We start from the raw sequence: 57671 nt of genomic DNA, 5'->3' as shown, positions 1-57671 counted from the left end.
CCCTCGATCCAGAGCCGGTCCATCGAGGGCACCAGCCAGACCATCCGCACCAACCGACCCAGCGCCACCTGGCTCGCCGTCTTGTCGTCGATCCGCACCTGCCGCGCGGCGCCGCCTTCGGACCAGGTTTCGATCTCGTGGCGCTGCGTTCCCGCCACGATCTCGGCGCTCAGCTTCCAACCCAGCGCCTCGGGGCGCCGGGTCATCTCGGCGGCGCTGGCCCGGCGCATGCCGCGTCCGGGCGAGAACATCGAAACCGCCTCCAGGATGTTGGTCTTGCCCGCGCCGTTGGGCCCGTGGATCGCAACCGGCCGCTCATCCAGCTTCAGCCGCAGCAACCGATGCGACCGGAAATGCGATATCGTGATTTCGGTCAGGGCCAATGCCATGACCCCTCCCTTCTTCTGTTCGAAAATACCTCCGCCGGAGGCATCGCGCGTCAGCGCGATCAGACGCGCATCGGCATGACCACGTAGACCGCGCTCTGATCATTGCCTTCGCGCATCAGGGTCGGATCCCCCGAGGAGTTGAACAGGAACACCGCGTTTTCGCGATCCACTTGGCTGGCGATTTCCAGCAGGTATTTCGCGTTGAAACCGATTTCCAGCCGCTCGTCGCCATAGGCGACCGCCAGTTCCTCTTCCGCCGCGCCGCTGTCGGGTGCATTTACCGACAAGACCAGCTTGTCTTCTTCGAGTTGCAGCTTGACCGCGCGCGAGCGCTCCGAACTGACGGTGGCGACCCGGTCCACTGCCTTGGCGAATTCCGAGGCATCCACTTCGAGCCGCCTTGTATTCGCCTGCGGGATCACGCGGGTATAGTCGGGGAAGGTTCCGTCGATCACCTTGGAGGTCAGCGTGATGTCGGGCGTGGCAAAGCGGACCTTGGTCTCGCTTACCGATACGGCGATGTCCATCTCGTCATCGTCCAGCAACTTGCGCAGCTCACCCACAGTCTTGCGGGGCACGATCACGCCGGGCATGTCCGTCGCACCTGCCGGCAGGTCCGCGTCGATCCGGGCCAGCCGATGACCATCGGTGGCCACGCAGCGCAGCACCTTGCCGCCATCGCCATCGGCCACATGCATGTAGACACCGTTCAGGTAATACCGGGTCTCTTCCGTCGAGATGGCGAATTTGGACTTGTCGAACAGACGCCGCAGAACCGCAGCGTTGGCGGTGAAATTCGACTGGTACTCCGATGACGCCATCACCGGGAAATCCTCGCGCGGCAGAGTGGCAAGCGAGAAGTTCGAGCGACCGGCATCGACGGTCAACCGGCCCGCCGCCGCATCTGCGGTAAGGGTGACCAGCGCTCCGTCCGGCAGCTTGCGCACGATCTCGTGCAACGTGGTAGCAGAAACGGTGGTGGCACCAGGCCGTTCAATCATCGCGGGCGCCTTGTCGACCACTTCGATATCCAGGTCGGTGGCGCGGAACTGGACCCCTTCGCCCTCGGCCTCGATCAGCACATTTGCGAGGATCGGGATCGTGTTCCGGCGCTCTACAACCGATTGCGCTTGCGCAACGGCCTTGAGCAGGGCGCCGCGTTCGATGCTGATCTTCATGTCCCTTCATCCTCCGAATGGGCCGGGAAGGGCAAACTAGCGGGTTCCCCCTTCGACACAAGGCTTTTTTGGTTTTCTCGGGCCTAACGCCAACAGCGTCAAGAGGGCGCCCCCAGATGGGACGCGATTATGGCATGGTTGCAATTCGGGAAAAGCGCTCGCGTAGCAGAAGCCCAATGGGCTTGCTGCGCGCACAGCGAAGTGCGGGATGGCCTTGCGGCCACCCCGCCCGGCCTCACGCCTCCAGCGCGCGGCGCAGCATTTCGACGTCTTCGGCAATCTGACCGTCGGTCAGCTTCAGCTCTTCGATCCGCTTGACCCCGTGCATCACGGTGGTGTGGTCACGCCCGCCAAAGCGCCGCCCGATCTCGGGCAGTGACCGGCTGGTCAGCTGCTTGCACAGATACATCGCCACCTGACGCGGCCGTGCGTAAGAGCGCAGACGTTTCGGGCCGATGATATCGCTCAGGCGGATGTTGTAGTAATCCGAAACCTTGCGCTGGATCTCCTCGACCGTGATCTTGCGCTCCGAGGCGCGCAGGACATCGGCCAGGCAATCCTGAGTCAGTTCCATGTCGATCTCGCGCCCGACAAGCGAGGCAAAGGCAAAGAGACGGGTCAGCGCCCCTTCGAGGACCCGCACATTGGTCGAGATCCGGTGCGCCAGGAACTCCAGCACGCCATCCGCGATGACCAGATCGGGATAGGTGCTGCGATACATCTGCACCTTGGTTTGCAGAATGCCTAGGCGCAGCTCGTAGTCGGTGGGATGCAGATCCACTACCAGGCCGCATTGCAGGCGCGATTTCACACGATCCTCGAGATCCTTGATCTCGCCCGGCGCGCGGTCTGCCGAAATGATGATCTGTTTGTTCTGATCGACCAGCGCATTGAAGGTGTGAAAGAACTCTTCCTGGGTACTGTCCTTGCCGGCGATGAATTGAACGTCATCCACCATCAGAACATCGACCGAGCGGAACAGATGCTTGAAATCCATCATCCGGCGCTCGCGCAGCGCCTGTACGAACCGGTACATGAACTGTTCCGCCGACAGATAGAGCACATTCAGTTCCGGCCGCTTTACCTTCAGCTCCCATGCGATGGCATGCATCAGGTGGGTCTTACCCAAACCGACCCCGCCATAGAGGACCAGCGGATTGAAGGTGACCGGGCCTCCTTCGGACACCCGACGCGCGGCGGCATGGGCCAGTTCGTTCGGCTTGCCGACCACAAAGCTGTCAAAGGTGAACCGCGGGTCCAATGGCGCGGCCTGCAACCCGTCCAACGCGTCAGAGGTCTCGGAAACACGCTGGGTCGGAGCCTCTGGCGCAGCCGCTGGCCGCGCCGCGCGGGCTGGTCGCATCGGCGAATTTGCAGCAACACGAAAAGCCAGCCTCTGAACCGCCTCTCCGGCGTTGTTCAGTTCGTACAGAATCAGATCCGAGAAGTTCTGGCTGACATAGTTCCCCATGAAATTGGTCGGAACCGTAAAGACCGCGACCCCATTCTCAAGCGCCTGAAACTCAAGCGGCTCGATCCAGGTCGTGAAATTGTTCTGCCCCACCGTCTTGAGCAATTTCTGACATAGCAGTCCCCATTTTTCTTGTGTCATCCAGCGCCTCACGCGTCCCGTTATCTGGCCGATTCCGGCCTTATTACCCATCAGTTTCGGCCAGTGGCCCTCCACGACTCACTCAAAGCGCGCATAACAGCCCCTGCCACCCAAAGCGGGCGCAAGCTGTCAAACAAGCATAGGGTTACGCACCGGCAACAGGTAATGACTGCCCCGAAAGGGCGCAGATCAAAACCTGTTACAAATACATAACACACTCAAATAGACAGGGTGGAAGCCCGAGCAGCTCGGTCCCCACAGAAATCGAAAGCGATGACAATCGTACGCTTTCGCCTTCCTTTCACGTGATCCGATGCCCGTCGGACCGTCGTGAAGGGCGCCTGTCCCCCCAAGCGAGTGAATCGCTGGAACAGTGGTAGCAAGTCGGTCTGCGGAGCGGCAACGAAACTATGATGTTGACTCGGGATTCACCTGCAAAGAATCTCTCAAGGCTGCGGCACCGGGACCTTGCTGCAACAGGCACGAAAAAAGGCGCTGCAAATGCAACGCCTTTTCTTAGAACCCCTTTGGGGGATTCGGGACCGTCCTCAGCCCAGCGCTTTGACGCGCGAGGACAGGCGGGACATTTTGCGGGATGCGGTGTTCTTGTGGAACACACCCTTGCTGACGCCGCGCATCAGTTCGGGCTGGGCCGCGCGCAGAGCGGCGGTTGCCGCATCCTTGTCACCCGAGGCGATCGCCTCTTCGACTTTGCGCAGATAGGTGCGGATCCGCGAACGGCGGGCTTTGTTGATGGCGAAGCGCTTTTCGTTCTGACGGGCGCGCTTTGCTGCCTGGGGCGAATTTGCCATGTTTTCTGACCTTTACTCGGGTTCGGTTCTGTTCATGTCACGCAATGACGCCCCTCTCCCGGATCAGTCTCACCGGTGTGATTCTAGCCAGAGCGGGCCCCACGCGCATGTATGACGGCGGCGTTTAGCGAAAAAGGCGACGAAAGCCAAGCCCCCATCCGCCAAAACGCAAACAGGCGGGCCTGGGCCCGCCTGCTGCACTGATTCCATGACGCAACGTCACTTGTCGCGAAACTGGGCGGCGCGTTTTTCAAGGAAAGCGGCCATGCCTTCCTTCTGATCTTCGGTGGCGAACATCGAATGGAATACGCGGCGCTCGAACAGCAGCCCCTCGCTCAGCGTGGTCTCGTAAGAGCGGTTGACCGCCTCCTTGACCGCATAGGCCGAGATCATCGATTTCTCGGCGATCTTCTGAGCCGCGCTCAGCGCCTCTTCGACCAGCTTCTTGGCCGGAACTACGCGGCTGACCAGCCCGGCGCGCTCGGCCTCTTCGGCATCCATGAAGCGCCCGGTCAGGTTCAGATCCATCGACTTGGACTTGCCCACCAGCCGGGTCAGGCGCTGGGTGCCGCCGATACCGGCGATCACGCCCAGATTGATCTCGGGCTGGCCGAACTTGGCGGTGTCGGCGGCGATGATGAAATCACACAGCATTGCCAGCTCACAGCCACCGCCCAGCGCGTAACCCGCCACTGCCGCGATGATCGGCTTGCGGATGGCGCTGACACGGTCATTGGCGGCCGCGAACAGGTTCTCGCTGTACACCTCGACATAGGTCTTCTCAGACATCTCGCGGATATCGGCCCCGGCGGCAAACGCCTTGTCGCTGCCGGTGATCACGATGCAACGCACCTTGTCATTGCCATCGGCCTCTTCCAGCGCGGTGCACAACTCGCCCAACAACTGTGTGTTGAGCGCATTCAGCGCATCGGGACGGTTCAGCCTGATCAGGGCTACGTGGTCTTCAACTTCGACGATGATCGTCTCAAAGGCCATGGGGCTTTCGCTCTCGGTTGTTCCGTTTCGAAACGATTCCTTATCATGGGCGAGAGATGGTTCAAGCTATCTTTGGCATTGCGCGCAATAGAAGGATGAGCGACCCGACTGGGTGATTCTCTGCACGGTGCCGTCACAGCCCGAGCGGCGGCAGGGTTCCCCTTCGCGCCCGTAGACATCGAAACTGTGCTGAAAATACCCAAGTTCGCCATCGGCTTGGCGGAAATCCTTGAGTGAGGAACCACCCGCCTCGATCGCCTCGGACAGGACCTGGCGAATGATCGGAACCAGCGCAGAGACCCGCGCGGCGGCGATCTGTCCCGCTTTGCGACGCGGCGACACCCCGGCGCGGAACAACGCCTCACAGACATAGATATTGCCTAGCCCCGCCACGATTCCTTGATCCAGTAGCGCCGATTTGACCGGCGTGTTGCGCCCCTTGAGGGCGGCAACCAGGTAATCCTCGTGAAAATCGTTGCCCAGCGGCTCGGGCCCCAGCACCATCAACAGCTTGTGTTCGTCCACGGTCGCAGTGGCCATCAAGTCCATCGCACCGAACCGGCGCGGGTCGTTGAAGGTGATGCGCGCGCCGTTGTCCATGTGAAACACCACATGGTCATGTTTCTGCGCCGCCGGGTGGTCATGCACGAACTGCCCCAGCGGATCACCCGACACGGTCATCCGCCCCGACATGCCCAGATGGATGAGCAGCGTCTCGCCCCCCGACAGATCGGCCAGGATGTATTTCGACCGCCGCCGCAGCCGTTCCACCCGCTGGCCTGTCAGCCGCTCGGCCATGCGATCGGGGAAAGGCCAGCGCAGGTCGGGCCGATTGACCTCGGCCCGCGCGATCACCGCCCCCTCCATCGCGGGGGCCAATCCGCGCCGCACGGTCTCGACCTCGGGCAATTCAGGCATTAGACGCTCCTCATCCAAAGGGCCGCATTGTGCCCCGGTCTCAGCACCCTATAACAGGGGCGAAATGCGAGGAACGGCAAGACCCATGTCCGACACATCCGACAAGACCACCCATTTCGGCTTTGAAACCGTGCCCGAGCATGAAAAGGCGGGCCGGGTTCAGGGCGTGTTCGGCTCGGTCGCCTCGAAATACGATGTCATGAACGATGTGATGTCGATGGGCATCCACCGGGTCTGGAAAGACGCGATGATGGATTGGCTGGCGCCGCGACCGGGCCAGCGCCTGCTGGATGTGGCGGGGGGGACCGGCGATATCTCGTTCCGGTTTCTGAAACGCGCGGGCCATGGCCATGCCACCGTTCTGGACCTGACCGAGCCGATGCTGGTCGAAGGCCGCAAACGGGCCGAGGCCGAGCGCATGGCCGACAGTCTCGACTGGGTGGTGGGCGATGCCATGGCGCTGCCGTTCGAGGATAACACGTTCGACGTCTACACCATATCTTTCGGCATCCGGAACGTGACCCGCCCGCAAGAGGCGCTGAACGAAGCCTACCGCGTGCTGCGCCCCGGTGGCCGCCTGATGGTGCTGGAGTTCAGCCAATTGCCCAATGACGGGCTGCAAAAGCTCTATGACCTTTACAGTTTCAACGTGATCCCCCGGATGGGCCAGCTGATCGCCAACGACCGTGACAGCTATCAGTATCTGGTGGAATCGATCCGCAACTTCCCCGATCAGGAAACCTTCCTGGGCATGGTCGAGGCGGCGGGTTTCGGCAATGCCAAGTACCGCAACCTGAGCATGGGCATCGCCGCGCTGCATTCCGGCTGGAAGATCTGATCCATGCGCGGCCCCCATAATATCATCCGCCTGATCCGCACGGGCGCCACGCTGGAGCGCAACGGCGCCATGGGCGCGGTGCTGGATGCGTTCGACGCGCCGCGCCCGCTGCGCATTCTGGCCCGCGCGCTGGGCAAACCGTTCCAGTGGCTGGGCTTCAAGGGCGACCCCAGCCTGCCACCGGCCACCCGCGCGCTGATGGCGATGGGACCGGCCTATATCAAGTTCGGCCAGGTGCTTTCGACCCGGCCCGACGTGGTGGGCCAGGATCTGGCCGACCAGCTGCGCGTGTTGCAGGATCAATTGCCGCCCTTTCCCCGCGCTGTTGCCATGCGCGAGGTGGAGCGGGAACTGGGTCGCCCGCTGCCCGAGATGTTCAGCGAGTTCAGCGAGCCGATTGCGGCAGCGTCCATCGCCCAGGTGCACCGGGCGCGTCTGGCCGACAGCGGCGAGGATGTGGCGGTCAAGGTGCTGCGTCCCGGCATCGAGCGCGCCTTTCGCAAGGATGTGGATGCGTTCTACTTTGCCGCCCGCATCGTCGACCTCTTCGCCCCCGGTGCCCGTCGCCTGCGCCCGATCGAGGTGATCGAGCATTTCGACGGCGTGGTGCGCGGAGAGCTGGATCTGCGGCTGGAAAGTGCCGCTGCCTCGGAGTTCGCCGACAACACCAAGGGGGATGCCGGATTCCGCCTGCCGCCGGTGCGCTGGTCGCTGTCGGCGCGGCGGGTGATGACGCTGGGCTGGGCCGATGGCGTGCCGCTGGGTGACAATGCCGCGCTGGACGCCGCCGGGCATAATCGCCGCGATCTGGGCGAGCGGGTGCTGCGCCTGTTCCTGCTGCACGCGCTGCGCGATGGCTATTTCCACGCCGACATGCATCAGGGCAACCTGAAGGTCGCTGCCGATGGCGATATCATCGCCTATGACTTCGGCATCATGGGCCATATCGACGAATATACCCGCCGGGTCTATGCCGAGATCCTGTTCGGCTTCATCCGCCGCGATTACAAACGCGTGGCCGAGGTGCATTTCGAGGCCGGTTACGTGCCCGCCACCCAGGATGTCGACGAATTCGCCCGCGCCCTGCGCGCCGTGGGCGAGCCGATCTTTGGCATGGATGCGACCCATATCTCGATGGGCCGGCTGCTGAGCTACCTCTTCGAGGTCACCGAACGGTTCGGCATGGAAACCCGGACCGAGCTGATCCTGCTGCAACGTACCATGGTCGTGGTCGAAGGCGTGGCGCGTTCGCTCGACCCCCATATCAACATCTGGGAGGTGGCCCGCCCGGTGGTCGAGGATTACATCAAGCAATCCATCGGCCCGCGCGCGGTGCTGGCCGATCTAGGCAAAACAGCGCTCGTGGTGGCCCGTTTTGGCCCGCGCCTGCCCGATCTGGTCGAACGCGCGCTGGTGGCGCAGTCGCAACCGGGTCCAGACGAAAAGCCGCGCCTCAGCGCAGCGTTCTGGCCCGCCCTGGGTGGCGCGCTGATCGGCGGCGGCGTGGTTCTGCTGGCCAGCCTTTTCATCTGAACCGGTGACAGGCGCCGCCTTCGTGCTAGGCTGCGCCCATGGCCCGCACCAATCCACATCGCCCCTTCGTGCCCGATCCCGAACAGGCAGCCCTTGCGCCCGAGGTCAGCGGCAATGACATCAACGGGCTGGGTGAAACATCGTTTCGCCGCCCGCGCATGGTCTATTGGGCGCCCGACCCGGCCGATATTCCACACGGCTCCCTGCAACACTATTTCTACCGGCAATCGGCAAAGGAACCCGACTTTGCCAGAAGACGCGCCGCCCGCCAGGCTGTGCTGGACGCGCCCCTGCCGCCGGTAGCAGAGACCGCGACCACCCGCGAACCCGCGGACTGGACCGCCGCGCTGACGCAATTCGTGGACAGCGGCGCTTGCGAGTTGACCGGTGTTGCCGAGATGGACCCTGATTGGGTCTTCGAAGGCCACGAAATACCGCAATCGCGCGTCATCATGATCGGCGTGGCCCATGACTACGACGCCATCGCCACGGCGCCCCAACCCCGAGCTGGGCTTGAGGTGATGACGCAATACACTCGTGCCGCCCAAGCCGCCAAGACCATCGCCGGATGGCTGCGCCAGCAAGGCTGGCAGGCCGAGCCGCTGACCGGCCCGATGACCGGCGCGCTGGCGATGATCCCGCCCGCGCTGGCCTGCGGCTTTGGCGAGTTGGGCAAGCACGGGTCCATCATCAACCCCGATCTCGGCGCCTCGTTCCGCCTGTCGGCGGTGCTGACCGATGCGCCTTTTGCCCCGACGCCGGCGCAGGATCACGGCATCGACGGCTTCTGCCAGAACTGCCACATCTGTCAGGACGCCTGCCCGCCCGAGGCGCTGTTTGCGAAAAAGCAGACCGTACGCGGCACCCGCAAGTGGTATGTCGATTTTGACAAATGCCTGCCCTTCTTCAACCAGACGCACGGCTGCGCCATCTGCATCGCCGAATGCCCCTGGTCGCGCCCCGGCATCGGCCCGAACCTAGCTGCCAAGCTGGCCCGCAAACGCAACAGGGACGCAACCAGCTAACCGCGCCCCTGCTTCATTTCGCCCCAAATACTCCGGGGGTCTGGGGGCAGCGCCCCCAGCCTCTCCACTCAGAGCATTTCGATCGCGATGGCGATGCCCTGGCCGCCGCCGATGCACATGGTGATCAGACCCTTGGCCCCGCCGGTGCGCTCCAGCTCATAAAGCGTTTTCAGCGTGATGATCGCACCGGTCGCACCAACCGGGTGGCCCAATGCAATCGCGCCGCCATTGGGGTTGACCTTGGCCGCATCCAGACCCAGCTCTTTGTTCACCGCCAGGGCTTGCGCGGCAAAGGCCTCGTTCGATTCGATCACGTCGAAATCGCCGATACTCAGGCCCGTGCGCGCCAGCAGGTTCTGCACCGCCGGAACCGGGCCGATCCCCATCACCTCGGGGCGCACACCGGCATGGGCGTAGCCCAGAATACGCGCCTTGGGCTTCAGCCCGGCCTTCTCCGCCGCATCCGCCGTGGCCAGCACCATCGCTGCCGCGCCGTCGTTGATGCCACTGGCGTTGCCCGCCGTCACCCGGCCATCCTTCTTGAACACCGGCTTCAACCCGGCCAGCACCTCGACCGAGGTCGCCTTGGGGTGCTCATCGACTTTGAAGTCGACCATGTCGCGCTTGACCTTGACCTGCACCGGCGTGATCTGGCCATCGAAATACCCCGCCGCGATGGCTGCGGCCGCGCGCTCTTGCGAGGTCATGGCGAACTGGTCCATGTCTTCGCGGCTGATCTGGTGCTCGTCCGCGACGTTTTCGGCGGTCACACCCATATGACCGGTGCCAAACGGGCAGTTCAGCGCGCCCAGCATCATGTCAAGCGATTTGACATCGCCCATCTTGGCGCCCCAGCGGGCCTGGGTCATGATGAACGGGCTGCGCGACATGCTCTCTGCACCGCCAGCCAGGGCAAACTCCGCATCCCCCAGCATCAGCGACTGCACCGCCGAGACGATGGCCTGCGCGCCAGAGCCACACAGACGGTTGACGTTCATCGCGGGGGTTCCGTTCGGGATGCCTGCCTGCATGGCGGCGACACGGCTCAGATACATGTCGCGGGGTTCGGTATTGATCACATGGCCGAAAACCACGTGACCGATTTGGGCGCCCTCGACGCCCGAACGTTCCAGCGCCGCCTCAGTTACCACGGTGGCAAGGTCGATTGGCGCAGTCGAGGCCAACGCCCCGCCAAAAGTGCCGATGGCGGTGCGGGCACCGTCCAGAATCACGATATCGGTCATGTCATCCTCCTCAGGGTTTCGCGCATTATGCACCCGCAGCATGATTTGTCGCCTGAGACGTGCCGTCACGCCCACCCTGCCGGGAATTGACAAAATAGAGCGCGCGGCGCAGAGATTCCGTCATGACGGAAAACCCCGACGATATCCTGAACCGCCTGCCCGCGCGCCTGAAAGAGGCGCGTCGTGCGCAGGGTCTCTCGCTCGAGGCGGTCGCCAATCTCAGCGGCGTCTCGCGCTCCATGGTCAGCCAGATCGAACGGGGTGAAAGCAGCCCGACCATCGCCACGCTGTGGAACCTGACGCGCGCGCTTCAGGTCGATTTCGCGGGCCTGCTCGAGGCCGCCGAGGCCGCCGACCGTATCGACACCCTGCGCGCCTCCGAAGTGCCCAGCATCGACAACATGGGCCAGGGCTGCCGCATCCGCATTCTATCCCCGCCCGAGGATGCCGGTGGACACGAGGTCTATGACATCAGCTTCAAGCCCGGTGGCACGCTGAACAGCCAGCCCCATGCGCGCGGCACCCGCGAACAGCTGACCGTGCTCGATGGCGCAGTGCGTGTAACCTCGGGCGCCGCGATACAGGATCTGGGCCCGGGCGATACCGCGCGCTATGCCGCTGACATTCCACACAAGATCAGCGCCACCGGCGACGGACCGGCGCGGGTGTTCCTTATCGTCAAGACCGCCTGAGCGCCACGCAGGCGCGGGTCAGCCGCGCTCCAGCTCCTCGACCGTCATCAGGGGAAAGAAGCTGCCCGAGGACCACAGGCCGAACCAGCCATCCTCGACCGCGCCCAGATCCATCAGCCGATAGAAACTCTTGCGGTCGATCAGCGCCTCAAGCCCCGCGCGGATATGAACATATGGCGCGGGTTCCCCGGTCGCGGGGTCCTGCGCCATCCGGATCGGGTTGTCCGCCCCCGCCACCGCGCTGTCGCCCACATGGGTGGTAAAGGTCAGCACCTGATCGCGCGCCTGCCCAGCCGCCTCGACATCCACCGCAACAAAAGGCGCGTCATCGACGCGAATCCCGACCTTTTCGACCGGGGTGACCAGATAGTACCGGTCCTCTTCACGCTTCAGGATCGACGAGAACAGCCGCACCATGGCCGGCCGGTTGATCGGCGTGCCCTGATAGAACCACGTCCCGTCCCGCGCGATACGCATGTCGATATCGCCGTTGAACGGCGGGTTCCACAGATGCACCGGGGCCGGCCCTTTGGATTTGATCGCCCGGGCCGAGGCAAGAAGGCCGTCCGCCGAAGGTTTCACAGGCTTTTGTCCGCTCATTGTTTTTGCCATTTGCTGTCAGCGCGATACACTCATACCCATATAGTTGCCGCGGAGGGAAAACCATGTCCGAACCTGCCGACCTGCTCGGGGAAATCGACGCGCTTGGCATCAAGCTGCAAGAAGCGCGGGCCTCGATCACCCGCCGCTTCATCGGCCAGGAGCGGGTGGTGGACCTGACCCTGACCGCGCTTTTGTGCGGTGGACATGCTCTGCTGATCGGCCTGCCGGGGCTTGGCAAGACGCGACTGGTCGAGACCCTGTCGACCGTCATGGGCCTGCATGGCAACCGCATCCAGTTCACGCCCGACCTGATGCCCGCCGATATCCTTGGCTCCGAGGTGTTGGACACCGCCGAGGACGGCAGCCGCCGGTTCCGCTTCATTCCCGGTCCGATCTTCTGCCAGCTTCTGATGGCGGACGAGATCAACCGCGCCAGCCCCCGCACCCAGTCGGCGCTGTTGCAGGCGATGCAGGAAAAAACGGTCACCGTGGCGGGCGAGAACCGGCCGCTGGGCACGCCGTTTCACGTGCTGGCGACCCAGAACCCGATCGAGCAGGAAGGCACCTATCCCCTGCCCGAGGCGCAGCTGGACCGGTTCCTGGTGCAGATCGACGTCGATTATCCCGACCGCGCGACCGAGCGCGAAATTCTGCTTGCCACCACCGGCGCCGAAGAGGCCGAGGCGCATCAGGTGATGACCCAGGCCGATCTGCTGGCCGCACAGGTGCTGCTGCGGCGGATGCCGGTGGGCGAGTCGGTGGTCGAGATGATCCTCGACCTGGTGCGCGCCTTCCGTCCTGACGAGCCGGGGGTCAGCGACCGGGTGCGCGACACCGTGGCCTGGGGTCCCGGCCCGCGCGCGGCGCAGGCGCTGATGCTGACGGTGCGGGCGCGGGCGCTGCTGCAGGGCCGGCTGGCGCCCAGCCCCGAGGATGTGCTGGACATGGCCCGCCCGGTTCTCAGCCACCGGATGGCGCTGAACTTTGCCGCCCGGGCGCGCGGCGATACCTTGGCCGGCCTGATCGACGAGACCGCCGCCAACCTGACCCGGAACGAGGTCGCCGCGTGAGCGTCGCCCCCGCCCTCAGGCATCGTGCCGAAACCGCCGCCGCCCCGCTGCCGCCCCTGCTGGCGCGGGCTGAGCATCTGGCGGGCACCGTGCTGCTGGGCGATCATGGGCGCCGCCGCGCCGGGCTGGGCGATGATTTCTGGCAATATCGCCCGGCCCAGCCGGGCGACAGCCGCCGCATGATCGACCACCGTCGTTCGGCCCGGGGCGACCTGCAATTTGTTCGCGAGCGCGAATGGCAGATCGCGCAATCGGTGATGCTCTGGGTCGATCAGGGTGCCTCTATGCGCTTCAGTTCGGACAAGCGAACCGAGACCAAGGCCGACCGCGCCCGCCTGCTGGCGCTGGCGGTAGCGATCCTGCTGGTACGGGGCGGCGAGCGGGTCGGGCTGACCGGCACCACACTGCCGCCACGCCGCGGCAATGCCCAGGTGCACCGGCTGGCCGAGGCCTGGTCGCGCGATGCCGAGGCCGACTATGCCCCGCCCGAGCACCGGGCCATGATCCCGCATGCCCGCGCGCTGTTCGTTTCCGATTTTCTGGGTGATCTCAAAGAGGTCGAGTTGGCCCTGTCCAAGGCCGCTGACCGGGGTGTGCGCGGTGTGCTGATGCAGGTGCTCGACCCCGCCGAGGAAAGCTTTCCCTATCGCGGGCGCACCCTGTTCGAAAGCGTGGGCGGCACGCTGCGTCATGAAACCCTCAAGGCCGGAGAGCTGCGCGAGCGCTACCTCGTCCGGCTGGCCGAACGCCGCGACGCGTTGATGGCGCTTACGCGGGCGACTGGCTGGCAACTGGGCCTGCACCATACCGGCGACAGCGCGCAATCGGCGCTGTTGTGGCTGTGGCGCGCCCTGGACGGGAGAGTGCGATGACGGTTCTGGGCGGCATCGGCTTTACCGCGCCCTGGCTGCTGCTGGCGCTGGTGGCATTGCCGATCCTCTGGCTGATCCTGCGTGCGGTGCCACCGGCACCGATCCGCCGGCTGTTCCCGGCGGTCAGTCTGCTGTTGGGTTTGCGTGACGACGAAAGCGTGTCGGACCGAACGCCCTGGTGGCTGCTCTTGCTGCGGGTCCTGGCGGTGGCGGCGGTGATCCTGGGCCTGGCCGGACCGGTGCTCAATCCCCGGCAACAGGCCGAGGGCGACCAGCCCCTGCTTGTTGTGCTGGACGCCAGCTGGGCCGGGGCGGCGCGCTGGACGCAACAGATCGACCTGCTCGAGGCGCGTCTGACCGAAGCAGGTCGGACCAACCGTCCGGTCGCGGTGCTGCGGCTGGGCGCGCCTGAGGATCTGGTGTTTCAATCCGCCGCTGCCTGGCGCAGTCGGCTGCCCGGTCTTTCGCCGATGCCCTGGCAACCGGGTCAGGCCGAACTGGCCGCCGCCGCGCAGGCAGTCGGCGCGCAGGCGGGCGGGTTCGATACGCTCTGGCTCAGCGACGGGCTGGACTATGCGGGGCGGACCGAGTTGCTCGACACGCTGGGCGCGCGCGGCGCGGTCACCGTCTATCAGTCACCCAACCCGGTGCTGGGTCTGCGCCCGGCTACATTCGCCGATGGCGCCGTTCAATTGACGCTGCTGCGTGCCGAACCGGGGCCCGAGCGCATCCAGGCGGTACTGGCGTTGGGTCCTGATCCCGCCGGAACGGTCCGGGTGCTGAACCGCAGCGAGGCGCGCTTTGCCGCAGGTGAAACCGAGGCGCAACTGGCGCTTTCCCTGCCCTCGGAACTGCGGGCCCGCGTCACCCGGTTCGAGCTTGAGGGCCAACGCGCGGCTGGAGCAGTGGCCTTGACCGATGACAGCTTGGCCCGGCACGAGGTCGCGCTATTTGCCGGGCGGCAGGATCGCGAGGGGCTGGAGCTGCTGTCGCCGCTGCACTACCTGACACAGGTGCTGGTGCCCAATTCCGATTTCATCGACGGCGCCTTGTTGGATGTGCTGCCCGCCAATCCCGATATCGTGGTACTGGCAGATGTGGTGACACTGGCCACACTGGAACGGAGCGCGCTGACCGAATGGGTTGAACAGGGCGGCATCCTGGTCCGCTTTGCCGGACCGCGCATGGCGGCCAGCGATATCGGCCGCGACGAGATCGACCCGCTGCTGCCGGTCCGCCTGCGCAGCGGCGGCCGTACCGTCGGCGGCGCGATGAGCTGGGGCGAGGCCAAGACGCTGGCTCCATTTGCCGATACTTCGCCTTTCTACGGGCTGACGATCCCTGACGACGTCACCGTTTCGACCCAGGTCATGGCGCAGCCCGACCCCGATCTGGCCGACCGGGTAATCGCCGCGCTCAGCGATGGCACACCGCTGGTCACCCGCAAGGCGCTGGGGCTTGGTCAGGTGGTGCTGTTTCATGTCACCGCGGATGCGGAATGGTCGAGCCTGCCGCTGTCGGGCCTTTATGTCGAGATGCTGGACCGGCTCGCCGTTTCCTCGGCCGCCAAAAGTGCCGATGCAATCAACCTCGAAGGTACGGTCTGGAGCCCGTTGCGGGTGATGGATGGCTTTGGGCAATTGGACGATGCCGGCAACCTGCCCGGCGTCGATGGCACCGCGCTGGCCAGCGCCGCCATCGGGCCAGAGCTGCGCCCTGGCGTCTATGCAAACGAGAGCCGGCGGCTGGCGCGCAACGTATTGGGCGCCGACAGTGTGTTGACCCCGGCGCAATGGCCCGCATCGATTCCGGTGCTGGGGCTGAGCATCGCGGCAGAGAAACCGCTGGGTGGTTGGCTGTTGGCGCTCGCGCTGGTGCTGCTGGCGTTGGATGTCGCGGCCTCGCTGGCACTGTCGGGCCGGCTCGGCCCGCTTGGCCGTGCCGCTGCGCTGCTGGGTTTGCTGCTGCATGCGCCCGGGGCCGAGGCGCAACAGGCCGAGGCCGACCGCTTCGCCCGCGACGCCACCCGCGAGATGGTGCTGGCCCATGTGCTGACCGGCAATCGCACGGTGGACGATCTGGCGCTGGCCGGGCTGCGCGGCCTTTCGGACACGTTATTCTTTCGCACTTCGGTCGAACCCGCAGCCCCGTTCAGCGTCGACCTCGAACGGGACGAGCTGGCCTTTTTCCCGCTGCTCTATTGGCCCGTCACCCCCGATCAGCCGCAGCCGTCGGATGCGGCCTATGCACGGCTCAACACCTATCTTCGGTTAGGCGGCATGATCCTGTTCGACACCCGCGACGCCGATATCGCCCGCTTTGGCGCTGGCAGCCCGAACGGGCAAAAGCTGCAACAGCTGGCGGCGCCTCTGGACATTCCACCGCTGGAGCCGGTGCCGGGCGATCATGTGCTGACCCGCACATTCTACCTGCTTCAGGATTTCCCGGGCCGTCATGCCAGCGCAGATATCTGGGTCGAGGCCGCCCCGCTCGATGCCGAACAGATCGAGGGCATGCCCTTTCGCAATCTCAATGACGGGGTCACCCCGGTGGTGATCGGCGGCAACGATTGGGCCGCCGCCTGGGCGGTCGATGACAATGGCCGCGCCATGCTGCCGGTGGGGCGCGGTTACGGTGGCGAGCGGCAACGCGAGCTTGCCTATCGCTTTGGCGTCAATCTGGTCATGCATGTGCTGACCGGCAATTACAAATCCGATCAGGTCCATGTGCCTGCGCTGCTTGACAGGTTGGGACAATGACCGGAGACCTCCTGCTCGATCCGCTTGTTCCGCTGCCGCTGCTGATCGCGCTGGCTGCCCTTTCGCTGGCGGGTATCGCACTGGCGCTGTGGCGCGGCCTGTCGGGCTGGGCTCTGCGCGGGCTGGCGGCACTGGTGCTGCTGGCCGCGCTCGCCGCCCCGGTCTGGCAGGTCGAGGACCGCGCACCCCTTTCCGACATCGTGCTGATGATCGAGGATCAGAGCGCCAGTCAGGGCCTGTCCGACCGACCGAGCCAGACCACAAGCGCCGCTGATCAACTGGCCGCCAGCATCGAGAGCCGCCCCAATACCGAGCTGCGCCGCATCATAGTTGGCGATGGAGAGGCCGATACCGGCACCCAGCTGATGGCGGCCCTTACCGAGGCGCTAAACGAGGAACCACGCGCCCGGATCGCAGGTATCCTTGCCCTATCCGACGGGCAGGTGCACGATCTGGACCGCGCCCCCGCACTTCCGGCGCCGATGCATCTGCTGCTATCGGGGCGGGCCACTGACTGGGACCGACGCCTGATCGTGCGCAACGCCCCCGCCTTTGCCATCATCGGCGAGCCGGTCACCTTGAGCCTCAGGATCGAGGATGCCGGTGCAGTGCCCGCCGGTCAGGGCGCGGTTGCAGAGCTTGAGATCTCGGTCGATGGCGGCCCGCCCGAGCGGCTGACGCTGCCCGTAGGCCAGGACCTGGAGTTGCCGGTGACCCTTCCCCATGGTGGGCGCAACGTGGTGCAATTCTCGGTCCCCGTGGCCGAGGGCGAGCTGACCGACCGCAACAACACCGCGCTGATCCAGATGAACGGTGTTCGTGACCGTCTGCGGGTGCTGCTGGTATCGGGTCAGCCGCATCCGGGCGGGCGTACCTGGCGCAACCTGCTCAAATCGGACAGCTCGGTCGATCTGGTGCATTTCACCATCCTGCGCCCGCCCGAGAAACAGGACGGCGTGCCGGTTGACGAGCTGAGCCTGATCGCCTTTCCCACGCGCGAGCTGTTCCTGGAAAAGATCGACGATTTTGACCTGATCATCTTTGACCGCTACAAGCGGCGCGGCATCCTGCCGGCGATCTATCTGGACAATGTCGCCAATTACGTGAACCGGGGCGGCGCGGTACTGGTAGCGGCGGGGCCGGATTTCGCCACCGCCGACAGCATCTATCGCACCCCCTTGTCGCCGGTCCTGCCCGCGCGCCCCACCGCCCGGGTGATCGAAGAGGCCTATCGCGCGCAAGTCACCGAAGAGGGCGCCCGCCACCCGGTCACCGCCGAACTGGACAGCGCCGGGGAATGGGGCCGCTGGCTGCGTCAGATCGAGGTCACGCAGGATTCAGGCCATGTGCTGATGAGCGGGGTCGAAGGCCGGCCGCTGCTGGTGCTCGACCGGGTGGGCGAGGGGCGGGTGGCGCTGCTGGCCACCGATCACGCCTGGCTCTGGGGGCGCGGATACGAGGGCGGCGGCCCGCAACTGGAGCTGCTGCGCCGCCTGGCGCATTGGATGATGAAGGAACCCGAACTGGAGGAAGACGCGCTCTGGGCCGAGGCGCAGGGCCAGACCATGCGGATCATCCGGCGGACGCTGGAAACCGAGGTCGGCTCGGTCACCATCACTCGCCCCGATGGCGGTGAGGATGTGCTGCCGATGGAGGAGGTGTCTCCGGGTCGGTTCGAGGCGCTTTATCAGGGGCCCGAGATCGGCCTTTACCGGCTGCGCGAAGGCGATCAGAGCGCGGTCATCGGCCTTGGGCCCGCCGCCCCGCGCGAGTTCGAGGCGACCATCGCCACCGCCGCCCTGATGGAACCGCTGATCACCCCGCTCAAGAGCGGTATCTTCCGGCTGGAGGAAGGTCTGCCCACCATCCGCAATGTGCGCGAGGGGCGGCCCGCCGCCGGGCGCGGCTGGCTGGGCCTGACACCGCGCGGCGCCTATGAAACCCGCGATGTGCGGCAGACGCCGCTGGCCCCGGCCTGGCTGGTGCTGTTGCTGGCCTCGGGCTTTGTCATCGCGGGATGGTTGCGCGAGGGGCGGCGGTAGTCGTCTTCAATCCAGCCGCAGCTCTGCCCGGCTGGCCCGGCCCCGCGCATCCAGCAGGATCAGCGTGGCAAACCCCTTGCCGGGCGAGGGAACATCGAATTCGCGGGCAAAGATGCCTGTGGCCAGCGGCCTGCCATTGGCCAACAGGGTAAAGGGCGCCTGACCCCCACGCAACTTGACCGTGACCGACCCGCCGTCGATGGCCAGCACCGCGCCATCAGGCGGAAACAGAAGTTCGGGCGCATCGGGCTCGACCTCGAACACCGCACCCCTCGGGCGATAGCGTTGCAGTGGCAGAGGCAATTCTGCCGTGGGCAGGATCAGCGTGTCGGGCGGTGGCGGCGGCAGCGGGTCAAAGGCGGGTTTCAGCCGCCCGAACGCCTCGAACAGGACCGGTGCTGCCAGATCGCCGCCAAAGGCGCCCGGCACCGGGGTACCGTCGGCCCGGCCCATCCAGACCCCGATCACATGGGCGCCGTCGAACCCCACCGCCCAGGCATCGCGATGGCCATAAGAAGTGCCGGTCTTATAGGCCAGTACACCACGCCGCGCCCCGGGCGGTGGCGCCAGACCCGCGAGGATATCGCCCACCTGCCATGCGGCAGCCGGGGAAAACAATCGACCCGCCGGTTGCCGTGCCTCGCCCAGAGCATGGCGCAGCAGCGGCCCCTGCCCGCCCTGCGCCAGACCGGTATAAAGCTGGACCAGATCCTGCAACGTCAGGCCGACCCCGCCCAGCGCAATCGCCAGACCCGGCGTGCCGCCGGGCAGGCGCGGCGCGGCTCCGCCCCGCCGCAGCGCCGCCATCAGCCGCACGGGGCCCAGATCGTCGGTCAGCCGCACCACCGGGATGTTCAGCGACAGCTGCAACGCCTCGCGTATCCGCAACTCTCCGCGGAATTCGCCGTCGAAGTTGCGCGGTGCATAGCGGCCGAACATCACCGGACTGTCCTGGATCAGGGTTTCCGGATGGGCCAGCCCCTGATCGAAGGCCAGGCCATAGACAAAAGGTTTCAAGGTCGAACCGGGCGAGCGAAATGCGCGGGTCATGTCAACGAAACCCTGCCGCTCGGCGCTGTAGCCCGCCGAGCCGACCGAGGCGAGGATCTCTCCGCTGCGGTGATCGGCCACGATAAGCGCCGCCGACAGGCGCCCTCCGGCCTCCAGCGCCGCCTTGGCCAGCAAGGTTTCGAGCCGCAATTGCAGGCCTGCCTCCAGCGTGACGTCGTGGCGCCGTGCCGTTGGGTCAGCCGCGCGCAGGCGGTCGGCCAGATGCGGCGCCAACAGCGGGAAGGGGCGCTGTGCCTGTGGAACTGCTTCGCCCAGCGCAGCCTGCATCGCATCGCCGCTCATCACACCCTGCGCCTGCATCCGGTGCAACACCCGGTCGCGCGCGGCCCGCGCCGCGCGCGGCTGGCGGTCGGGGCGGCGGGCCTCGGGCGCCTGCGGCAATGCCACCAACAGTGCCGATTGCGCCGGGGTCAGGCGATGCGGTTCCTTGCCGAACCAGGCCAGCGCGGCGGCGCGAACGCCTTCGAGATTGCCGCCATAGGGCGCATGCGTCAGGTAGAGCGCCAGGATTTGCTGTTTGTCCAGCCGTCGTTCCAACGCCAACGCCACCCGGATCTGGCGCAGCTTACCCGCCCAGCGCCCGGTGGGCCCATCCTCGATCAGCCGCGCCACCTGCATCGTCAGGGTCGACCCGCCCGAGACCGGACGACGATACCACAGCGCCTGTCCAGCGGCGCGCAGCATCGCCAGCGGATCGACCCCGGCATGATCGGCAAAGCGCTTGTCCTCATAGCGGATCAGCATGCGGGTAAAGTCCGGGTCCACCGCCCCCGGCGCCAGCCGCCAGATACCATTCTCCACCTGATAGGCCCGCAACAGGGCGCCGTTGCGGTCGCGTATCTCGACACCCGTTTCAGTCAGGACCGGCGGCAGTTGGGTGGCGTCGATCCAGCGATCCGCCCCATCACGCAGCACCGCGCCCCCCCACAGGATCAGCGCCAGCACCATCAGCCAGCGTGTTGGCCTAGGCATCATCGACCCAACCCTGCCAGAGCCCGGGATATTGCGTGGCAAAACCGCTGGCATGCAGGTCGAGATCGGCCGCAAACCCGGCCGAGGCATAGTGCACCCGACCATCCGGCAACCGGGTATAGATCTGGTCCAGCCGCGCCACACAATCCAGATCGGGCATCAGCCAGGCAGCCGCAACGCGCAATTCGTCGCCCGCAAAGGCCCCCAGCCGCCGTATCGGCATCAGGTTGGTCGCCGGGGTAAAGCTGAGGTCCAGATCGCTGCACCCTTCGGTGCCCGGTTGCAGCACGTCGTCCATCCGCCAGCCCATCGGCGTCGCCTCGATCCGCATCGACAGGGGGTGCCCGCCGCGCTCTCCGGCGACATCCGCCGACAGGCTGCGCCAGTCGGGCGCGCAGCGGATGTCATAGCTGAGCGTGGTGTCGCAATCCCCGTCGCGCCAATGGGCATGGCCCACCATGATCCAGCCCTGAGCCACCCGCGACAGGGTGCAGCGGTCGGACCCTTCGCCATCCAGCCGCCGCCAATGGGCGGTGGCAATGGCCTTGCGCCCGCTCATTGCCCGACACGGATGCGACCCGTGTCGGTGCGGGCGCGATAGCGGGGGCGGTACATGTCCTCGACCGAGGCCGCCGGATGGTGGAACTCACCCGGGCTGACCGCGCGGGTGACATAGGCCAGCGTCACGGGCCGGGTGCCGGTCAGATCGATGGCCGCCAGGAACCGGTCGCTGCGGAACTCGGTATGGGTGGCCTCGTCCAGCGACAGCCAGTCCAGCGCCCGCACATCGCCCGAACGCAACAGCGAGGGGTTGTCGATCTCGAACCCTGCGGGCAGCGGATCGTTCACCATCAGCCGCCCGCCCGAGGCCTCGAACGGGGTCACGGTCAGCACCGTCACGAACCGTTCGCCAATGGCGAAAGCGTCACGGGAGATGGGCGCCCCGTCCATCGTGTAGCGAGCGCGAGTGATGGTATAGCCGGTGCCACCGGCGAGCGGCGGCACCTCGGGTACACCCAGCATGGTCAGGGTGATATCGGTGGCGCCACCATCGACGGCCGTGATGTTGAGCACCTCGTCACTGGTCCCTGCAAGCACCTGCACAAAGGGCCCATCCACCAACGCGCCATTCACCCGCAGGCCCGATTGCTCAGGCTGCTTGACCAAGGCCTGTGCTGCAAGCAGGCTCCAGGCCGCCTCCTGGGTCGACATCTCACCCGCGGGCTGGCTGATGCGGCTGATCAGAGAATCCCTGTCGATCACCGCGCTGCCCGCCTCGGCGGCCAGCGTCAACAAGCCCGCCGCATCCCGCAGGCTGGTGCCGTAATCGGCCCGCCAGACGGGTGTCTCGGACCGCTGCCCCGCGACCATGCGCGCGGCACGGGCAAACATCGCGTCGGCCCGCGTCTGGTCGCCATACATGGCCAGCGCCGATCCCAGCTGTGCCGCGCCCAGCGGCGTGGTAAAGGCATCCGACTTGACGTCGGCGTAGTAGCGCAGATCGCCCATCGCCGCCGCGCCCTCGCGCGCCAACACCATCAGGGCATAGGCGATATCCTCGCCCCCTTCGTCGAAATCGGGGGCATAGTTCAACCGATTGCGCAGGTTGTCCATCGCCATGGCAAAGGCGCGGTCCGGCACTGAATAGCCCTCGGCCCGGGCCCGGCTCAGAAAGTCCGAGGCATAGGCGTCGAGCCAGAAATCACCGCTCTCGGCACGCCACAGACCAAAGGCGCCATTGGCGCTTTGCCGGGTCAGGATGCGCCGGATCGCGGCGTCGATCCGCTCAGCCACCTGCGGTCCGGTGCCCAGCCCCGCTGCCTGCGCCACCGCCCCAAGGTATAGCAGCGGCATCGCCTGCGAGGTCACCTGTTCCGTGCAGCCATAGGGATAGCGGTCCAGCATCCCCAACAGGCCCGGCGCATCGAAACGCGCCAGCGGACCGGCCGACAGGATGGCCCGCGCCGATCCGGGCCTGAGCCCGGTGAAGACATCGCGAGAGAACAGGAAACTGTCGCCCGCCCCCAGCGCAAAGCGCCGGGTCTGGGCCACCACCGGATCATTGGCACGCACCGGCAGTCTCAACACCTGGCGCAGCTCTTGCCCGCCCGGCGTCACCAATTCGACCGTCAAAACCGGATCGCCCAGCGCGGTGGCGGTGACCGGCACCTCGAACACGGCCTTGCCCCCCTCGGTCAGCGTGAACAGGTCGGGTGCGGCGCCCAATTGCAGGCCCGGGGCGCTGGCCAGTTTCAACGCCATCTCGCCCGGCGGGCCATCGGCATGCACCACCTCCAGCCGCACCCGGCTGCTGTCGCCGGGCGCAAGGAAGCGCGGCACCGTCGCCGTCACCACCACCGGATCACGCACGATCATGTCCCGCTCGGCCTGTCCCACAGCGCGGTCGGACCAGGCCACCGCCATCAGCCGCACGGTCCCGTTGAAGGCAGGCAAGGGTATATCGACCGAAACGCCGCCATCGGCATCCACCTGCACCGGGCCACTGAACACGGCCATCAGGTCCTGGGTCGGCGGCGGCGATTGCAACCGCAAGCCATTATCGGCATCCCCGCCCGAACGAACCGTTCCCAAGGCGCCGTTCATGCCGTCTATCAACCGGCCATAGACATCGCGCATCTCGACCCCCAGCCGCCGCTGGCCGAAATAGTGGCCCTGCGGATCGGGGCTCTCGAAGCCGGTGAGGTTCAGAATGCCCAGATCGACCGCCGCCAGCGTCAGCCAGACCTCGTCACCCGCCTGCGCGCCCGCAACCGTCAGGCGCACGGGCTGGGTGGCGCGCGGTCGCGCCACCTCGGGTGCGTCGATCGCAACCGTCAGCGCCTTGCCCACCGGTTCCACCGTTGCATGGGCCAGACCCAGTGCACGCGCCGGGTTCTGCCCGGCGGCCACGTCCATCGGCCGGATCACGGTGGCGGTGACATAGGCGCCGGTGCCCCACTCCTCGGTCACGGTCAACGGGATCACGCTTTCGCCCGCCGCCACCTCGACCGCCTGCCGTGCAATCACCCGGTCCGAGAGCACCGTGACCAGCGCGGTGCCCGCCATGCGCGGCACGATCCGCAGCCGCGCGGTGTCGCCCGGGCGATAGCTGTCCTTGTCCAGCGAAAGCTCCAGCCGGTCGGGCGTCGCCGCCGCATCGGCGGCCTGATACCAGCCGGCATAGAAATCGGCGGACGCGGCGACATAGGCCCCATCCAGCCGCTCGACGAGGAGTTCGTATTCACCCCATTCCACCGGCTGCGACAGGGACAGCGGATCGCCGCCCAGATCGGCCTCGCCGGTGGCGATGCGGGTGCGGCGGGTCACCGGCTCCCAGTTCCAGTTGCCGTAAAGCTGGTACCACTGATACCGCGTCTCGACCCGGTTCAGCGTCCATTTCACCCGCATCGGCTGGGGCGTCAGCTCCGGGGTCAGGCCAATCACCTGGAACCCGGCCTCGGTACCCTCGCTCACCACATCCTCGAACAGCGGCTTGATGCCGATGACCGGAGTGGCCGGCGAGACCGGCACCGATATCCGGCGTTCAACCGGACGGGCGGCACCATCGGCCAGCCGCGCCGTCACCACCGCCTCGAGCGGCTTGCCCTCGGCGTCGATCTGCGGGATCTCGACCGCCAGTCGGGCCTGCCCCGTCGCGTCGGTGCGGGCATCGCCGAAATGGCTGGTGCGGGTCTGAAGCCCGGCGTCATGGCGGCCAAACCGGTATCCCGGCCAGCCCGCGATCTGGTCGGCGGCGCGCAGTTGCACCTGCCCCTCGATGCTCAGATCGGCGCCCGGCGCCCCGAACAGGTAAAGCGCCTCGATGCTCAGCGGCGGGCTGTCGCCGGGCAGGATTGGCGCATCGGGCAGCGCCAGGTCAAAATCGATCCGCTCAGGCAAAAAATCCTCGACCAGCAGGGCCTGGCTGGCCAGCGCGGGTCCATCGGGATCGGTCTTGATCTCGATCCGCCAGGTGCCGCGCGGGGCGCTGGCACCGGTGGTCAGGGCAAAGACATGCCCCCCCGCCACACCGCCATCCGAGACCTTGCGGCCATATTCCACCCCGTCGGGCCGGGTGAGGATCGCGGTGAGCGGCAGACCGTCGATGGCACGCGCGGTGCCATCGCGGCTGAGCGCTGTCGCATGAATGGTCTCGCCCGCGCGATAGGCGCCCCGGTCGGTGGTCAGGAACACATCGACGGGGCCCGCGGGCTTGCGTCCCTCGACGCCCCGGTCGGACAGGTCAAAGGCCGGGTCGATCAGCGACAGGAAGCCAAGATCGGTGTCCCCCGCCGCCGCCAGGATCAGCGCGGGCGCCGCCGCGCCAGTACCGCGCGTCAGCCCCGGTTCGAACCGCGCAAGACCCTGCGCATCGGTCTGGGTCCGGCCCAGAACCGCATTGGCGCGCGAGATCAGTGTCAATTCGACCGCTGCGCGCGGCGCCGCGTCGGAAAGACCGCGCACCGTCACATGCAACCCGTCATTGCCCGAGATCGAGGACAGCCCCAGATCGGACAGCACGAACCATTGGGTCGCACCGGGATTGTCATAGGGGTCGGCACCCGGCACCCGCGCCGTCAGCGTATAGATGCCGGCAGGCTGGCCCGAAATCGCCTCGGCCAGCGGCAGGCGGGTGGTCATGTCGCGGTTGAGCGTGCTGGCCACTTCGGCACTGCCGATCCAGACCTCTTGCGCGATATCCGCGGCGAAATACTCGTCCTCCCAATAGGACAGCGGGCGGGCGAAATACCCCTCCTGCACCGCGCGCAGCAGGTTGCGGTCGCTGACCTGCCGCAAAATCAGGTCGAGGGTGGTGGCGTTCACCGTCTCGACCGGAACGGCGGCATCCGCCGATTTCGGCAGCACATAGGACCGGCCCGGAAAGCGGACCGCCGGGCTGCGGTCGCGCACGTAATGGGTCAGCGTCACGTCCTTCCACAGCGCCTCACCGGATCCGGCAGGCAGCCCCTCGCGCAGGGTGATGCGATAGCGTTTGCCATGTTCGACCCCATCGAGGCACAGCTGGTTTCCATCGGCCTGCACCACCAGGTCCCCTTCGGGCGAGTGCACGAAAGGCTCGTAATCGACCCCGCTGCGCGCCAGCGGGTCCGAGAACTGGGCACAGATGCGCGGCTGGGCACTGTCGCTTTCGACCGTAGTCTCGATCACGCGGAACCCGTATTTGCCAATTGCCGTATCCAGAGCCGCCAGCACGTCCTCGCGCGGCTGGATGGTGCTGGCCAACCGCAGCACCGGCACCATGTCACGGCCGCGCCCGTCCCGTTCCAGCGCCTGCGCGAGCAGGTACAGCGCAGAAACTTCGGCCCCCGGACCTTCGGCCCGCAAATAGGCGTTGAGCGCGGCAGAGGTGGCGCGGCGCGCATGGTCGCGTTTCACGCTGCTGTCATCGCTGCGCACACTCAGCAGCAGGCGGGCGTATTCCGCCCACAGATCGGCACGATCCGACAGCGACACCGCCAGCCCGGCCCAACCCGCGGCCTGTGCCCCCGCACCCGCATTGCGCATCGCGGCGATGACCTGGTCCAGCTCCATCCCGCCCGCGGCATGGCGCAGCCCAAGATCACGCGCCTGCGCGACAGCGCGGGTCAGGTCGCGGTCCGGCAGAAAGTCCAGTCGCACCGCCTGTTGCCGCGCCCGGTCACGCACAGCCGCCGAGCTGGGCAGTTTCACCGCCGAAAGCGCCCCCTGATACGGCGTCTGTTCGCTGACACCCCTTTTGGGGAAACAGGCGTTCGAACGCGCGTTGAAGGTGAAGGCGTTGCAGGCATTGTTTGCCGAACAGGCACGAATGCAGGATTGCAGATCGGTGTCGAACAGGGCGTCCAGATCCTCGCCATAGAAATCCATGTCACGGGTAGCGAGATAACGAAAACCAGGCGCGGCCTCTTGCGCCGAGGCTCCGGTCAGCCCGAAAAAAGCAAACTGAAGAGAAAGAACTGCAAGAAATCCAAAACGCCGCATGCCGACCTCCTGTTTGGGTCAAGGGTCGCATGGGCGCCTGACCCATTGCAAGGATTCAGGCTTGACGGGCTTAAGCTCTTTTTCACCGATCTGCCGGATGCTGACGCCACTGAGCGTTGGGGACTGTTACGAATGAGCCTGGTAAACAAGCTTGCCGAAGAGCGGCGCGCGCGTTTGGCCGCGGAAAGACTGTTGGAACTGAAACAGGCCGAACTGTCGGCGGCAAACCGCAAGCTGGGGCGCCATGCATTGGCGCTGACCAAGCAGATTGGCGAGAAACAGGCCGAGGTGGCCACCGTCCGTGACGAGAACGAAAAGGTCAAATCTGACCTGACCGTCGCCAACGCCAAGATCGAGGTGGCCGAACGCCGGCTGTGGCACTCGATCCAGACCATTCAGGACGGCTTCGCTTTCTTCGATGCCGACAGCAAGCTGATCGGCGCCAATACTGCCTATCTCAACGTCTTTGACGGGCTGGACGAGGTGGCGCCCGGTATCTCGTACATGCGTATCCTGCAACTGATGACCGAGGAAGGCATCATCGACACCGGTGAACTGGCCGCCGATGAATGGCGGCAGATGATGCATGACCGCTGGATCGCCCCCACCCCCGAACCGGTGGTGATCCGCCTGTGGAACGACCAGTATGTCAAGATGATCGACCAGCGCGGCCACGGCGGCGACGTGGTCAGCCTGGCGCTCAACATCACCTCGACCGTGCGCTACGAGGCCGAACTGCGCGCAGCCCGTGAGCGGGCCGAGGCCGCGAACCGTGCCAAATCGGCCTTTCTCGCCAATATGAGCCATGAGATTCGGACGCCGATGAATGGTGTTGTCGGGATGGCCGAACTGCTCTGCGACACCGCACTGGACGAGGAACAGCAGCTTTATGCCAGTACCATCAAGAATTCGGGCGAGGCGCTGCTGGTGATCATCAACGACGTTCTCGATTACTCCAAGATCGAGGCCGACAAGATGGTGCTGCATCCCGAACCGTTCGACCTGGAACGCTGCATTCACGAGGTCGCGATGCTGATGCAGCCCATCGTGCGCGACAAGGGGCTGACGCTGCTGGTGGATTACGATCTGTTCCTGCCCACCTTGTTTGTCGGAGATCCTGGTCGGATGCGGCAGGTTCTGACCAATCTTTTGGGCAATGCGGTCAAGTTCACCGCCAAGGGTCATATCCTGATCCGCGTCACCGGCGTGCCCGATCCTGCCACCGGCCGCTGCGCCATCCACGTGGCGATCGAGGATACCGGGATCGGCATCCCCAGGGAAAAGCTGGCGCATATCTTTGGCGAGTTCAATCAGGTCGAGAACGAGCGCAACCGGCAATTCGACGGCACCGGGCTGGGCCTGGCGATCTCGCAGCGTCTGATCCAGATGATGGGTGGCACCGTCTGGGTCGAAAGCGAAGAGGGGCGAGGATCCTGTTTCGGCTTCCGCGTCACCCTGCCAATGAGCGAGGAACCGCAGCCGGTACTACCTAACCTGCCGGTCCGCCTGCGGCATGTGCTGATCGTCGACGACCTGTCGGTGAACCGCGCAATCCTGGACAAGCAGCTGGCCCAGTTGGGCGTGCAAGTGACCTGCTGCGCCTCGGGGGTCGAAGCGCTGGAACGGATGAGTGACTGCGTCGATCTGGTGCTCAGCGATCACAACATGCCCGAGATGGACGGCTTGGAACTGGCCGAAACGCTGCGTGGCGCGGGCTGGACCGAGGTGCCGATCTTCTTGCTGTCCTCTAATCCGGGAGTGGCCCATGCCGATCCGGCCAAACGCCATGTGCAGGGCATTCTGCAAAAACCGATCCCGCGGGCCGAACTGTTTGCGCGATTGTCGGACATGGGTACCGGTGTTGCGCCCGTGGCAGAGCACGCCCCCATTAGCGAAGCCCCACCCAGGACAGAGCTGGACAAACCCGCAGAACCCGCCGCGCGCCGCCAAATGCGGGTACTGGCCGCCGAGGACAACCGAACCAACCAATTGGTGTTCCGCAAAATGGTCAAGACGCTCGATATCGACCTGCGTTTCGCCAATAACGGGCTGGAGGCCGTAGAGCTCTGGCAGGAGTTCCAGCCGGATCTGATTTTCATGGACATTTCTATGCCCAAGATGGACGGGAAACAGGCGACCGGGGAAATCCGAAGACAAGAAACCGGAACCGGGCGCCATGTGCCCATTGTCGCGCTGACCGCGCATGCGATGGCTGGCGATGCCGAGGGGATACTGGCCGCCGGGCTGGATCAGTACCTGACCAAGCCACTGCGCAAGGCGCTCATCCACCAGCACATCGCGCAAGCCTGTCCGGCGGACGCGCTCCCGATTACACCGGAAGGCGGGGATTGACCTCGGACGCACTCAAGCCTTGGCCGAGATGATCAGATCGGGCCCAAAGATGGTGTCAGCATGGTGATGCAAGTAGATTTTGAGCCATGGCGTGAACCGCTCGGGGTAACGTCGCACTTCCGCCAAAAGGTCGTGATAGCCGATCCAGCGGATCTCCATCACCTCTTCGGGGTTCGGCACCACGTCGAGCGGTCCGCGCACATGGGCCAGGAAAACATCCACCACCTCGTTCTCGACCATGCCGTTGCCGACATCCGCATGGTATTCCAGCCGGTGGCGGTATTCCGGATAGAGACCGCTGATCCCCAGTTCCTCGCGCAGGCGCCGCACCGCGCAGGTCGAGGCGCTCTCGTCCCAGTCGGGATGGGTGCAGCAGGTATTCGCCCACAGTCCCGGCGTGTGGTACTTGCCCAGCGCCCGGCGCTGGATCAGGATATCCATGCCGCGCACGACAAAGACTGAAACCGCCTTGTGTTTCAGACCCTTCTCATGTGCTTCCAGCTTGTCCACCGGAACAAGCGTATCGTCGACCCAAGCCGGAATCAGGATGCCCATACCATCCTCATGTCGTGTTCTCCCGTGACCGCGGCGCCAAGGGGCGGCCGCCCTGCCGGTCTCATGCCGACTTGCCGGACAAACCTGTGCGCGTTTCTCCCGGCGATCAAGCGTGTAAAAGGCCGCAGTTTGCACTGCGGCCTTGCTGGCACTTACGTACCAGGTTTCGGGATTTATTCCGCGGCGACGCTTTGCAGATAGGCAAACACGTCCTCGCCACCGGATTTCAGCTTGAAGGTCATCTTCGACTTGGCCGCCGTTTCACCCAGATAGGTGTTCAGGAAACCTTTGGGGTCCTGGGTAAAGGCGACAAAGCTTTCCTCGTCCCAGACAAGACCCTTTTCACCGGCTGCAACCAGGCTATCACCGTATTTGTAGCCCTCATAGCTGGCTGCGGCCCGGCCCACGACGCCATACAGGTTCGGCCCGGTCTTGCCCCCCTTGACGATGGTTTCGCCCGCGGGGGTTTCGATCATGTGGCAGGACTTGCACTTGTTGAAACCCTTCTCACCCTTGGCGGCATCGCCCTCGGCAAGGGCGGGAACGGCAAGAACGCAGGCAAACGCGGCGGCGACAAATCGGTTCATGTTGGGAACTCCACAGATTTTTGGCTGACCCAAATGAGAAGACAGAGCGCGCCGGAGTCAACACCACCATCGTCGGATTCAGGCACTGTGTCGCACCTTCTCACGCGCTTGTCAGCAAGATCACGCCTGATGCCAGCAGGGCAGCAGGTCACCCGGCGCCGGACGTGCCAGATAGATGGCGCGGGCAATGGCGCGGGCCAGGCACAACGCGGCGGCATGGCCCAATAGGGTCAGATCACGCTCGGGCGCGGCCATCGGGCGGGCGCCGGTCGAGACCGAGAAAACCAGATCGCCATCGCCCGGTGAATGGGCTGGAACCGTGGCCCGGGCGATGCCGTCATGGGCGGCGACCGCCATGCGCTGGCACTGCGCCTTGGTCAAGTCGGCATCGGTTGCAACGATGGCAATGGTGGTATTGGCCCGGTCCTGCGCCTGGGCGGCCATGGTCCTCATCTTGCGGCTCTCGAGCTGCCGACCCAGCCCGCCGCTGGGGTCGGGACCCAGCCCGCCGAACTCGCCATCAATCTCGAACGGAGCGGCCCAGAAATGACGGTCACCGGGGGTGGTGACGCTGCCCATCGGATTGGCGGCAACCAGCGCGCCCACCGTGGTTCCGTCGGGCAGCACCAGCGAGGCCGAGCCAAGCCCCCCTTTGAGCATCGCGGTCAGCGCCCCGGTACCGGCCCCAGCGGTACCAAGCGCGAAATCCCTGCCCGCCGCGCCAAACGCGGCGCGACCCAGCGCGCGATAAGGGTTGTCGACCCATTCCTTGTCCCCGCCATTGAGCAGGTCAAAGATGATCGCGCCCGGCACGATGGGAATGACTGCATCGGCAATGCGATAGCCGCGCCCGGCGGCGCGCAGCGCATCGGACACGCCCGAACAGGCATCCAGCCCATAGGCAGACCCACCCGAGAGCACCAGAGCGTCGATCCGTGCCACCGATTTGTCGGGCGCCAGCAGATCGGTCTCGCGCGTGCCGGGCGCCCCGCCCATCACATGGACCGAGGCCATGAACGGCGCATCGGCGGTCAACACGGTGGCACCGGATTTCAGCGCATCGTCCTGCGCATTGCCGACCATCAGGCCGGGCACATCGGTGATCAGGTTGCGGGGACCTGGAACCATGGCTTGCCTTTCCTCAGAGGCGGCGCTCAGATGCAGCGGCCGCCATCCACCTCCATCGCGACGCCGGTGATCATCGAGGCCTCGTCCGAACACAGGAAACAGGCGGCATTGCCCATGTCCTGCGGGGTCGAGAACCGACCCAGCGGGATGGTGGACAGGAACTTGGCCCGCATTTCGGGCGTGTCCTCGCCCATGAAGGATTTCAACAGCGGGGTCTCGCCCGCCACGGGGTTGAGCGCGTTGACCCGCACGCCATCGGGCGCAAGCTCTACCGCCATGGTGCGGGTCGCGGTGATCATCCAACCCTTGGATGCATTGTACCAGTTCAGCCGGGGGCGCGGAGAAACGCCGGCGGTCGAGGCGACATTCAGGATCGCGCCCTTTCCGCGTTCCTTCATATGCGGCACCAGCGCCCGAGCGGTCAGATAGACCGACTTCATGTTGACGCGAAAGACACGATCGAAATCCGCCTCGCTGACATCCTCCAACGCGGTGGGCAGGTGAGTGACACCGGCATTGTTGACCAGAATATCCACATGCCCGAACCTGCGCAGCGCCGCCGCCGCCATCGCATCGACCGAGTTGCCGTCCGAGACATCAACCTGATGGGCAAAGGCATCGCCATCCATCTGCGCGGCGGTCTCGCGCGCGGTGTCAAGGTTGATATCCGCTACCATGACGCGGGCGCCTTCGGACACGAATTTCGCCACGATCCCCGCGCCAAACCCTTGCGCGCCACCGGTGACGATAGCTGTTTTTCCGTCCAGTCTCATATGGTTCACTCCCTCTGGACCCGAGATTAGCAGCGGCGCGCAGAGACGCCAGTCTATTCGTCGCCAATCTTGCCGCGCAGGGCCTTGACCTCGCCGCGCGCCTTCTTGGCATCCAACCGGCGCCGGACCGAGCCGCGCGTGGGCTTGGTCGCGATGCGGCGTTTGGGGGCCACCAGCGCACGGGCGATCAGCTCGACCAGCCGGGCGCGGACGATCTCGCGGTTGCGGGCCTGGCTACGGGTTTCGTCGCATTGCAGGACGATAGCCCCCTCGCTGGTCCAACGCCGTCCTGCCAACCGTTTCAGCCGCGCTTTGACCGGTGCGGGCAAGGAGGGCGAGCGCGCCGCCTCGAACCGCAATTCGACCGCCGAAGACACCTTGTTCACATTCTGCCCGCCCGGCCCCGAGGCGCGCATGAAGCTCTCGCTCAACTCCCAGTCCTGGATCACGATATCGTCGGTCACATACAGCATGGCGGCACCTTAGCGGGCCTCGCGGGTATGAAAAAGGCCGCCCATCGGGCGGCCTTTCGAAAGTTCAGGAAGCTGTGCCAGTGGGCCAACAGGCTCGACCGGGGCGGGTACCCGCCAAGGACTGCCTTGACCGGCGCCTGCCCCTAGGTTCCGGCACCTCTTACCAATCCCTTTCTCGACACTGGACCACCTCCTTTGCTTTGCTGTTGAACTCATCTTAAGCCTGCCACAGGAAGTGATTTGCGCCAAATGAAATCTTCAGGCGGCGACGCGAGAGGGGGCAAGTCGTTGAACGATAACGCGGAACGGGATCAGCGCGATCAGGGCAAGTGAGAGTTTGACCAGCCAGTCGGCAAAGGCCAGCGTGACCCACAGCGGCATCGGCGCGCCCGTGTTCATGAATGGCACCGCCTCCCACGCCCAGTTGACGGCGGCGTCGGCATCCGGGCCAAACAGGGTGATGCTGGCCGAAAAGGCGATGGTAAAGAACAGTGCGGTGTCCAGCGCCGAGCCGATCAGGGTCGACACCAGCGGCGCCCGCCACCAGCGCCCGCCCCGGAACCGGTTGAACACCGCCACATCGGTCAGCTGCGCGATCAGGAAGGCAGTGCCCGAGGCAACCGCGATGCGCAGCGGAACGGCGGCATAGGTATAGCCGTCGCCTTGCAGCATGATCTGGCTGCCGATCAGCGAACAGATCACCCCGGTCACAAACCCGGCAAACACCACGCGCCGCGCGGCCTCGGTTCCATAGACGCGGTTCATCACATCGGTGACCAGAAAGGCCAGCGGATAGGTGAAGGCGCCCCATGTCAACAATCCGTCGAGGATCAGGAACTGGACGAGGATGTTCGACGCCACCACGATGGCGGCCATGGCAAGAATGCCGGGAAGGAATGAGCGGGTCATGTTTCGGGGTCCGTTTTGACAAGGGTGCGGCGACTTGGTCCGCCTGTGTCGCGGACAAGCCGGGCGTTTAGCCCGCAACACCCCGTCCTGTCAATCCGGCAGCAGGTATTCGACCAACTCGGTCCGTTGCAGCACCAGAAAGTTGTCATCCGACACCATCGTGGCCCGCAATCGCCCTTGCCCGTCGCGCCAGACCGACAGGCCCTCAAGATTGTCATGGCTGGAAATGCGGCTTTGAAACAGGGTCTCTTCGCCAGAGACCCCATTAGCAGTCATGTTCCAACGGCGCAGGCGCGAGCGGAACCCGATGGCGCCGGTATCGCGCTCCAGCACATAAAACCGCCCGTCAGGTCCGAAATCGGCGGCGACGGGTAGGAAGTCGCCACGCTGCTCGAGGTGAAACGCCGTGCTCCAGGCCCGCCCGTCCCAGCGATAGACGGGGATCGAGCCATCACCGGCGCGGCTGCTTTCAGGCAGGGTATAGAGCCGCCCGCGCGCGTCCATCGCCAACCCCTCGAAGGCACCGTTGCGGGCCATGTAGCGAAACGCGTCCGGGCGCGGCAGAACCTCGGCCGGGCCATCGAGGCGCGTGTATCGCGCCACGCGCGCCACGCCCTCGAACGAGATGTAGATCACCCCATCCGACCCGACCACCAACCCCTCGCTGTCGCCGACCCGGCCCTTGAGCACCTTGTTCTTGCTCGATCTGACCTTGTGGACAGTACCGATCTCGACGCCGGTGATCTGGTCACCGTCGCGCTGCACCCTCGCGCTCAGGATCGTGGCGCGGTCGGACAGCACGGTCATGCCGATACCGTCCGACGCCATTTCGATGGCCGAAAAACCGCCGAACCAGGGCTGCGATCCGCGCCAGGTGAAACTGCCCAGATGCTGTGCCTCGCCGCGATCCACGGCCAGGCCGGGACCGGACAGCACCAGCGCCGCCGCTATTGCGAGCGCAAGACGGAGGCGCATTGCTTCGGCAGGTCGGCCAGCACGTATTCGCGGCGTTTCTTGGGCGGTGGCGCGTTGGGGTCGCGCGGTTTCGGCGGCGGCGGGTTCAGGATATTGTTCACCCATTCCTGCGCCTCGGCACAGCCATCCCCCTGCGGCGGCGGGGTCTGGTCGACACAGCCGCGCGAGCCGCGCGGGCAACTTAGCCGAACGTGGAAATGATAGTGATGTCCCCACCAGGGCCGGATCTTGCGCAGATAAGAGCGGTCGCCCTTTTCGTTGTTGCACATCCAGACCTTGGCGCCGGGAAAGACAAAGATGCGCGCCACCCGCTTGTCGCGCGCCGCCTCGCGCATGATCGCATGATGCTGGCGGGTCCAGCTGTCGTTGACATAGGCCCCCTTGGCACGACGCAGCGAGATCGAGGAAATCTTCTCGCGATGCTGACCCGACAGACGCAGATTGTTGGCCTGCAACATCCAGATGTCGATATCCAACCCCAGCTGGTGGCTGCGATGCCCAGTCAGCATCGGTCCGCCGCGCGGCTGGCTGATATCGCCGATGTAAAGCCCGCTCCACCCCTTCTGCCGGGCGGCAAAACCGCTCAGGTCACGGATGAAGTCGATGGTCTCGGGGTGGCCCCAGTTGCGGTTGCGGCTCAGCCGCATCGCCTGCCAGGTCGGGCCGGTCTCGGGCAGTTGCTCCAGCCCGGCCGCGCAACCCTTGGCATAGCTGCCATAGGCGGCGGGTTTCTGCCGAGAGGCCTGCTTTTGAGCCCCGAAAAGCTCTTTGGCCAATGGCTCGGCCTGCGCCGGAGCGGCACCCAGCACCGGACTCAGCATCAATAGAAAAACGGCAATGATCTGAATAAACACTATTTCTGGTCCCCTTTTGGATTCACCCAAATCAACAGGATCAGTCCCAGAATAAACAAGCCGACGACCGGTGAAACCCCCAAGCGCGCGGACCCGGTTGCCGCCGTGGCCGCTCCGATCAATGCGGGCGCAAGAAACGCGGTCGCGCGCCCCGACAGACCGTAAAGACCAAAGCTTTCGGTTGGGGTCGCAGGATCGGTATGGCGCACCATCATCGACCGGCTGGCCGCCTGCACGATGCCACCGAACCCGCCGATCAGCACGCCGCAAAAGAAGAAGACGAAATCGGGCAGGCTCGAGCCTTCGGCCAGCGGGATGCCGAATATCTGGGTCCGGTCCATGCCAACGATGGTGGCGCAGACCAGGATCAGCACCAGGATCGAACCGACAATGACCGGCTTGGGCCCCAGCCTGCGATCGGCCAGCCCTCCCAGCCAGCTGAACGCCGCCGCTGAGATCGCCGCGATGATGCCAAATACGCCGATCATCGTGATCTCCCAACCCAGCACCAACCGGGCATAGACCCCGCCAAAGCCATAGAGCCCGTTGAGCGCGTCGCGATAGAACATCGACGAGGCCAGATAGCTGGCCAGGCTGCCACGGTGGCGCAGGTTCTTGACCGATTGCACCACCAGCGCCACCGCCTCGCCGAAACTGCCGCGCCGCCCGCTGCCGGCGGGTTCGCGCACCCAGAGGAAATAGGGGATCATGAAGATCACGAACCAGAGCGCGGTGAACGGGCCGACGGCGCGGGTTCCCTCGCGGGTCGCGGGATCTAGCCCCAGCACCGGGTCAAGGCCGATCAGCGTCTTGCCATTGCCCTGCTCAACAAAGAGAAGCAACATGATGAACAGCGCCACCACGCCGCCGAGATAGCCAAAGGCGAAACCCGAGCCTGAGATCTGGCCCACTTCCTCTTTGGTGCCAAGCGAGGGGAGCTGCGCGTTGATGAAGATCAGCGCATATTCGGCGCCGATGAAACCGATGCCGAAACTGGCCATCATCCACCAAAGGTTGCCGCCAGTCGGATCCATGTACCACAGGCCCCAGGCGCCGACGACATACATGCCGCAGAAGAGCGTGATCCAGGTCATGCGGCGGCCCGAGATATCGGCCATCGCCCCCAGAAAGGGTGCGCCGAAGCCGATGATCAGCCCTGTGATGGTCAGACATTGCGACCAGACCACCTGTGCCTGCGCCTTGGCAGCCTCGTCCGCCAAACCCTGGCCCATGAAATAGTCCGCGGCCACCGCGGCGAAGAACGGGCTGAACACGAAGGTCACAAGAAGCGTGTGATAGGGTTGGCTGGCCCAGTCGAAGAAATACCAACCCCAGATCCGCTTGCGCGCCGAGATATCCGCCATGCCTGTCCCCGTTCAAATTGTTTGTGTATTTGCTTCGGTTATGAAGGCTGGCTCGGGGGCGAGGCAAGTCTTTCCTGTGCGGGCCCCGCTTGAACCCTTGCGTCTTTGCCCTGCTGCTCTTAGGTCTGTTCGCGGTTCGTGCGCGAGGAGGCCCCATGCAGTCGCTGTTTCAAATCCTGATGCTGATCCTGGATGTGGTCTGGTTCTTCATCCTGGCGCATGTGATCATGAGTTGGCTGATCAACTTCCAGGTGTTGAACATGCGCCAGCAGCTGGTGGCGCAAATCTGGTACGGGCTGAACCGGGTGTTGGAGCCGATCTATGGCCCGATCCGCCGGATCCTGCCACCGATGGGCGGGCTGGACCTGACCCCGCTGGTGGTGCTGCTGGCAATCATGGCGCTGCGCATCGTGCTGATCAACAACGCGGCGCTGTTCTATTGAGTGCGGTGAGGGGGCGCCGCCCCCTCTTGGCCTGACGGCCAATTCACCCCCGAGGTATTTTCGAACAGAAGAAGACCGGCGCCGGTGCTCTTGTTCCCGGCGCTTTTGCGCGTGTAAGGTGGTCCCAAAGAGCAAAGCGCAAAAATCAGGACAGGCCACCCCAAAGATGTTCGACGCCGCACCGCTGTTGCGAGATGTGTTTGGATTCGACGCCTTCCGCCCCGGGCAGGAGGAAATAGCGCAGGCCGTGGCCGAGGGCCAGAACGTGCTGGCGATCATGCCGACGGGGGGCGGCAAATCGCTGTGTTTCCAACTGCCGGCATTGATGCGCGACGGGGTGACGGTGGTGATCTCGCCGCTGATCGCCCTGATGCGCGACCAGGTGCGCGGCTTGCAAGAGGCGGGCGTCGAGGCGGGCGCTTTGACCTCGGGCAACACGTCTGAGGAGACCGAGGCTGTCTGGCAGGCGCTGGAGGCGGGGCGGCTGAAGCTGCTTTACATGGCCCCCGAACGGCTCGCCTCGGGCGCGGCGATCGGGATGCTGCGGCGGATCGGGGTGAGCCTGATCGCAGTGGACGAGGCCCATTGCGTCAGCCAGTGGGGCCATGATTTCCGCCCCGATTACCTGCGTATCGGCGAGCTGCGCAGGGCGCTGGGCGTGCCGCTGGCCGCCTTCACCGCCACGGCGGATGCCGAGACACAGGCCGAGATCATCGCGAAACTGTTCGACGGAGAAGCGCCGCGCAGCTTTCTGCGCGGGTTCGACCGGCCCAATATCCACCTCGCCTTTGCCGCCAAGGACAGCCCGCGCCGCCAGATCCTGGATTTCGCAGGCGCCCGGCGCGGACAGTCGGGTATCGTCTATTGCGGCACCCGGGCCAAGACCGAGGCGCTGGCGCAGGCCCTGCGCGAAGACGGCCACAGCGCTTGTCACTATCACGGCGGAATGGAGGCCGAGGACCGCCGCATCGTCGAAACCCGCTTTGCCCGCGAGGACGGGCTGATCGTGGTGGCGACGGTGGCCTTTGGCATGGGTATCGACAAGCCCGATATCCGCTGGGTCGCCCATGCCGATCTGCCGAAATCCATCGAGGCCTATTATCAAGAGATCGGCCGCGCCGGGCGCGATGGCGGGCCGGCCGAGACGCTGACCCTGTTTGGTCCCGACGACATCCGCCTGCGCCGCAGCCAGATCGACGAGGGGCTGGCCCCACCCGAACGCCGCGCCGCCGACCATGCCCGGCTGAACGCGCTTCTGGGTCTGGCCGAGGCGCTGACCTGCCGCCGCCAGACACTGCTGGGTTACTTTGGCGAGACCGAGGTCACCTGCGGCAAATGCGATCTGTGCGACAGCCCGGCAGAGCGCTTTGATGGCACCACCGCCGTGCGCATGGCTTTGTCGGCGATGCTGCGGACCGAGGAATGGTTCGGCGCAACCCATCTGATCGACATCCTGCTGGGCAACCAGACCGACAAGATCCGCGAACGCCGTCATGACCAGTTGCCCACCTACGGCGTCGGCACCGAATGGAACCGCGCCCAGTGGCAGGCGATCTTTCGTCAGATGATGGGCCGCGATCTGGTGCGCCCCGATCCCGAACGCCATGGCGCGTTGCGGATGACCGAAGCGGCGCTGCCGATCCTGCGCGGCGAGGCAGAAATCGAACTGCGCAAGGATACGGTGCGCAAGGCGGCGCGGCGTCCTGCGGTCAAGGCCATGGTCAATGACGAGGACGCGCCGCTGCTGTCCGCGCTCAAGGCCAAGCGCCGCGCTCTGGCCGAGGCGGCACGGGTCCCGGCCTATGTGATCTTTCCTGACCGCACCCTGATCGAGATGGCCGAGAAGCGCCCTGCGTCGCTGGATCAGATGGCCCGGATCGGTGGTATCGGTGCCAAGAAGCTGGAGCGCTACGGCGCCCTGTTCCTGGAGGTGGTGAGCGGTGCGGCCGAAGCGCTGCACCCCGCCCGCCGCAAGCTGGCCGGACGAGGGACCGGCAACATCTACGATCGGCTGCTGGCGGTACAGGCCGATCTGGCACGCGGCCCCGACGGAATCGACAAGCCGCTCAGCTGTTCGGCATCGCAACTGGCCAAGGTGGCGCAGATGCGGCCCGACGACCGGCGCGGGCTGGAGGTGTTGTTGGGCGACCGGCGCTGGGAACGTTTTGGTGAGGCCTTTCTGGACGTGCTGGGCCAGGCGTCCTAGATACGTGCGAAACCAAGGACGAGAGGGCAGGACATGCTGGTGGTGATCTCTCCGGCCAAGCGGCTGGATTGGGCGGAACGTGACATTGCGGCGACCGAACCCGCCTTTCAGGACGATGCGGTGCGGCTGGCCAAGACCGCGCGCAACCTGACGCTGGGCGATCTCAAGAAACTGATGGGGCTGAGCGACGATCTGGCCCGGCTCAACCGCGATAGGTTCCGCGAATTCGCCGATGCGCCCGGCGCGAATGTAACCCGCCCTGCCGCGCTGGCCTTTGCCGGGGACACCTATCAGGGGCTCGAGGCCGCCTCGCTCGACCCCGAGGAAATGGACTGGGCGCAGCAGCATCTGCGCATCCTGTCGGGTCTATACGGCCTGTTGCGTCCGCTGGATGCGATCCAGGCCTATCGGCTGGAAATGGGCAGCCGGTTGAAGACCCGGCGGGGAACCTCTCTCTATGACTATTGGGGTGACCAGCTGTCCAGGACGCTGAACGCTCAGGCCGATGAAATCGGCACCGATGTCTTGGTCAACTGTGCCAGCCAGGAATATTTCGGCGCCGTCGACCCCAAGACGCTGAAACTGCGGGTGGTGACGCCGGTGTTCATGGAGGACAAGGGCGGCGCGCCCAAGATCGTGAGTTTCTATGCCAAGAAGGCGCGCGGGGCGATGGCCCGCTATATCGTGCAACGCCGTCTGACCGATCCACAGGCGCTGAGCGAGTTCGACAGCGGCGGATACCAATACAACGCTGACCTGTCCGAGCCCGACAAACCGGTGTTCCTGCGCCCCTATCAGGGCTGATTTCCTCTCGACCTCTTGCCCGGCGCCGGGCAGTCTGTCGCCACGAGAGAGGGAGAAGGCCATGACAGTTCTGATCGCCGGTGCCGGTATCGCGGGGCTCAGCCTGGGGCTGACGCTGCACCAGATCGGGGTGCCGTTTCGCATCTACGAGGCGACGGCGGTGCTGCGCCCTATGGGGGTGGGGATCAACCTGCAACCCAATGCGGTGCGCGAATTGCTCGACCTGGGGCTGGAAGCGGAACTGGACCGGATCGGCGTGCGGACGCGCCAACTGGGGTTCTACTCGAAACTGGGCAAGACCATCTGGGAAGAGCCGCGCGGCACCTGGGCTGGTTATGCCTGGCCGCAGTACTCGGTGCATCGCGGCGCCTTGCAGATGATGCTGTATGAGGCGCTGATCGCCCGGGCCGGGGCGGATTGCGTGGTGACCAGTGCGCGCGCTGCCGGGTTCGAAACCGGGTCAGAGGGTGCCACCCTGATCCTGAGCGATGGGCGCCGGGTCGAGGGGCGGTTGCTGATCGCCGCCGACGGTATCCATTCGGCGCTCAGGGCGCAGATGTACCCGGACGAGGGCGAGCCGATCTGGAACGGACGCGTCTTGTGGCGTGCCACCACCCGGGCGCCCGCCTATTTCGGCGGCGGCGCGATGGCGATGATCGGGCATGACGATCTGCGGCTGGTGTCTTATCCGATCTCGGACCCGGACAGCGACGGCATGGTCGAGATGAACTGGATCGCCGAGAAACGGTTTCCCCTAGATGCCGCATGGAAGAAAGAAGATTGGAACCGCGCCGCCGATATCGGTGATTTCCTGCCCGATTTCGCGGACTGGCGGTTCGACTGGATCGACGTTCCCGCGCTGATCCAAGGGGCCGAGGTGGTTTATGAGTATCCGATGGTCGACCGCGACCCCCTGCCCCGCTGGACCGACGGGTCGCTGACCCTGATGGGTGATGCGGCGCACCCCACCTATCCGGTCGGGTCGAACGGGGCCAGCCAGGCGATTCTGGATGCGCGCATCATCGGTGCCCGGCTACTGGAGCATGGGATTACGCCCAAGGCGCTGGCGGCCTATGAGGCCGAGGTCCGCCCGGTGACCACCGCCGTTGGCCAGGCCAATCGCGCGGGTGGCGGGCCGGACGGGGTTCTGCAACGGGTCGAGGATCTGTGCGGCGGCGATTTCGACGATATCGATACGGTGATCCCCCGTACCGAACTGGCCGCGCATGCGGCCAGGTACAAATCCATTGCCGGGTTCTCTATAGAAGAGCTGAATGCGCGCCCCCGGACCATCGCCGAAGGCGCGCGGATGCCAGCCTAGACCATCATCGCCGCCGCCACCGCCGCTTTCCAGCGGCGATAGGCGGCCTCGCGGTTGCCCTCGGGCATCTTCGGGGTGAACCGTGCATCCAGCGCCCAGGTCGCAGCAAAGCCTGCTTGATCGGGGTAAACCCCCGCCCGCATCCCGGCCAGCCAGGCCGCGCCCAGCGCCGTGGTCTCCTGCATCACCGGGCGGTCCACCGGCGCACCCAGACGGTCGGCCAGTCCCTGCATCGCCCAGTCGGAAGCGCTCATGCCGCCGTCGACGCGCAGGATCACATCCGCATCCGCACCCCAATCGCCCTGCATCGCCTCCCACAGATCGCGGGTCTGATAGGCCACACTTTCCAGCGCCGCCTTGCAGAACTCGGCCGGGCCGGAATTGCGCGTCAGCCCGAACATGGCGCCGCGGCAATCGGGCTTCCAATACGGGGCACCAAGACCGGTAAAGGCGGGAACAAGAATGACGTTCTGCGCGGGATCGGCGCGGGCGGCCAGCTCACCGCTTTGCGCCGCAGTCTCGATGATCCCCAGCCCGTCGCGCAGCCACTGCACCGCCGCCCCGGCGATGAATATCGACCCCTCCAGCGCATAGGTCCGCTGGCCGTCCAACTGATAGGCGATGGTCGTCAGCAGACGGTTCTGCGAGGCGACCGGCTGTGTTCCGGTATTGAGAAGCGCGAAACAGCCGGTGCCATATGTGGATTTCATCATGCCGGGCTGGAAACAGGCCTGACCAATCGTGGCCGCCTGCTGGTCGCCGGCAACGCCCAGGATCGGCACCTGCCCGCCAAACAGATCCGTGGTACCGAAATCGGCGGCGCAGTCGCGCACCTCGGGCAGCATCACCATCGGCACGTCGAGCAACTCGCAGATCTCCTTGCTCCATTCCCCCTGATGGATGTCGAACATCAGCGTCCGCGCGGCGTTGGTGGCATCGGTCGCATGAACCCGCCCGCCGGTCAGCCGCCAGATAAGGAACGAGTCGATGGTGCCAAACAACAGCTCGCCCGCTGCGGCCCGATCGCGCGCGCCCGGCACGGTGTCGAGGATCCATTTCACCTTGGTGCCCGAAAAATACGGATCGAGCAGCAGGCCGGTCTGGGCGGTAAAGTCGTCCTCGCAACCCGCATTGCGCAGCCGCTCGCAGATGGCGGCGGTGCGCCGGTCCTGCCAGACGATGGCGCGATGGACCGGCGCACCGCTGGCCTTGTCCCAGACCACGGTGGTTTCGCGCTGGTTGGTGATGCCGATCCCGGCGATCTGCTCGGGCCCGATGCCCAGTGCGGAGATCACCTCGCGGCAGACCTCCAGCGTGGTTCGCCAGATCTCGTCGGCGTCATGCTCGACCCAGCCCGCCTCAGGGAAATGCTGGGTGAATTCACGTTGGGCGGTCGCCACCCGCCGCATCTCACCATCGAACAGGATCGCCCGACTCGAAGTGGTGCCCTGGTCAATCGCCAGAATAAAGGTCATTCTCTGCCCCCTCTCATCGTCTCTTGACCCGGGACTGTAGCCGCATTTCCGACGTGTCAGGAAGCCCCTACTAATCGTTTAGTTGGGGAACCGCGATATTGTCGATCAACCGCACCCCATCGAGCCAGGCCGCCACCAGCAGGCGCGCGGGTTCGGTGGGTCGGTCAAGCGCGCGCAGACTGTCCGCTGCGCGCAGATCGAAATACTCGATATCGACAAAACCGGCGGCACCCAGTGCCTCGCGCGCCGCGGGCGCCAGATCGCCAAATGAATCGCCAGCTGCCAACCGCTCGGCCGCCTGCCGCATGACGGGATAAAGCCGACCGGCCCGCTCCAGCCCCTCTGCCGACAGCCGCATGTTGCGCGATGACATCGCCAGGCCCGAAGGCTCGCGCACCGTGGGGCAGCCAATCACGGTGATCGGGATATCCAGATCCTGCGCCATGCGCGTCACCAGCATCATCTGCTGGTAATCCTTTTCGCCGAAATAGGCCCGGTCGGCCCCGGTTTGCAGGAACAGCTTGGCCACCACGGTCGCCACGCCGTCGAAATGGCCCGGGCGGCACGCACCCTCCATCACATCGGTCAGGCCCGAAACCGAGACGGTGGTGGCAAACCCCCGAGGATATATCTGATCGGGGTCGGGCACATAGATCGCATCGACCCCGTAAGGCGCCAGCTTGGCGGCGTCGGCCTCTTCGGTGCGGGGGTATCTGGCCAGATCCTCGGGGCTGTTGAACTGTTTCGGGTTGACGAAAATGGTCACCACCACCCGGTCACAAGCCGCCTTGGCCGCCGCGACCAGAGACAGGTGCCCGTCATGCAGCGCGCCCATCGTGGGCACCACGCCGATGCTCTCGCCCGCACGCTTCCAGCCGGCGGTGGCGGCGCGCAGATCACCCAGCTTGCGCAGGATCGGCGCGTTCATGTCTTGGGACCTTTGACCGGGGCCTGATCGCCAAACACATGTTCCGCCGCCGGAAAGCTGCGCGCGCGCACTTCGGCGGCGTATTCGGCAATCGCCGCTTCGGCCAGAGGACCCAGATCGGCATAGCGTTTGACGAATTTCGGTTTGAACGCAGTAAAAAAACCCAGCATGTCATCAACCACCAGGATTTGTCCGTCACACCCGGCCGAGGCCCCGATGCCGATGGTCGGAATCGCAACCTCGGCTGTGATCCGGTCGGCCAACGTTGCGGGCACCTTTTCCAGCACCACCGAGAACGCGCCCGCCTCGGTCACCGCATGGGCATCGGCCAGCACCGCCTCGGCCTGCTCGTAGCGGCCCTGTACCTTGTATCCGCCCAACGTGTTGATCGACTGCGGTGTCAGCCCGATATGGGCCATCACCGGAATGCCGCGTTTCACCAGAAACCGGATGGTTTCGGCCATCTCGACCCCGCCTTCCAGCTTGACCGCACCAGCGCCGGTCTCGGCCATCAGCCGGGCGGCATTGCGGAACGCCTGAGCCGGGCCCTCCTCGTAGCTGCCGAATGGCATGTCGATCACCAGCATCGCGCGTTCCAACCCGCGCGCCACCGCCTGCCCGTGCAGGATCATCATTTCCATTGTGACGCCCAGAGTGGAGCTAAGCCCATGCAGCACCATGCCGACGCTGTCGCCCACCAGCACGAAATCGCAATGCCCATCCATCAGCCGCGCCATCGGAGTCGTATAGGCGGTCAGGCTGACCAGCGGCACGCCCCCCTTTAGCGCCCGGATATCCTGGGCATTGGGGGCGGTCTTGCGGGCGGTCGCGCTCATTTCCAGTCCTCCGCAGAAAATGTTGCATTGCAGCATAGATATTTCGCACTCGCAGCGAAAGCCCGGTTTCGCCAACAATTTCTTGATTGCCCCGGGATTTGCGGAAACAGTGAGGCAATCCGTGGCGGGGTCACGATCCCGTCAGACGAAACCAAACGGGGAGAGTTGGAATGAAACGGTTTGTAAAACAGGGGTTTGTCTCTGGTCTGGCGCTGAGTGCCGCTTTGATCGCAGGGGCCGCCTGGGCCAAGGATGACATCACCATCGCAATGCAGTTGGAGCCGCCGCATCTGGACCCAACCAGCGCCGCGGCGCAGGCCATCGACTCGGTGGTCTATGTGAATATTTTCGAGGGATTGACCCGCTTTATGGGCGATGGATCGATCGTCCCCGCCCTGGCCGAAAGCTGGGAGATCTCGGAGGATGGCACCGTCTACACCTTCAAGCTGCACGAGGGCGTGACCTTCCATGACGGCTCGTCCATGGATGCCGAGGACGTCAAGTTCAGCCTAGATCGCGCCCGCGCCGAAGAAAGCGCCAACGCGCAAAAGGCACTGTTCGCCGGCATCGACAGTGTCGATATTGTCGATCCACTGACCGTAAAGGTGACGCTGACCGAACCCAACGGCAATTTCCTGTTCAACATGGCCTGGGGCGATGCGGTGATCGTGGCGCCCGAGAGCATCGAGAACATCAAGACCGCGCCGGTGGGCACCGGCCCCTATACGTTTGGCGAATGGGTGCAGGGCGACAAGATCGTGCTGAACCGCAACACCGATTACTGGGGTGACCAGCCGGCGCTCGCGCAAGCGACGTTCAAGTTCATCTCGGACCCCACAGCCGCCTTCGCCGCAATGATGGCCGAGGATGTGGACGTGTTCACCGGCTTCCCCGCGCCCGAGAACCTGCCGCAATTCGAAGCCGACCCCCGGTTCCAGGTGCTGGTCGGTTCGACCGAGGGCGAAACGATCCTGTCGACCAACAACAAGCAGGCGCCCTTTGACAACGTCAAGGTCCGTCAGGCGATGGCCCATGCAATCGACCGCCAGGCGATCATCGATGGGGCGATGTTTGGATATGGCACGCCGATCGGAACCCATTTCGCACCGCACAACCCGGCCTATGTCGATCTGACCGGCAACTCGGCCTTCGATCCGGTCAAGGCCAAGGCGCTGCTGGCCGAGGCCGGATTCCCGGATGGGTTCGAAACCACGCTGCACCTGCCGCCGCCCTCTTATGCGCGGCGCGGCGGCGAGATCATCGCGGCGCAGCTGGCGGCGGTTGGCATCAAGGCCGAGATCATCAATGTCGAATGGGCGCAATGGCTGGAAACCGTGTTCAAGGGCAAGAACTTTGGCCTGACCATCGTCAGCCATACCGAGCCGATGGATATCGGTATCTATGCCCGGCCTGATTATTACTTCCAGTACGACAACCCGGCCTTTCAGGAGTTGATGGGGACGCTGAATTCGACCACCGACCCGGACAAGCGGACCGAGTTGATGCAACAGGCGCAGCGTATCATCTCCGAGGATTACGTGAACGGCTACCTGTTCCAGCTTGCCGCGCTGAGCGTGGCCAAGGCCGGTGTGCAGGGCCTGTGGGCCAATGCACCCACCGCCGCGACCGACCTGTCCGCGATCAGCTGGTCCGAATGAGGCGCGAGACCATTTTCTGACCCAGAAAATGGCTCAGAAAATCTGCGATTTTCTGGCTCGCCGCTCCGGCGGCGGGTCTTTTTTCCGAATGGGTGGTATCGACCCGACATGCTCCGCTACAGCCTGAAACGCGCGCTCTCGCTTGCGATCAGCCTGGCCATTGCCAGCCTGGTCATCTTTGCGGTGATCGAGATCGCCCCGGGGGATCCCGCCTCGTTCATGCTGGGAGTCAACGCGCAGCCCGATACGCTGGCCGCGCTGCGCACAGAGTTGGGTCTGGATCAGTCAAAGGTCGAGCGTTACCTCAGCTGGGTCACCGGCATGCTGCGCGGCGATTTCGGCACCTCTTACACCTATCGCACCCCGGTTTCGCAGATGATCGCGGACCGGCTCTGGGTCTCGCTGCCGCTCGCGCTCTACGCGCTGGCATTGTCCACCGCCATTGCCCTGCCCGCCGGCATCTATGCTGCCGCTCGCCGGGGCAAGCCTGGTGATCTGGCGGTGATGGGCGCGACCCAACTGGGCGTTGCGGTGCCCAATTTCTGGTTCGCCATGATGCTGGTGCTGATCTTTGCCATCAACCTGCGCTGGTTCAATGCGGGCGGCTTTGCGGGCTGGGACAAGGGGTTGGCCGCGGGCCTGCATTCGCTGACCCTGCCCGCCATCGCGCTGGCCCTGCCGCAGGCGGCGATCCTGGCTCGGGTGATGCGCTCGGCCCTGCTCGACATCCTGGGCGAGGATTTCATGCGCACTGCGCGGGCCAAGGGTCTGACCCGCCGGCAGGCACTGTGGCGGCACGGGCTGCGCAATGCTCTGATCCCGGTGCTGACCATCATAGGCCTGCAATTCTCGTTCCTGCTGGCCGGGTCGATCATCATCGAGCAGGTGTTCTATCTGCCCGGCCTCGGGCGGCTGGTGTTTCAGGCAATCTCGGCACGCGATCTGATCGTGGTGGAATCGGTCGTCATGCTTCTGGTCTTTGCGGTGATCGTGGTCAATTTTCTGGTCGACCTGGCCTATGCTCTCGTTGACCCGCGCCTGAGGTCCCGGACATGAGCCGCAACCTGATCCTGGGCGCGGGCCTGTCCTCGCTGGTGGTACTGGCCGCGCTCGTCTCGTTCGTCTGGACACCCTATGACCATGCCGCGATGAACATCCCGGCAAAGCTGCAAACCCCGAATGCGCAGCACTGGTTCGGCACCGATCATTTCGGGCGCGACATGTTTTCGATGATCATGGTGGGCGCGCGCACCTCGATCGCCGTCGCCCTGTTGGCGGTGGGCATCGGCATGAGCCTGGGCGTGCCGCTGGGCCTGACCGCCGCGGCGCGCAAGGGGTCGTGGCTGGACGAGTTGATCATGCGCGGCAACGATCTGGTCTTTGCCTTCCCCTCGCTGGTGATCGCCATCCTGATCACCGCGGTCTTTGGCGCTGGCGCCGTCAACGCCATCATCGCCATCGGCATCTTCAACATCCCGGTCTTTGCCCGCATCACCCGTGGCGCGGCGCTCAGCCTGTGGGAGCGCGAGTTCATCCTGGCCGCGCGCGTCGCGGGCAAGGGCGCGGCACGTATCTCGGCCGAACATATCCTGCCCAACGTGGCCAACCTGCTGATCGTGCAGGGCACCATCCAGTTCTCGCTGGGCATTTTGGCCGAGGCGGGGCTGAGCTATGTCGGACTTGGCGCGCAACCACCCACGCCCAGCTGGGGACGGATGTTGGCCGATGCACAGACCATGGTCAGCTTTGCACCGCATCTGGCGCTGATCCCTGGGTTTGCCATCATCCTGACGGTGCTGGGTCTGAACCTGATGGGCGACGGGCTGCGCGACTGGCTTGACCCCAGGCTCAGGGTGGCCCGCACATGAGCCTGTTGCAGATCACCGACCTGTCACTCTCGATCCATGCCTATGAGATCCTCAAGGGCATCTCACTGACCATCGACGCGGGTGAGATCGTGGCCGTCACCGGCGAGAGCGGCTCGGGCAAGTCGATGACGGCGCTGGCGGTGATGCAACTACTGCCCGGGGGAGCGCGCGCCAGCGGCTCGATCCGGCTGGACGGGCAAGAGATATTGGCCCTGCCCGAAGCGCAGATGTGCGCCCTGCGCGGCGCGGCGGTCGGAATGGTGTTTCAGGAACCGATGACGGCTCTGAACCCGGTCAAGACCATCGGCGATCAGGTGATGGAGACGATCCTGATCCACAAGGCGATGACGCCCGACAAGGCCGAGGAGAGCGCGCGCGAGGTTCTGACCCGCGTCGGCCTGCCGCCTGACCGGTTCCCGCTGTCGCGCTATCCGCATGAACTCAGCGGTGGACAGCGCCAACGCGTGGTCATCGCCATGGCCATCGCGCTACGCCCGAAACTTCTGATCGCGGACGAGCCGACAACCGCGCTCGACGTCACCACGCAGGCGCAGATCCTCGACCTGCTCAAGGGGTTGGTGCAGGAATACGGCATGGGCATGCTGATGATCACCCATGACTTGGCCGTTGTTGCCGACATGGCCGACCATATCACCGTCATGCGCCATGGCGAGGTAGTCGAGGCCGCCCCGACACAGCGCCTGCTGACCGGTATGAGTCATCCCTATACCAAGATGCTGTTCGCCGCCTCGGGTCACCGCGTGACCCTGCCCGCGCCACCACCACCCGTGCCGCTGCTCGAGGTGTCGGAGGTGGTGCGCGACTATGCCCTGCCGCGCACCCGGCTGTTTGCGCGCCCGGGCCATCACCGCGCGGTGGATCGTGTCAGCTTTGCCCTGAACCGGGGCGAGCGGCTGGGGCTGGTCGGCGAATCCGGCTGTGGCAAGTCCACACTGACCCGCGCTATCCTGGGGCTGGAACCAGTACAGGGCGGCGAAATCCGTCTGGCGGGGCAACCGGTCTATGACGGCAAACGCGCCAATCCCGAAATCCGCCGCTGTATGCAGGTCGTGTTTCAGGATCCATACGGCAGTTTCAACCCGCGCCACCGGGTCGACCGGCTGGTGACCGAGCCGTTTCACCTGCTCGATGCGCCGCCAACAGGGTCGGAGCGCAGCGACCGCATCGCCGAGATGTTGACCGCCGTCGGCCTGTCGTCCGACGATGCGGGCAAGTACATCCACGAGTTTTCCGGCGGCCAGCGCCAGCGCATCGCCATTGCCCGCGCGCTGATCATCCGGCCTCAGCTGATCCTGTTCGACGAGGCGGTCTCGGCGCTTGATGTCTCGGTCCGGGCGCAAATCCTCGACCTGTTGGCGCAGCTCTGTTCCGAATATGACCTGACCTATCTGTTCATCAGCCATGACCTGAGCGTGGTGCGCACGATCACCGACCGGGTTCTGGTGATGAAATCGGGCCGTATCGTCGAACAAGGCGACACAGAACAGGTCTTTTCCGCACCCGCGCACCCCTATACCCAAGCCTTGATCGCCGCCGCGCCACTGCTTCCCGAAACCGGGGCGCGACGGGCATGACCCTTCTTCTGTCAGTTATTCCCCAGCCAGGGAACATAGCCTCGCAACCACTCTGCCCGGTAAGCCCGATCTGCACCCGAAGGCCAGCCGATTTCGAAGAACTATTGCTTTGCCATCGACAAGGAGACCGCAATGACCCTTCCCCTCTGGTTCGATCCCACGCTCTGCCTTATCGGTGGCCAATGGCAATCGGCTGCCAGCGGCGACACACTGCCACTGATCAACCCCTCTGACGGCACCGAGATCTGCCGCATCGCCCGCGGCACCGCGCCTGATATCGACGCTGCCGTAGCCGCGGCAGAGACTGCGCTCGCTGGTGACTGGGGCCGGATGACCGCGACCGAGCGGGGCCGCATCCTGTCCCGGCTGGGCCAATTGGTGCTGGAGCGGGTCGAGGATCTGGCAGTGATCGAGGCAGCGGACGTGGGCAAGCCGCTGACCCAGGCCCGCGCCGATGCGGTGGCGCTGGCGCGGTATTGCGAATTCTACGGCGGCGCCGCCGACAAGGTGATGGGCGAAACGATCCCCTATCTGGATGGCTATACCGTCTATACCCTGCGCGAACCGCACGGGGTCACCGGCCATATCGTGCCCTGGAACTATCCGATGCAGATCATCGGCCGCTCGGTCGGGGCGGCGCTGGCCATGGGAAATGCCTGCGTTCTGAAACCGGCCGAAGAGGCGTGCCTGACCGCATTGGCCTTTGCCGATCTGGCGATGCAGGCGGGGTTGCCCGCAGGTGCGCTGAACGTGGTGCCGGGGCTGGGGGCCGAGGCGGGCGCGGCGCTGTCGGCGCATCCGAGCGTGCACCATATCTCGTTCACCGGATCGGTCGCTACCGGCGTGCTGGTGCAACAGGCGGCGGGGCGCAATGTGGTGCCGGTGACACTGGAACTGGGGGGCAAGTCGCCGCAGCTGGTCTTCGACGACGCCGATCTGGATGCCGCGCTGCCTTTCCTGGTGAATGCCGGGTGCCAGAATGCCGGCCAGACCTGCTCTGCCTCGTCCCGCATCCTGGCACAGCGCGGTGTGTATGAAGAGGTCAAGGCGCGGATGTCTGCGGCCTATGCCGAATTGACCGTCGGCCCCGCGATGGAGGATCTGCGGGTGGGGCCGTTGATCTCGGCCCGGCAAAAGGAGATCGTGACCGGGTTTCTGAGCCGAGGCGCCGACCTAACCATCGCGGCACAAGGCCGGATCGTGGACCACGCCCCCGAAACCGGGGCCTATGTGCGACCGACACTGTTCGCTGATGTGTCCCCCGATCATGCGCTGGCGCATGACGAGATATTCGGCCCTGTGCAGGTCCTGATCCCCTTTGACACCGAGGATGAGGCTGTCGCAATCGCCAATGGAACCGATTACGGGCTTGTCGCCAGCATCTGGACCCGGGACGGCGCGCGCCAGATGCGGCTGGCCAAGCGGTTGCGGGCAGGTCAGGTCTTCATCAACAATTATGGCGCCGGGGGCGGGGTCGAATTGCCCTTTGGCGGGGTCGGCAAGTCCGGGCATGGGCGCGAGAAAGGCTTCGAAGCGCTCTACGGCTTTTCGCAACTCAAGACAGTCGCCGCGCGGCACGGCTGAGGATGAGCGCGCGCAGCGGAGATAACGTGGTTCTTGCCATCCTTTTGTCGCTGCTGGCGCTGGTCCTGTTCGACATGATGGGGCTTATCATCAAATACCTGTCGCCGAGCTATGGTGCGGCCGAACTGTCAGCCTATCGCAACTTCTTCGGCGTCTTTCCCAGCGTGATCGCGCTGTGGTCCTCGCCTGCCTGGCACAGTGCAGGGCGGCCGTGGCGCATCCGGCAGTGGCGGCTGGGGCTGATGCGCGGGGTCTATGTGACCTTTGCCCAGTTCCTGTTCTACTATTCGCTGGGCAAGCTCGCCTTTGCGACCGCCTCGACCATCACCTATGCCAATGCGGTGTTCATGACCGCTCTTGCGGTACCGCTGCTGGGCGAACGGGTGGGGCTGATGCGCTGGGCCGCGGTTCTGCTGGGATTTGCCGGGGTGCTCTTGGTAATGAAACCCGGTAGCGAGAGTTTCACGCTGGATGCGCTGGCACCGCTGGGGGCCGCGTTTCTTTACGCCCTGACTGGCGTTTCGGCGCGTCAGATGGACAGCGCGGTGCCAAGCGCGCTGATCAACCTCTATTCGGTTGTGGCCGCTCTGTTCGGAGCGCTGGCGCTGGCGCTGCTGAGCGGCGGGTTCACCCCACTTGTTCAATGGTCCGACCTGGGTTGGATCGCTGCAATGGGAGGGTTCGGAGGAACAGCGGTGCTGTGTCTGGTGGCCTCGTACCGGATGACCGAGCAGAGCAATCTGGCCCCCTTCAGCTATTTCGGCATTCCCATCGCCTTTGTCGCGGGCTGGCTGGTGTTCGACGAGACCCCTTGGGGCGACCTGTTCCCCGGCGCGTTCTTCATCGCGGGTGGTGGGCTGATGATCGTCTGGCGCGAAAGGATCAGATCGCGGGCGGGGCGCCGAATTTCAAACTGAAATTCGGATCGTTTTCCGGGCCGGAAAACGATCCGAAATCCGTGCCGGATTTCGGTCTACACTTCGACCGCATAGCTGGTTTGCTGCCCGACTCCGAACACCCGCTTGTAACGTGCGATCTCGTTAGCGGGGCCCATTACCTTTTCCGGATTGTCGCTCAGTTTCACCGTCGGTCGCCCATTGGCCGAGACCGCCTTGCAAACAAGCGAAAACGGCGCCAACCCATCGTCCGGTACCAGTCCCCGGAAATCATTGGTCAGCAAAGTTCCCCAGCCGAAGGAAATCTTGGCCCGCCCGGCAAACCGGGCGTGCAGCTCGGCGATCTTGTCCACGTCCAGCCCGTCCGAGAAAATAATCCGCTTCTCGGTCGGGTTTTCACCGCGGTCCTTCCACCAGGCGATGGCGGTTTCGGCCCCCTCGGCAGGATCGCCGCTGTCGATCCGAATACCGGTCCAGCCGGCCAACCAGTCTGGCGCCCGGTCGAGGAACCCCTTGGTGCCATAGGTGTCGGGCAGGATGATGCGCAGGTTGCCGTCGTGCTCCTCGTGCCAGTCACTCAGCACGTCATAAGGCGCACGCGCCAGTTCGGTGTCCGTCTCAGCCAGGGCGCAATAGACCATCGGCAGTTCATGTGCGTTAGTGCCGATCGCCTCGACCTCGCGCCGCATTGCGATCAGGCAATTTGATGTGCCGGTGAATTTCGGCCCCAACCCTTCGATCATGGCTTGTACACACCAATCCTGCCACAGAAAGGAGTGCCGCCGACGGGTGCCAAAATCAGCGATTGTGAGCCCATCGATCCTGCGCAGGCGCTCGATCTTTTCCCAGACCCGGGTCATCGCGCGGGCATAAAGCACCTGCAACTCGAACCGGCGCATGTCATGCAACACCGCGCGCGAGCGCAGTTCCATCAGCACTGCCAGCGCCGGTATCTCCCACAGCATCACCTCGGGCCAGTTGCCCTCGAAGGTCAGCTCATATTGATCGCCGCGGCGTTCCAGATGATAGGGCGGCAACTGCAGCCCCTCGAACCATTCCATGAAATCCGGCCGGAACATCTGCCGCTTGCCGTAAAAGGTATTGCCGCGCAGCCAGGTGCTCTCACCACGGCTCAGGCGCAGCGAGCGTATGTGATCAAGTTGCTCGCGCAATTCGCCCTCGTCGATCAGATGGGCCAGCGGGATCCGCGTCGTACGGTTTATCAGGGAGAAGGTGACCTGTGTGTCGGGCTTGTTCCGGAACACCGACTGGCACATCAGCAGCTTGTAGAAATCGGTGTCGATCAGGGAGCGGACAATCGGATCGATCTTCCACTTGTGATTATAGACGCGTGTTGCGATGTCCACGGATGTCCCTCGTTCAGAATGGATCACCCATGGATACGCCAGCCTTACGGTCATGGCAATTCGCCCGGTCGCGGCTGCGCTTGATCAACCTGAAGCCTTCATTCTTGTCGCGTCCCGCGGTGGCAGATGGTTCAGCAGACAGCGAAACAGATCGGCACGACCCACGGGTTTGCTTAGGAAATCGTCCATCCCCGCTGCAAGACAAGCAGCGCGATCACTGTCAAATGTATTTGCGGTCAACGCGACGATCAGAGGTTGCGCCCCCTTTGATGCCCGGATCTGGCTTGTCGCCTCGATCCCGCTCATCACCGGCATCGACATATCCATGAAGACGATATCCGGTTCTTGCCGCGTTGCCATCGCAACCGCCTGCTGACCGTCATGGGCGAAATCCAGACGGATCGGAAGATCGGCCAGGAACTTGCCCATCAAAAGGCGATTGACCCGGTTGTCATCGGCAACCAGCACCGATAATCCGCGCAACCGATCTAGCTCATCAGGCGAAAGAGTCTGGGTGTTCGCATTTGCACCTGCATCGCCGGCTGGCCCAAGTGGCAGGCGAAGCGTGAAACACGATCCCTGACCCAGCGTGGACACGACCGCGATCCGGCCTCCCATCAAGGCGACCAATTCGCGCGAAATCGTCAATCCCAGGCCGGTTCCACCATAGAGCCGCGTGGTATCGGTATCAGCCTGCGAGAACCGTTCGAACACCCGCTCGATCTTGTCTGCAGCGATGCCGATTCCACTATCCTCGACCTCGATGACAAATAGGTGCCCAGGCTCCTGCGCCTCGGCCCGCACGCGCAGGGTCACACCGCCGCGCTCGGTAAACTTGATCGCATTGCCTAGCAGGTTGATCAGAACCTGACGCAACCGGCCATCGTCGCCATGCACCAACGGCGGCAGGTCCGTATCTGTTTCAAGAGTCAGCTTGAGCCCTTTTGCCCGGGCCTGCGGTTGTAACAGCCGCAGCGTCTCTTCAAGGCAGGCCCTGGGATCGAAATTCACGGGATGCAACTCCATCTTGCGGGCATCCAGGCGCGAAAGTTCAAGTACGTCGTTAATGATCGCCAGCAGCGCCGTCGAGGAACTTCGGATCGTGCTTACATATTGTCGTTGCTCCTCCGACAACTCGGTATCCGACAACAGCTCTGCCATACCAACGACACCATTCATCGGAGTCCTGATCTCGTGACTCATCGTGGCGAGGAATTCCGCTTTGGCACGGGCGCCTTCTTCCGCCGCAACACGCGCCGCAGCCAGTTCCTCGGCCTGTGCTTTTGCGGCTGTCACATCTCGCTCGATGGCAACGGTGACCTCGACCCGACCGTTCCTGTCCAGAACCGGGACCAGGTTGGTTTCCATCCAGATCTCGCGCCCATCCTTGGATACGTTCAGGATCTCGGTTCGAAAAGGGCGACCCGCTTCGACGGCTTCGGCAATTGCATTCGACACTTCAATATCGGTCTTCTCGCCGTTGAGCAGATCACCGGGGTAGAAGCCCTTGGCTTCGTCCACGGAATAGCCGGTGATGCGCGTGAACGTCTCGTTCGTCCAGACGATCCGACCATCGGCATCGGCCAGAATGACGCTGTCATTGGCGTTTTTGGCGACGAGCGACAACAGTTGCGCCTCTTTTTGGTGCCGGACGAGGTCACGACCCTGTTCGATCAGGTCCAGAGTAGTGCGCCGATGCTGACGAAAGCCCCAGTTCACGAAATTCAGGAACAGCCCGACCATAAAGGCCAGCATCACCGCGCCGGATGCATTCAGAAACAGGGCGTCGCCCACCCTGCCCGGCTTTATCGCTTCAATCAGGAAGAGGTATTGCGTGATCCCGGCATAGACCGCCAGCCGCGCAACGGCGGCGGGGCGATGAAACGGCAGCACAAGCCCGGCATTGATGGCCGCCCCAGCCAGGAACGAGCCGATGAACAGTGGTGATGCCCCGCTGCGCGCGCCTGTCCATGCCAGCCAGACGCAATAGCTGATCGTCAGAGCCTGAACGAAGGCAGTGAGGGTGCTACCGATCAAAAGACGGCGATATCCGTACCCGTTGCACAATCGTTCCGGCAAACGATTGAGGTATAGACAATCTATCACCTCGCCCAACAGGGCAACGATCACCGCCAGGCTGGCGGTACGCAGCCCCTCGGTCATGGCAAGGACGAAACCACCCGCAAAAGTCATGATCTGGCGACTGGCGAAATTCTTGACCCGCCCGCGCGCGTAGCGGATCAGCAGGCCACGCCGGCTGTACCTTCGTTCATAGTCAGATAGGTGGTCGACATCGGGCGACCCGGCAACATGCATCGGCGACCCCAAAGATAGATCATGACCTTTCGCCCCTAATCTATACCTTTCAGTCCGTTAACAAATCGCAACCAGATCTCAGGTCAGAGCGATCCCGGCCCCCTTCATCGCGGCAATCGCCGCTGCCAGCGAACCGTCCAAATCAATGGCGCGACAGGCCTGCATCCGAACCTCGACGGCAAAGCCCAGCCGCGCCGCATCCAGCGCCGAATACTGCATGCAGAAATCGGTGGCGAGTCCGGCCAGCGTCAGCCGGGTGATGCCCCGGCTGCGCAGATAGCCCTCCAGGCCGGTGGGCGTGCTGCGGTCGTTTTCGAAAAAGCCCGAATAGCTGTCGATCGCGGCGCGGAACCCCTTGCGCAGGATCAGATCGGCATCGGTCCGCAGCGCCGGGTGAAACGCGGCGCCCGGGCTGCCCTGCACGCAATGGTCAGGCCACAACACCTGCGGCCCATAGGCCATGTCGATCATCTCGAACGGTGCCTTGCCCGGATGGGACGAAGCGAAAGAGGAATGCCCCGCCGGGTGCCAATCCTGGGTCAAGATCACCGCATCGAAATCCACCATCATGGCGTTGATCGGCGCCACCACCGCATCACCTTCGGGCACCGCCAGCGCGCCACCGGGGCAGAAATCGTTCTGGACGTCGATCACGATCAGGCCATGCATTTGCGCCTCCCTTTTGGGGACAAGCCTAGCGCTTGGCGTGATGCCGGAAAAGCACCCATCGCGCCGGGCGATGCGGGAAAACCCCCGTTGCCTTGTCTGCCACCCTGCGATATCCGGGCGCCTTTCGCAAACCGGGAGGGGAGTCATGGCGCGTCTTGGCGTGGATTTCGGAACGTCCAACACCGCCGCGGGGCTGGTGCAGGCGGGTCATCCCCGGGTATTGCCGCTGGAGCCGGGCGCACAGACCCTGCCGACAGCCGTCTTCATCGACTTTGCCGCGCGCCGCTACGTCTATGGCAGCGACGCCGCCCGCGCCATGATGGACGGGCAGGAGGGCCGATTTCTGCGCGGGCTGAAAAGCATTTTGGGCACCCCGCTGGCCCGCGAACCGCGCATGTTCCTTAACGAGCGGCTGACCCTGATCGAGGTCATCGCTCGCTTTCTGGCCGAGATCCGGACGCGAGCCGAACGGCTGAGCGGAGAGCGCTTTGATCGCGCCTTGTCGGGCCGTCCGGTGCATTTCCACTCTGCCTCTGCCGACCGCGATGCACAGGCCTGTACCGACCTGCACGAAGCCTATCTGCTGGCCGGGTTCAACGAGGTCAGCTTTCTGCCCGAACCCGAGGCGGCGGCGCTGGCGGTGGCGGGTCAGGGCCGCATGCTGATCGTCGATATCGGTGGTGGCACCTCGGATTTCACCCTGTGCGACCGCCAGGGAACGGCCACACAAGTGTTGGCGAGCCGGGGTCTGCGCATCGGCGGGACCGATTTCGACCGGATACTCAGCCTTGATCACGCCATGCCCTTGATGGGGTACGAGACCCGGATCGGGGCAGAGCTGGGCGAGGCCAGCCACAGCGCCCCCAGGGCCCTGTTCCACGATCTGGCCAGCTGGGAAAAGATCGCCTTTGTCTATGACCCTGCCACCCTGCGCGAGGTGCGCCGTTGGGTCCGTCTGGCCGAACAGCCCCGTTTGTTCGAACGGCTGGCCGAGGTGTTGGAGTCGCATCTGGGCCATGACGTGGCCTATGCGGTCGAGGCCGGTAAGATTGCCGCCAACGAGGCCGAGGTGGGCCGCATCGCGCTGGATATCGTCGAACGTGGGCTGTGGGCCGATCTGGGAAGCG

Annotated in this window: 46 protein-coding genes (1 of these 46 running past the window's edge); 20 read left to right on the top strand and 26 right to left on the bottom strand. The window is 64.8% G+C overall.

Features of this window, described 5'->3' with window-relative positions; all coding sequences use genetic code 11:
• The 6 genes from recF to mutM all read right to left on the bottom strand — a co-directional run.
• A protein-coding gene (gene recF, locus AC2FL1_RS11895) for a DNA replication/repair protein RecF (RefSeq protein WP_496877070.1) crosses the window boundary here: on the bottom strand, window positions 1-389 show its start. 712 nt of this gene lie to the left of the window's left edge; the window shows 389 of its 1101 coding nt (coding positions 1-389); its start codon is at window positions 387-389; its stop codon lies beyond the left edge, outside the window.
• Between the two features lie 59 nt (window positions 390-448).
• A complete protein-coding gene (gene dnaN, locus AC2FL1_RS11890; RefSeq protein WP_234145237.1) occupies window positions 449-1567 on the bottom strand; it encodes a DNA polymerase III subunit beta in 1119 nt (372 codons plus the stop codon).
• Between the two features lie 235 nt (window positions 1568-1802).
• Window positions 1803-3179: a chromosomal replication initiator protein DnaA gene (dnaA, locus tag AC2FL1_RS11885; RefSeq protein WP_496877069.1), complete on the bottom strand. Its 1377-nt coding sequence runs from the start codon at window positions 3177-3179 to the stop codon at window positions 1803-1805.
• Window positions 3180-3727: 548 nt separating this feature from the next.
• Entirely contained in the window at window positions 3728-3991 is a 264-nt protein-coding gene (rpsT, locus tag AC2FL1_RS11880; protein ID WP_234140376.1) for a 30S ribosomal protein S20, read from the bottom strand.
• Between the two features lie 219 nt (window positions 3992-4210).
• Window positions 4211-4987 (bottom strand): acryloyl-CoA hydratase, encoded by a 777-nt coding sequence (gene acuK / locus AC2FL1_RS11875; RefSeq protein WP_496827446.1) that lies wholly within the window; start codon window positions 4985-4987, stop codon window positions 4211-4213.
• Window positions 4988-5053: 66 nt separating this feature from the next.
• Window positions 5054-5905 (bottom strand): bifunctional DNA-formamidopyrimidine glycosylase/DNA-(apurinic or apyrimidinic site) lyase, encoded by an 852-nt coding sequence (gene mutM / locus AC2FL1_RS11870; RefSeq protein WP_496827444.1) that lies wholly within the window; start codon window positions 5903-5905, stop codon window positions 5054-5056.
• A gap of 85 nt (window positions 5906-5990) precedes the next feature.
• On the opposite strand from mutM, the gene ubiE reads away from it, so the two are divergent.
• The 3 genes from ubiE to AC2FL1_RS11855 are packed head-to-tail and all read left to right on the top strand — an operon-like array spanning window position 5991 to window position 9301.
• A complete protein-coding gene (gene ubiE / locus AC2FL1_RS11865) occupies window positions 5991-6743 on the top strand; it encodes a bifunctional demethylmenaquinone methyltransferase/2-methoxy-6-polyprenyl-1,4-benzoquinol methylase UbiE (RefSeq protein WP_496877068.1) in 753 nt (250 codons plus the stop codon).
• 3 nt (window positions 6744-6746) lie between these two features.
• Complete coding sequence (gene ubiB / locus AC2FL1_RS11860) at window positions 6747-8276, top strand: 2-polyprenylphenol 6-hydroxylase (protein WP_496877067.1); 1530 nt, start codon at window positions 6747-6749, stop codon at window positions 8274-8276.
• 38 nt (window positions 8277-8314) lie between these two features.
• Complete coding sequence (locus AC2FL1_RS11855) at window positions 8315-9301, top strand: 4Fe-4S dicluster domain-containing protein (RefSeq protein WP_496877066.1); 987 nt, start codon at window positions 8315-8317, stop codon at window positions 9299-9301.
• Between the two features lie 68 nt (window positions 9302-9369).
• On the opposite strand, the gene AC2FL1_RS11850 is transcribed toward AC2FL1_RS11855, so the two are convergent.
• Window positions 9370-10545, bottom strand: a complete 1176-nt coding sequence (locus tag AC2FL1_RS11850) for an acetyl-CoA C-acyltransferase family protein (RefSeq protein ID WP_496877065.1) — start codon at window positions 10543-10545, stop codon at window positions 9370-9372.
• A 122-nt stretch (window positions 10546-10667) separates the two neighbouring features.
• Here AC2FL1_RS11850 and AC2FL1_RS11845 point away from each other — a divergent pair, with 122 nt between their 5' ends.
• Window positions 10668-11237: an XRE family transcriptional regulator gene (locus AC2FL1_RS11845; RefSeq protein ID WP_234140365.1), complete on the top strand. Its 570-nt coding sequence runs from the start codon at window positions 10668-10670 to the stop codon at window positions 11235-11237.
• Window positions 11238-11255: 18 nt separating this feature from the next.
• Here AC2FL1_RS11845 and AC2FL1_RS11840 read toward each other — a convergent pair whose 3' ends face one another.
• A complete protein-coding gene (locus AC2FL1_RS11840; RefSeq protein ID WP_238905994.1) occupies window positions 11256-11837 on the bottom strand; it encodes a DUF1285 domain-containing protein in 582 nt (193 codons plus the stop codon).
• A 65-nt stretch (window positions 11838-11902) separates the two neighbouring features.
• On the opposite strand from AC2FL1_RS11840, the gene AC2FL1_RS11835 reads away from it, so the two are divergent.
• From AC2FL1_RS11835 to AC2FL1_RS11820, 4 genes are read left to right on the top strand one after another with little or no spacing between them, the layout of a single operon-like run.
• Window positions 11903-12910: an AAA family ATPase gene (locus AC2FL1_RS11835; RefSeq protein ID WP_496877064.1), complete on the top strand. Its 1008-nt coding sequence runs from the start codon at window positions 11903-11905 to the stop codon at window positions 12908-12910.
• Window positions 12907-13782 (top strand): DUF58 domain-containing protein, encoded by an 876-nt coding sequence (locus tag AC2FL1_RS11830; RefSeq protein ID WP_496877063.1) that lies wholly within the window; start codon window positions 12907-12909, stop codon window positions 13780-13782. The genes AC2FL1_RS11835 and AC2FL1_RS11830 overlap by 4 nt, the downstream gene beginning before the upstream one ends.
• The gene (locus AC2FL1_RS11825; protein WP_496877062.1) at window positions 13779-16541 is read left to right on the top strand and encodes a DUF4159 domain-containing protein; all 2763 of its coding nucleotides are present in this window, start codon (window positions 13779-13781) and stop codon (window positions 16539-16541) included. Before AC2FL1_RS11830 ends, AC2FL1_RS11825 begins: the two co-directional genes overlap by 4 nt.
• Window positions 16538-18583, top strand: coding sequence for a hypothetical protein (locus tag AC2FL1_RS11820; protein ID WP_496877061.1), 2046 nt, complete (start codon window positions 16538-16540; stop codon window positions 18581-18583). Before AC2FL1_RS11825 ends, AC2FL1_RS11820 begins: the two co-directional genes overlap by 4 nt.
• Before the next feature lie 6 nt (window positions 18584-18589).
• Here the strand turns inward: AC2FL1_RS11820 and pbpC are convergent, their stop codons facing one another.
• The 3 genes from pbpC to AC2FL1_RS11805 are packed head-to-tail and all read right to left on the bottom strand — an operon-like array spanning window position 18590 to window position 26608.
• Window positions 18590-20629, bottom strand: coding sequence for a penicillin-binding protein 1C (gene pbpC / locus AC2FL1_RS11815; RefSeq protein ID WP_496877060.1), 2040 nt, complete (start codon window positions 20627-20629; stop codon window positions 18590-18592).
• On the bottom strand, window positions 20619-21185 hold the full coding sequence (locus AC2FL1_RS11810; RefSeq protein WP_496877059.1) for a putative glycolipid-binding domain-containing protein: 567 nt from the start codon (window positions 21183-21185) through the stop codon (window positions 20619-20621). Before AC2FL1_RS11810 ends, pbpC begins: the two co-directional genes overlap by 11 nt.
• A complete protein-coding gene (locus tag AC2FL1_RS11805) occupies window positions 21182-26608 on the bottom strand; it encodes an alpha-2-macroglobulin family protein (RefSeq protein ID WP_496877058.1) in 5427 nt (1808 codons plus the stop codon). The genes AC2FL1_RS11810 and AC2FL1_RS11805 overlap by 4 nt, the downstream gene beginning before the upstream one ends.
• A gap of 132 nt (window positions 26609-26740) precedes the next feature.
• Between AC2FL1_RS11805 and AC2FL1_RS11800 the strand changes: the two genes are divergently transcribed.
• Entirely contained in the window at window positions 26741-28960 is a 2220-nt protein-coding gene (locus AC2FL1_RS11800; protein WP_496827416.1) for a response regulator, read from the top strand.
• A 12-nt stretch (window positions 28961-28972) separates the two neighbouring features.
• On the opposite strand, the gene idi is transcribed toward AC2FL1_RS11800, so the two are convergent.
• The 9 genes from idi to AC2FL1_RS11755 all read right to left on the bottom strand — a co-directional run bounded on the left by idi (window position 28973) and on the right by AC2FL1_RS11755 (window position 36578).
• Window positions 28973-29515 carry an isopentenyl-diphosphate Delta-isomerase gene (idi, locus tag AC2FL1_RS11795; protein WP_496827414.1) on the bottom strand — a complete coding sequence of 181 codons (543 nt, stop codon included), beginning with the start codon at window positions 29513-29515 and terminating at the stop codon, window positions 28973-28975.
• Window positions 29516-29688: 173 nt separating this feature from the next.
• A complete protein-coding gene (locus AC2FL1_RS11790) occupies window positions 29689-30102 on the bottom strand; it encodes a c-type cytochrome (RefSeq protein WP_496827412.1) in 414 nt (137 codons plus the stop codon).
• Between the two features lie 120 nt (window positions 30103-30222).
• Window positions 30223-31230 (bottom strand): P1 family peptidase, encoded by a 1008-nt coding sequence (locus tag AC2FL1_RS11785; protein WP_496877057.1) that lies wholly within the window; start codon window positions 31228-31230, stop codon window positions 30223-30225.
• A gap of 26 nt (window positions 31231-31256) precedes the next feature.
• Window positions 31257-32003, bottom strand: coding sequence for an SDR family oxidoreductase (locus tag AC2FL1_RS11780; RefSeq protein WP_234220726.1), 747 nt, complete (start codon window positions 32001-32003; stop codon window positions 31257-31259).
• Window positions 32004-32056: 53 nt separating this feature from the next.
• On the bottom strand, window positions 32057-32476 hold the full coding sequence (gene arfB / locus AC2FL1_RS11775) for an alternative ribosome rescue aminoacyl-tRNA hydrolase ArfB (protein WP_496827408.1): 420 nt from the start codon (window positions 32474-32476) through the stop codon (window positions 32057-32059).
• A gap of 258 nt (window positions 32477-32734) precedes the next feature.
• Window positions 32735-33385: a queuosine precursor transporter gene (locus tag AC2FL1_RS11770; protein ID WP_496877056.1), complete on the bottom strand. Its 651-nt coding sequence runs from the start codon at window positions 33383-33385 to the stop codon at window positions 32735-32737.
• A gap of 90 nt (window positions 33386-33475) precedes the next feature.
• Window positions 33476-34360: an esterase-like activity of phytase family protein gene (locus AC2FL1_RS11765; RefSeq protein WP_496877055.1), complete on the bottom strand. Its 885-nt coding sequence runs from the start codon at window positions 34358-34360 to the stop codon at window positions 33476-33478.
• The gene (gene mepA, locus AC2FL1_RS11760) at window positions 34333-35181 is read right to left on the bottom strand and encodes a penicillin-insensitive murein endopeptidase (protein ID WP_234140451.1); all 849 of its coding nucleotides are present in this window, start codon (window positions 35179-35181) and stop codon (window positions 34333-34335) included. The genes AC2FL1_RS11765 and mepA overlap by 28 nt, the downstream gene beginning before the upstream one ends.
• A 32-nt stretch (window positions 35182-35213) precedes the next feature.
• A complete protein-coding gene (locus AC2FL1_RS11755) occupies window positions 35214-36578 on the bottom strand; it encodes an MFS transporter (protein ID WP_496827400.1) in 1365 nt (454 codons plus the stop codon).
• Window positions 36579-36733: 155 nt separating this feature from the next.
• On the opposite strand from AC2FL1_RS11755, the gene AC2FL1_RS11750 reads away from it, so the two are divergent.
• The 4 genes from AC2FL1_RS11750 (at window position 36734) to AC2FL1_RS11735 (ending at window position 41352) form a co-directional block, all read left to right on the top strand.
• Window positions 36734-37021, top strand: a complete 288-nt coding sequence (locus AC2FL1_RS11750) for a YggT family protein (protein WP_263386580.1) — start codon at window positions 36734-36736, stop codon at window positions 37019-37021.
• 166 nt (window positions 37022-37187) lie between these two features.
• Entirely contained in the window at window positions 37188-39227 is a 2040-nt protein-coding gene (gene recQ / locus AC2FL1_RS11745; RefSeq protein WP_496877054.1) for a DNA helicase RecQ, read from the top strand.
• Window positions 39228-39260: 33 nt separating this feature from the next.
• Window positions 39261-40031: a peroxide stress protein YaaA gene (gene yaaA, locus AC2FL1_RS11740; RefSeq protein ID WP_496877053.1), complete on the top strand. Its 771-nt coding sequence runs from the start codon at window positions 39261-39263 to the stop codon at window positions 40029-40031.
• Window positions 40032-40092: 61 nt separating this feature from the next.
• The gene (locus tag AC2FL1_RS11735; protein ID WP_496877052.1) at window positions 40093-41352 is read left to right on the top strand and encodes a flavin-dependent oxidoreductase; all 1260 of its coding nucleotides are present in this window, start codon (window positions 40093-40095) and stop codon (window positions 41350-41352) included.
• Here the strand turns inward: AC2FL1_RS11735 and glpK are convergent.
• The 3 genes from glpK to panB form a co-directional block, all read right to left on the bottom strand.
• A complete protein-coding gene (gene glpK, locus AC2FL1_RS11730; RefSeq protein ID WP_496877051.1) occupies window positions 41349-42827 on the bottom strand; it encodes a glycerol kinase GlpK in 1479 nt (492 codons plus the stop codon). The two genes, AC2FL1_RS11735 and glpK, sit on opposite strands and share 4 nt — an antisense overlap.
• Before the next feature lie 70 nt (window positions 42828-42897).
• Window positions 42898-43755: a pantoate--beta-alanine ligase gene (gene panC / locus AC2FL1_RS11725; RefSeq protein WP_496877050.1), complete on the bottom strand. Its 858-nt coding sequence runs from the start codon at window positions 43753-43755 to the stop codon at window positions 42898-42900.
• Window positions 43752-44591, bottom strand: a complete 840-nt coding sequence (gene panB / locus AC2FL1_RS11720) for a 3-methyl-2-oxobutanoate hydroxymethyltransferase (protein WP_496877049.1) — start codon at window positions 44589-44591, stop codon at window positions 43752-43754. Before panB ends, panC begins: the two co-directional genes overlap by 4 nt.
• Window positions 44592-44761: 170 nt before the next feature.
• Between panB and AC2FL1_RS11715 the strand changes: the two genes are divergently transcribed.
• The 6 genes from AC2FL1_RS11715 (at window position 44762) to AC2FL1_RS11690 (ending at window position 52213) form a co-directional block, all read left to right on the top strand.
• The gene (locus AC2FL1_RS11715; RefSeq protein WP_496877048.1) at window positions 44762-46249 is read left to right on the top strand and encodes an ABC transporter substrate-binding protein; all 1488 of its coding nucleotides are present in this window, start codon (window positions 44762-44764) and stop codon (window positions 46247-46249) included.
• A 108-nt stretch (window positions 46250-46357) separates the two neighbouring features.
• Complete coding sequence (locus AC2FL1_RS11710) at window positions 46358-47305, top strand: ABC transporter permease (protein WP_496827382.1); 948 nt, start codon at window positions 46358-46360, stop codon at window positions 47303-47305.
• On the top strand, window positions 47302-48117 hold the full coding sequence (locus AC2FL1_RS11705; RefSeq protein ID WP_496877047.1) for an ABC transporter permease: 816 nt from the start codon (window positions 47302-47304) through the stop codon (window positions 48115-48117). The genes AC2FL1_RS11710 and AC2FL1_RS11705 overlap by 4 nt, the downstream gene beginning before the upstream one ends.
• Window positions 48114-49712, top strand: a complete 1599-nt coding sequence (locus tag AC2FL1_RS11700) for an ABC transporter ATP-binding protein (RefSeq protein ID WP_496877046.1) — start codon at window positions 48114-48116, stop codon at window positions 49710-49712. The genes AC2FL1_RS11705 and AC2FL1_RS11700 overlap by 4 nt, the downstream gene beginning before the upstream one ends.
• 132 nt (window positions 49713-49844) lie before the next feature.
• A complete protein-coding gene (locus AC2FL1_RS11695) occupies window positions 49845-51296 on the top strand; it encodes an aldehyde dehydrogenase family protein (protein ID WP_496877045.1) in 1452 nt (483 codons plus the stop codon).
• Between the two features lie 2 nt (window positions 51297-51298).
• A complete protein-coding gene (locus AC2FL1_RS11690) occupies window positions 51299-52213 on the top strand; it encodes a DMT family transporter (protein WP_496827374.1) in 915 nt (304 codons plus the stop codon).
• Window positions 52214-52269: 56 nt separating this feature from the next.
• On the opposite strand, the gene pncB is transcribed toward AC2FL1_RS11690, so the two are convergent.
• From pncB to pncA, 3 genes are all read right to left on the bottom strand, one after another.
• On the bottom strand, window positions 52270-53559 hold the full coding sequence (gene pncB / locus AC2FL1_RS11685; protein WP_496877044.1) for a nicotinate phosphoribosyltransferase: 1290 nt from the start codon (window positions 53557-53559) through the stop codon (window positions 52270-52272).
• Between the two features lie 84 nt (window positions 53560-53643).
• Window positions 53644-55875: an ATP-binding protein gene (locus tag AC2FL1_RS11680; protein ID WP_496877043.1), complete on the bottom strand. Its 2232-nt coding sequence runs from the start codon at window positions 55873-55875 to the stop codon at window positions 53644-53646.
• A gap of 78 nt (window positions 55876-55953) precedes the next feature.
• Window positions 55954-56544, bottom strand: coding sequence for a bifunctional nicotinamidase/pyrazinamidase (gene pncA / locus AC2FL1_RS11675; protein ID WP_496877042.1), 591 nt, complete (start codon window positions 56542-56544; stop codon window positions 55954-55956).
• Window positions 56545-56689: 145 nt separating this feature from the next.
• Between pncA and AC2FL1_RS11670 the strand changes: the two genes are divergently transcribed.
• The coding region (locus AC2FL1_RS11670; protein WP_496877041.1) for an Hsp70 family protein at window positions 56690-57671 on the top strand (982 nt) is incomplete at its 3' end.

This window comes from Ruegeria sp. YKSF070 (genome assembly GCF_059612725.1).
Note: the sequence above shows the minus strand (reverse complement) of the source record. Positions and strands in the feature narration are given on the sequence as shown.

Coding starts and splice junctions, on each gene's coding strand:
- dnaN (WP_234145237.1), bottom strand. CDS start 1,567: ATGAAGATCAGCATCGAACGCGGCGCCCTGCTCAAGGCCGTTGCGCAA.
- dnaA (WP_496877069.1), bottom strand. CDS start 3,179: ATGACACAAGAAAAATGGGGACTGCTATGTCAGAAATTGCTCAAGACG.
- rpsT (WP_234140376.1), bottom strand. CDS start 3,991: ATGGCAAATTCGCCCCAGGCAGCAAAGCGCGCCCGTCAGAACGAAAAG.
- acuK (WP_496827446.1), bottom strand. CDS start 4,987: ATGGCCTTTGAGACGATCATCGTCGAAGTTGAAGACCACGTAGCCCTG.
- mutM (WP_496827444.1), bottom strand. CDS start 5,905: ATGCCTGAATTGCCCGAGGTCGAGACCGTGCGGCGCGGATTGGCCCCC.
- ubiE (WP_496877068.1), top strand. CDS start 5,991: ATGTCCGACACATCCGACAAGACCACCCATTTCGGCTTTGAAACCGTG.
- ubiB (WP_496877067.1), top strand. CDS start 6,747: ATGCGCGGCCCCCATAATATCATCCGCCTGATCCGCACGGGCGCCACG.
- AC2FL1_RS11855 (WP_496877066.1), top strand. CDS start 8,315: ATGGCCCGCACCAATCCACATCGCCCCTTCGTGCCCGATCCCGAACAG.
- AC2FL1_RS11850 (WP_496877065.1), bottom strand. CDS start 10,545: ATGACCGATATCGTGATTCTGGACGGTGCCCGCACCGCCATCGGCACT.
- AC2FL1_RS11845 (WP_234140365.1), top strand. CDS start 10,668: ATGACGGAAAACCCCGACGATATCCTGAACCGCCTGCCCGCGCGCCTG.
- AC2FL1_RS11840 (WP_238905994.1), bottom strand. CDS start 11,837: ATGAGCGGACAAAAGCCTGTGAAACCTTCGGCGGACGGCCTTCTTGCC.
- AC2FL1_RS11835 (WP_496877064.1), top strand. CDS start 11,903: ATGTCCGAACCTGCCGACCTGCTCGGGGAAATCGACGCGCTTGGCATC.
- AC2FL1_RS11825 (WP_496877062.1), top strand. CDS start 13,779: ATGACGGTTCTGGGCGGCATCGGCTTTACCGCGCCCTGGCTGCTGCTG.
- AC2FL1_RS11820 (WP_496877061.1), top strand. CDS start 16,538: ATGACCGGAGACCTCCTGCTCGATCCGCTTGTTCCGCTGCCGCTGCTG.
- pbpC (WP_496877060.1), bottom strand. CDS start 20,629: ATGATGCCTAGGCCAACACGCTGGCTGATGGTGCTGGCGCTGATCCTG.
- AC2FL1_RS11810 (WP_496877059.1), bottom strand. CDS start 21,185: ATGAGCGGGCGCAAGGCCATTGCCACCGCCCATTGGCGGCGGCTGGAT.
- AC2FL1_RS11805 (WP_496877058.1), bottom strand. CDS start 26,608: ATGCGGCGTTTTGGATTTCTTGCAGTTCTTTCTCTTCAGTTTGCTTTT.
- AC2FL1_RS11800 (WP_496827416.1), top strand. CDS start 26,741: ATGAGCCTGGTAAACAAGCTTGCCGAAGAGCGGCGCGCGCGTTTGGCC.
- idi (WP_496827414.1), bottom strand. CDS start 29,515: ATGGGCATCCTGATTCCGGCTTGGGTCGACGATACGCTTGTTCCGGTG.
- AC2FL1_RS11790 (WP_496827412.1), bottom strand. CDS start 30,102: ATGAACCGATTTGTCGCCGCCGCGTTTGCCTGCGTTCTTGCCGTTCCC.
- AC2FL1_RS11785 (WP_496877057.1), bottom strand. CDS start 31,230: ATGGTTCCAGGTCCCCGCAACCTGATCACCGATGTGCCCGGCCTGATG.
- AC2FL1_RS11780 (WP_234220726.1), bottom strand. CDS start 32,003: ATGAGACTGGACGGAAAAACAGCTATCGTCACCGGTGGCGCGCAAGGG.
- arfB (WP_496827408.1), bottom strand. CDS start 32,476: ATGCTGTATGTGACCGACGATATCGTGATCCAGGACTGGGAGTTGAGC.
- AC2FL1_RS11770 (WP_496877056.1), bottom strand. CDS start 33,385: ATGACCCGCTCATTCCTTCCCGGCATTCTTGCCATGGCCGCCATCGTG.
- AC2FL1_RS11765 (WP_496877055.1), bottom strand. CDS start 34,360: ATGCGCCTCCGTCTTGCGCTCGCAATAGCGGCGGCGCTGGTGCTGTCC.
- mepA (WP_234140451.1), bottom strand. CDS start 35,181: ATGCTGAGTCCGGTGCTGGGTGCCGCTCCGGCGCAGGCCGAGCCATTG.
- AC2FL1_RS11755 (WP_496827400.1), bottom strand. CDS start 36,578: ATGGCGGATATCTCGGCGCGCAAGCGGATCTGGGGTTGGTATTTCTTC.
- AC2FL1_RS11750 (WP_263386580.1), top strand. CDS start 36,734: ATGCAGTCGCTGTTTCAAATCCTGATGCTGATCCTGGATGTGGTCTGG.
- recQ (WP_496877054.1), top strand. CDS start 37,188: ATGTTCGACGCCGCACCGCTGTTGCGAGATGTGTTTGGATTCGACGCC.
- yaaA (WP_496877053.1), top strand. CDS start 39,261: ATGCTGGTGGTGATCTCTCCGGCCAAGCGGCTGGATTGGGCGGAACGT.
- AC2FL1_RS11735 (WP_496877052.1), top strand. CDS start 40,093: ATGACAGTTCTGATCGCCGGTGCCGGTATCGCGGGGCTCAGCCTGGGG.
- glpK (WP_496877051.1), bottom strand. CDS start 42,827: ATGACCTTTATTCTGGCGATTGACCAGGGCACCACTTCGAGTCGGGCG.
- panC (WP_496877050.1), bottom strand. CDS start 43,755: ATGAACGCGCCGATCCTGCGCAAGCTGGGTGATCTGCGCGCCGCCACC.
- panB (WP_496877049.1), bottom strand. CDS start 44,591: ATGAGCGCGACCGCCCGCAAGACCGCCCCCAATGCCCAGGATATCCGG.
- AC2FL1_RS11715 (WP_496877048.1), top strand. CDS start 44,762: ATGAAACGGTTTGTAAAACAGGGGTTTGTCTCTGGTCTGGCGCTGAGT.
- AC2FL1_RS11710 (WP_496827382.1), top strand. CDS start 46,358: ATGCTCCGCTACAGCCTGAAACGCGCGCTCTCGCTTGCGATCAGCCTG.
- AC2FL1_RS11705 (WP_496877047.1), top strand. CDS start 47,302: ATGAGCCGCAACCTGATCCTGGGCGCGGGCCTGTCCTCGCTGGTGGTA.
- AC2FL1_RS11700 (WP_496877046.1), top strand. CDS start 48,114: ATGAGCCTGTTGCAGATCACCGACCTGTCACTCTCGATCCATGCCTAT.
- AC2FL1_RS11695 (WP_496877045.1), top strand. CDS start 49,845: ATGACCCTTCCCCTCTGGTTCGATCCCACGCTCTGCCTTATCGGTGGC.
- AC2FL1_RS11690 (WP_496827374.1), top strand. CDS start 51,299: ATGAGCGCGCGCAGCGGAGATAACGTGGTTCTTGCCATCCTTTTGTCG.
- AC2FL1_RS11680 (WP_496877043.1), bottom strand. CDS start 55,875: ATGCATGTTGCCGGGTCGCCCGATGTCGACCACCTATCTGACTATGAA.
- pncA (WP_496877042.1), bottom strand. CDS start 56,544: ATGCATGGCCTGATCGTGATCGACGTCCAGAACGATTTCTGCCCCGGT.